We start from the raw sequence: 55,815 nt of genomic DNA, 5'->3' as shown, positions 1-55,815 counted from the left end.
GACCGTACGGAGTCGTGCGCCCAGTACCTCGGCTTCGAAACGTTCGGGCGGGAAACCGAGGAAGAAACTCACCGTGTGAGAGGTCGAGACGAGCCTCCCTCGGAAGCGCCACAGGCCCAGGTCTGTCTCCAGCGGCCGCGCTAGCGGGAGCCATGTGTTGTTGAGGAACTCCTGGCGGTGCTGCTCGATGATGCGCCGGAACTCGGCACTCAGCTCCGCCGGTTCCTTGGCCTTGTCATCGTAGAGCTTGACCGAGTGCCGGGCCCGAGCGATCGTCTCGGCATGGTCGTAGGCAAGTGAGGTCGCAAGATCGGGTGCGATACGGCCCAGCGCCCGCTGGGACTCGTGGAGGATCAGGCACATGTAGTTGTACAGACAGAAGACCGGGAGGATGGTCAGTTCCGGTCTGGCAATGACTCGCTGCAAGAAGCGCCGCAGGAACATGCCGTCTTGCATGATCAGCTGCACTGCGAAGTCGTTTCCGGACAGGCGCGTCGTCATAGGTGGGCCGTGCTCCCCGTGCGGTGTCTGATGTCGCCTTCTGCGGCGGGTCCCGGACCAAAGCTGTCCGAGAGAGCCGGGCAGCCGCTTCCAGCCATCGTGCCAGCAGTTCAAGCCTGCGCACATCACGTTTTTCACTCAGCTGCCGCAGAGCGCTCCGGGCGAGGGAAGCCTGTCGAGCCTCAGGTGTGCCGCCTATCTCGGGCGCAGCAGGCCCATAGCAACTTCACCTTGGTAAATCGTGCCGTGCTCCCCTTGACGAATCTTTTGGCCATCAGGTCGATAGAGGTCAGGGAGTGGGGCGGGCTGAGGAACTGTTCCTCCATGCCACGTCGAACTGCTGGAGGGCTATCGAGTAAAGAAGTCCGGGAGCCCGGGCGTAGAGGCAAGGGGAGTTCCTGGCGTGGCTGGAGCTGCTATAGAAGGTGAGGTAGGCCACCCGGTCCGTGGCGATCACGCGGCAGGTGTTGGGGAGGTTGAAGCTGCGCAGTTGGACATGGGGTTGCTCGCGGGTCACCTGGGCGATGTAGTCCGTGTTCGCCCGAACCTGGTTCTTGAGCAGACCGGGCGTGAAGCCGGGATCGAAGAGGCGTAGATCCTGTGAGCGCCGGTCGAGCCAGGAGTCGGCCGGCGCGAGTGTGTCGGGCAGCAGTACCTGGACGGATCCCGGGGATAGCTCCCCCGACCACAGAGAGGAGAAGACCTCGCGGGTGAGTACGTTTCCTCGTCCCGCCAAGACTTTGATCCAACTGGCTCGGCCGAGGTCGCGGGCAATGTCCCCTTCGGCGGACGACTGGTGACGGTACACACGGGCGAGCCCGGTGCCGGTGAGGCGCGAGCAGACCGCGACCAGCCACCACAGAGGGCGGGACCCGCGTACGAGGCCAAGGACGAGGATGATCGCGCTGGCTGCGAGCGAGCTGAGTATTCCGAATAGAAAAGCAGTCATGCGAGCCATCTCCCTGTGTATGGCTGACCTCGGGCAGGCGGATTTGGCGTTCGGTGGAGAGTCAGCAGAGATAGGGCAGGAGTTCTCGTAGGATATATGCGGCGTTCCGTGCCGCCAGCTCGTGAAAGCCGTGACCCTTGTCCTGGTCGGCATTGTCGGACACGCCCCGGATAACGATCCAGCCGGGGTTGGGTTCGCCATGGACGGAGTTCTCCTGCCAGTACTGGCTCAGTCCGCCGGCTTCCATGTCGACCGCCAAGACCTTCTCGTGATAATTCTTGAGCCAGTCACGGATATCGCTCTCCCGATCAGCGATGACGGCTTCACCGGACCCGATCAAGCCTGGGTAGACTTCGAATTCCTCCGATGCGTGCGTGGCAATTTGACCGTCGATCCGTGCCGGGGTTCCGTGATCGGCGAAGAAGGCATTTACCCCATGGACGACCGGTGCGGGGGCCTGGCGGTGTTCGCCGCGCCGGCGGACGTCCCCCAGCGGATTGATCTTGCGGTTCTCGTAATACACGATCTCGGTGGAGACAATCACGTTGCCGACACGCGCGTGCTGATCGTGAATTCCACCGCCCACGCCCACGAGTGCCCACAGCCGCGGGGTGTAGTGGCGGCGCAGGTTCTCCAGTGCGGCCATCGCCGAGCGCTGTCCCTGGCTCTGACTCTGGGTGGCCACGATGCGTACGGTTGCCTCCGGAGTAGTGTGTTCGCCCTGGTAGAAATACAGTCCCCCGCCCACCTTGCGCCGTTCGAGTTTCAACTCGTCTACTACGGAGCGCAGTTCCTCACTCAAGATTGTGACCACACCGATGTCCCATCCGGCGGCGGCCGGTTCGCCGTCCGAACCGACCTCGGCGAGGCGCGTGGAGTGGTGGGAGGGATCGGCCGGGGAGACGCGAGCGCGCTCCCCGATGGCGTTGTTGTTGAAATTGTTGTGGTCGCCGTGGCTGACGATTCCGTGATTGGTTTTCATTTGTTTCCTCCACCGCTGGAATTGGGGCCTGATATTTCATGCGCGGACGCGCCTACCTGCGCGGCGTCGCCCACGGCGTTGTTGCTGAAATTGTTGTTGTCGCCGAAGTTGAAGATGCCACTGTTGATGATTTTGGTCGCGCGATCGTTGAACTCGGACGCGTCCACATCGTGAGAGGCCAGGAAGTCACCGGTAGCCCGGAGCAGCCGGCGCTCGATCGTCTTCATCCGTCCGAGAATTTCGGTCTTCTCCAGCTGGATCTTGGACCATTCCTGCGCCGACTGCTCTCGTATGCTCACTCGGCTGCCGATCAGAACGTTACGGATTGGCGTGGAGGTGAGATCGCGGGGAAATATGACCGCTTTTGCCAGGGAATAGAGATAGCGCGCGAGTCGCCAGGAGTGTCGGATCTCCAAAGGCAGTTCAGCCAGCTCACGCAGAGCCGCCCAGGCGACTGCCAGGACACCATGGTGCCCGAATTCCGCGGTGCGCTGGAAAGATCTCGGCGTGTGGGCGAGGACGCACGCGGCGGTGGAGATGCTCAGCGTGCGCCCTTGAACGCTGATGTGCAGCAGGACCGTCGCGACGAACTCGGCCCCTTCGGCGGGAGTGGTCACCTCAAGGAAGTGGTACTCCTTCGATCCGGGCGTGTTAATGATCTCCCGCAGCCGGGTTGCGTCGAACTCGCGGGTCAGAAGCGAACGGTCAATCGCCACATCGGTCTCGGCGACGTACACGCGGTCGGTGACTCGTGCTGGAAGCCGGACGTCCTGGCTGTCGGTGTCGAGTAGCTGGACCGCCTCGCGCAGATAGTCGACCAGTTCATGCGCCCGGAACGGAGGGACGGGGTGCTCCCGTTCGTGCAGCGGTGCGCCGTCGTCGTCAGAGGGTCGGAGCAGTTGGATGCTCATGGGCGGGTTCCACTGGTAGACCAGCTCACCCGCTCCGATGAAGGGCGACTCGTCGCCGAACAGCGTGAAGACAGCGAAGTCGTCCTCGTCATCGTCCTCGCTGTGACGAGCGCGGCGGTAGACCGCACAGGGATGGCGCTGCTCCGTGTCTGCCGCCTGCTCCCGGCGGGACAGGTACCGGGGCCGCAGAGTCGGTGCCCGCATGATGCGGTGGAGTAGCAACTGCCTTACGGCTCCGACGCCGAGACATACGAACGTGATACCCGCGCCTATGTGGACGGCGGTAGTCGCCTGGCGCGGATGGGTGAGCGCAAACATCAGGCCGACCAGCGTCAGGGACAGGGCAGCCCAGCCGACGCGTCTGAGGGCGTGTGCGCTCTCCGAGTACCTACGGGGGAACAGCCACCTCAACAGAGCCCGAGGGCCCGGCACCGGTCCCAGGCCCCGGCGCTTGGATCTCCGCGCCTTCCGTCTGTTGCGCCTGGTCCGGCCGATCCGGTCGAGCTCCGGCTCCCGGTCCAGCTTCCTCAGCTCAACGGCGAGCGGAATCAGGCACAGGAGAGCGAGACCGCAGAAGACCATGACGGCGGCGGGCAGGGCGCCAACTAAGACCGGGACACTCACCGCGCCGGCCACTGTCCCCCGCAGCAGCGCGGTCAGCGCGGCGGCCCGCCACGCGTGGCGCATGACTGGGACGATGTCGAAACCGTAGGACGGGGCGACCCTGCGGTACGGGGCGGTGCACACCTCGTCGATCACGAGATCCCGGAAGCGCTCATCCACGTATACGCCGCTGCATAAGTGACGGGTGGCGGCGGAAGGTTCGTCTCCCACCACCTTGGCTGATGGCGCATGGGAAGTGAACATGCCCTACCCCTGCCCTCGTTGTGTTTTGGTCTGTGAGACCATAAGTCGCGCAAGCGTTTAAGTCAATGTGACCTTTAGGGGTTCAGCGTGGATGACTGGCTCAAAGGCTCCACCGAGGTGGAGGCGTCATGGGTGACCGTCGACCTGGCGATCTTCACGATCAGGTCCGGGCAGTTGATGGTGCTGTTGATCGAGCGCGGGGTGGAGCCCTTCCTCGGTCGGCCTGCGCTGCCAGGCGGTTACGTGCAAAAGAACGAGACCCTGCGTGAGGGCGCGCTCCGTGAACTCCGCGAGGAGGCCGGAATCGACGGGAACAAGTTGCACCTCGAACAACTCGGCGCTTACGGAGACCCCCGACGAGACCCGAGGGGGCGAGTGGTCACCATCGCCTATCTCGCATTGGGACCGGACTTGCCCGCCCCTGTGGGCGGCACCGACGCCCGGCGCGCCTATTGGGCTCCCGTCTCCCAACTGGAAGGGAAGCAGGCGGCGTTGGCGTTCGATCATCCGGCGATTCTCGCCGAAGCCCTGGAGCAGGTACGGAGCAAGCTCGAATACACCGCAGTCGCCACGGCCTTCTGCGAGGAACTCCTCACCCTGAGCGAGTTGCGCACGGTCTACGAAGTGATCTGGGGCCAGCAACTGGACCCGAGCAACTTCCGCCGCAAGGTGCTCAACACCACGGGCTTCGTCAAGCCCACCGGCGATCAACGCTTCCCCCCCACCGGCCGCCCGGCTGCCCTCTACCGCCGCGGTGACGCCTGGCTGCTCAACCCGCCGCTGCTGCGCGGTGCCGGGCACACGGTGTGACCCGCACCCGGAGTCGGACGATGTCCGAGATCGGCCCCGCCACACCCTCTTCGGTGAAGCCGTCGCCCAGCCAGCCGCGCTGAGGCAAGTCGTGCCGGGGCAAACTCACCAACTCTGAGCAGGGCGACCCGGGCCGGCGGGCTTGCCGAGCCGTTAGGACCGGTCCCGGGTCCCCACAGCATGTCTAGGACACGCGCCCCCATTACCGTCTTCGTAGCCCCGCAACGGGGTTACCGGCCTTCGGAGTTGGCATGACTACCTCCCCTTGTCGAGTGCATGGCCTGGGGGGTGGTGTCACCAGCTCCGGAGGCACTGACAGACCGCTGATTAGGGGCATGACCACCGACTTCTTCGCAGGTCGGGAGGCTCTTCGTAATGTGGATGTGGCGATCAGTGCCGTGGCAGGCCGGGTGAGTACGACCGGAGGGCACCGCGCGTGATCGATACCGGCGATATCGACGTCTACCTCGGCCTGGACGTCGGCAAGGGCGAACACCACGCCACCGCGCTCACCCCGGCCGGGAAGAAGACCTTCGACAAGCGGCTGCCCAACAGCGAGCCCAAGCTCCGCGAGGTCTTCGCCAAACTGCAGGCCAGGCACGGCACCGTGCTCGTCATCGTCGACCAGGTCGCCTCCATCGGCGCCCTGCCTCTGACCGTCGCCCGCGAGCTCGGCTGCCACGTCGCCTACCTGCCCGGCCTGACCATGCGGCGGATCGCCGACCTCTGCCCCGGCGAGGCCAAGACCGACGCGAAGGACGCGTTCATCCTCGCCGACGAGGCCAGGGCAATGCCGCACACGCTGCGGTCGGTGGACCTCGACGACTAGACGATCGCCGAGCTGTCGATGATCGTCGGGTTCGACGACGACCTCGCCGCGGAAGCGACCCGCCTCTCGAACCGGCTGAGGAAGCCGGCGTCCCCAGGATCACCGTCCACGATCTGCGCCACCTGGCGGCAACGATCACCATCTCCGCCGGTGTCCCGCTCACCGTGGTGTCGAAGACGCTGCGGCACTCCACTCTGTCGACCACGGCGAACATCTACAGCCACCTCACCCGACAGGCAGCCCGCGAGGCAATCGACACCATCGACCGCACCCACACCGGAGCCGAGAAGACCGGCCCCGAAACGAGCCGTCCGGCGTGGCCGCGACCACCACGCGACCACATCCGCCAACTCCGCGAGGCCCTCGGCGCACTCCGCTCCCCGCGCCGCCGGCCTTCAGCACCACGGCCGACCGGCCCCAGCCTGGACGTGCGACCACACTGCGACCACCATGGCCCCGGGCGCACGAAAGGCCGTCCTCCCATGGATGAGAGAACGGCCTCCGACCTGCTTGAAGCATGGTCGGGACGACAGGATTTGAACCTGCGACCCCTTGACCCCCAGTCAAGTGCGCTACCAAGCTGCGCCACGTCCCGATGCCCGTCTGACCTGGGGTTTCCCCCGGCCGTTCGTGCATGAGAACCATACCGCACTCCGGCAGCGCCACAGGAACGGGGGACAATCGGCGCATGGACGGTTCCGCACGTGATCGTGATGCCGAGGGACGGGCGCGCAACGCGCGGCCCAGGGACGGGCTCGGGCGGCCGCTGCCCTATGGCGCCGACGGGGTGGCCCGTCAGCCGGAGGACGTGGCGCGCACGCCCGAGCAGACGCTGGTGGAGGCGCAGCGGCTGCTCGACGCCGGGATGCCGTTCCACGCGCACGAGGTGTTCGAGGACGCGTGGAAGTCGGGGCCGCCGCAGGAGGAGCCCCTGTGGCGGGGGTTGGCGCAGCTCGCGGTGGGCCTCACGCACGCCGCGCGCGGCAACGCCAAGGGCGGCGCCTCCCTGCTTGAGCGCGGCACCGGCTCGCTCGCCCGGTACGCGGCCGGCTCCGGCGTACCGACGTACGGGATCGATCTCGCCGGGCTCGCGACCTGGGCGCGGGAGCTGGCGGACCGGCTGCCAGGGCCGTTGGACGCGGCGGCCGAGGCGCCCCGGATCAGGGGCTGAGCAGGATCACTTCGAGGGTGCGGGGGCCGTGTACGCCCTCGACGCGGTCGAGTTCGATGTCGCTGGTGGCCGACGGACCTGAGATCCAGGTCAGCGGGCGGCCGGGATCCAGGCGCGCCATCGCCTGCGGTACGGAGGCGACGACCTGGTCCGGCACCCGCACCACGCAGATGTGGTGGTCCGGCACGAGTGTGACGCGGCGCCGCCCCTGGGCCGGCCCCGCGTCCAGGACGAGGGTGCCGGTCTCGGCGATCGCGAGGGCGCAGCCGGTGACCACGCTGTCGACGGCGTCGAGTTCTGCCGGGGTGGACTCCGGGGTGTCCTCGACGCGCGCGCAGGCCGTGTCCGCCAGCCACTCGGGCGGCAGCCCCGCCGGCGCGAGGACGCTCGTGGCTCCTCGTGCGCCGAGCAGGCCGGCGACCAGCGCGCCGACTCCGGCCGCGTCCGTGCGGTGCACGACGGCGCGGTAGTCGGCGAGGTTCTCGTGCAGCAGGTCGAGGACGGCCTTCGGATCGTCGGGCGTGTGGCTCACCAGGTAGTCGCGCACGACTGCCGGAGCCTCGGGGGCGTCCTGCACGGCGGCCCGGACACGGGCCAGGATGCGGTCGCGCGCGCTCCTGTGCGGTTGCTCCTCCACCGGCACCGGTCCGTTCACGTGCGGCTTCCCTTCCTTCCGTCCCTCCGCCCGTCCGTTCACGTGCGGCTTTCCCTCCATCCGGTCCTCCACATCCGTCCGTTCACGTGCGGTTCTTCCTCCACCAGTCGCGGAAGGGCTCTTCGGGGAGTTCGGGGAGGTCGCGGCTCTCGGTCCAGGCCTTGGCGCCCGGGGGCCGCTTCGGGTGGAGGGCGCGGGTCCGCGACGCCGTGCGCTCCCCCGCCGCCATGACGCCGGGATGGTCCATGGCCCAGGTGGCGGCCTTCATCGCCGCCTTCTCCAGGCGGTGCCCCGGACCGCCCTGGCCGGCGACCCGCTCACGGAGGTGGACCAGGACCTCCGGGATGTCGATGGCGACCGGGCACACCTCGTAGCAGGCGCCGCACAGCGAGGAGGCGTACGGCAGGGAGGCGTCGATCTCGCTTGTGGTGCCCCGGAGTTGGGGGGTCAGGATGGCGCCGATGGGGCCCGGATAGACCGAGCCGTAGGCGTGTCCGCCGGCCCGTTCGTACACCGGGCACACGTTGAGACAGGCCGAGCAGCGGATGCAGCGCAGCGCCTGGCGGCCGATGTCGTCGGCGAGGGCGTCGGTGCGGCCGTTGTCCAGCAGGACGAGGTGGAAGGCCGCCGGGCCGTCGCCGTCGGCCGTGCCGGTCCACATGCTGGTGTACGGGTTCATGCGCTCGGCGGTCGAGGAGCGCGGCAGCGTCTGGAGGAAGACTTCCAGGTCCTGCCAGGTGGGGACGGTCTTCTCGATGCCGACGACGGAGATCAGGGTCTCGGGCAGGGTCAGACACATGCGGCCGTTTCCCTCCGACTCGAAGACGACCAGGGTGCCCGTCTCGGCGACCATGAAGTTGGCGCCCGAGATGCCGACCTTCGCCCGCAGGAACTTCTCGCGCAGGTGCAGCCGGGCCGCCTCGGCGAGGTCGGCCGGGGTGTCGGTGAGGCCTTCCGGCGCGGGCCTGCCCCAACTGGCCATCCGGTCGCGGAAGATGTCGCGGATCTCACCCCGGTTGCGGTGGATCGCGGGGACCAGGATGTGCGAGGGACGGTCGTCGCCGAGCTGGACGATGAGCTCGGCGAGGTCGGTCTCGTAGGCGTGGATGCCCTCGGCGGCGAGCGCCTCGTTGAGGCCGGTCTCCTGGGTGGCCATCGACTTGACCTTGACCACCTCGGTCTCCCCGGTGGCCTTGACCAGGTCGGCGACGATGCGGTTCGCCTCGTCCGCGTCGGCGGCCCAGTGCACCGTTCCCCCGGCCGCGGTGACCGACTCCTCCAACTGGACTAGATAGCGGTCCAAATGACGGAGCGTCAGGTCCTTGATGCGTCGTCCCGCCTCGCGCAGTTGCTGCCAGTCGGCGAGTTCGGCGACGGCCTTGGCGCGCTTGTCGCGGATGGTGTGGGTCGCGTGGCGCAGATTGCCGCGCAGGGTGGTGTCGCGCACGGCGTCGCGCGCGGCCTTCGGGAACGCGGGCATGCCGACGAAGGTGCCGCTCACAGGTGGGGCTCCGCTTCCGTGCTCTGGAGGATCTCGGCGATGTGGAGCGCCCGCAGGGGGGCGTCCTGGCGGTGGAGGATGCCGCCGATGTGCATCAGGCAGGAGTTGTCGGCTCCGCACAGGACCTCGGCTCCGGTGGCGGCGGCGTTGCGGACCTTGTCGGTGCCCATCGCCGCGGAGACGTCCGGGTTCTTGACGGCGAAGGTGCCGCCGAATCCGCAGCACTCCTCGGCGCCGGGCAGCTCCCGCAGCTCCAGCCCCTTGACCGCTTCGAGGAGCCTGCGCGGCCGGTCGCCCAGGCCCAGCACGCGCAGGCCGTGGCAGGAGGGGTGGTAGGTGACGGTGTGCGGGAAGTACGCGCCGACGTCGGTCACGCCCAGTACGTCGACGAGGAACTCCGTCAGCTCGTACACGCGGGGCACCAGCGACCGCGCGGCTTCGCCCAGCTCGTCGCCCCGCCCCTCGGCGGCCGCCTTGCGGGCGATGCGCGGATAGTTGTCGCGGACCATCGCCACGCAGGAGCCGGACGGGGTGACGATGTGGTCGTAGCCCTCGAAGACCCGGCCCATCCGGCGCACCAGGGGCTCGGTCTCGTGCCGGTAACCCGTGTTGAACTGGGGCTGTCCGCAGCACGTCTGCCCGGCCGGGAAGTCGACCTCGACCCCGAGCCGTTCGAGCAGCTTCACCGTCGCGATGCCGGTGGCGGTGTACACCGCGTCATTGACGCAGGTGACGAAGAGTGCGACTCGCATGGTCGGAGGATATGCCGCACGAAGAGCCGGCGGTAGGACCGTGATCAGCGGAGATCGCACCCGAAACGGGACGTGTGGCCAAGCCACGCGCGGCGAGACATCGGACAACTGGCGTACAGGAAAAGCTGGTTGAGAGTACTCACCACAGCACCGGCAGTTCCTCCGGCGAGCGGTGGATCATCGTGGGGCGCATGACGACGGGTCTGTCCTCGGCCAGACGCAGTCCCGGAAGGCGCGCCGTCAGGAGTTCCAGGGTGACCCGGAGCTGCTCGCGGGCCAGGGACGAGCCCGGGCAGCCGTGCACGCCGTACCCGAACGCGAGGTGGCGGGCGAGCGGGCGGGTGATGTCGAAGACGTCGGGGCGCTCGTGGCGGCTCGGGTCGCGGTTGGCGGAGCCGTACGCGACGAACACCACCGCGCCGATGGGGAGTTCGGTGCCGGACAGCATGACCGGGCGGGTGGTGATGCGGCGGAAGCCCTGGATCGGGCTGTCGTAACGGGCGGCCTCCTCGACGGCGGCCGGTATCAACTCCGGCTTCTCGCAGAGCAGTTCCCACTGCGTCCGGTGGTGCAGCAGGTGCAGCACGGTCGTGCCGATCAGCGCGCTCGTGGTGAGGTGCCCGGCAAGCAGGAAGTTCTGCAGATGGGCGACCATCTCGTGCCGCTCGTCCAGGGTGAGCTCGGCGCCGGGCGACTCGCCGCCGGGTGCGAGCGCGCTGATCAGCGAGGTGCACAGATCGTCCTGGGGGCGGGCGTGGCGCTCCCGTACATACGTGTCGAGGAGGTGCTGCATCGCGACGACGTCGCGCGCGGCCGCCAGTTGGCCGGGCTCCTCCATCGGCCGGAACAGCAGTTGCTCGGCCCGGTAGCCGCCGTGCACCGCGAGCGGCACATCGGCCGGGTCGAGCCCGATGAGCCGGCCGATCACCTGGCCGGGCAGCTTGAGCGCGAACTGGGCCATCAGATCGGCCGAGCCGCGCTCGGCGAAGGCGTCGATCAGCTCGGCGGCCCGCTCCGCCGCGTACGGCACGATCGCGGCGACGCGGACGGGCGAGAGGCCGTGCACGATGGGGGCGCGCAGCCGGTGGTGCAGGGCTCCGTCGGAGGTGACCACGACGGGACGGCCGCCGAAGCCCCGGCCCATCTCGGCAAGCACCGTGGGCCCGGGCAGGACGTCGGGGCGCAGCGCGTTGGCGGAGGAGAACGCCTCGGGGCGGCGCAGGACTTCGCGCACATCGGCGTCCCGGGCCACCAGCCAGGCGTCGAGCTCCGGCACGAACGTCAGGCCTTCGGCTTCGCGGGCCCGCGCATAGTGCGGATAGGGGTCGCGCTGCAGCGCGTCGAGCCGAGCGTGCTCATGCCTGTCCACAAGGCCCATCGTCTACGACGTCCGGCCACATCGGAAGAGCGCCGGGCGGGCAGAAAGTGGCGCTTTCGCCTGCGGGGGCCCCGCAGGGCCCGTCACTGTCGCCGCCGGGTGCCCGGGAGGCCCGTGACGCGGCTGCCACCGGGTGCCCGGGAGGCCCGTGCCACGGCCGCCACCGGGTGCCCCGGAAGGCCCCGGCGGCGCCGCGTACCTGCCCGGGAAGGCCGGCGGCGGCCGCGTACGCTCAGGCGGTCCGGTCGAGCACCCCGATGAGCCGGGTGACGGTCGCGGCCATCGCCTGACGGCCGACCGTCAGATAGGTGCGGGCGTCGACCGCCTCGGGGTTGGCCGCGAGGTAGGCGCGGATGGCGTCGGTCATCGCGATGTTCAGGGCGGTGCCGATGTTGACCTTGGCGATGCCGGCGGCCACCGCTGCGGAAAGGGCGTCGTCCGGGACGCCGGAGGAGCCGTGCAGCACGAGGGGCACGCGCAGCGCGGCGTCGAGCCGGGCCAGCAGGGCGTGGTCCAGTTCGGCGGTGCGCGAGGTCATGGCGTGGGTGCTGCCGATGGCGACTGCGAGCGCGTCGACGCCCGACTCGGCGACGAACTGCCGCGCCTCGTCGGGGTCGGTGCGTGCGCCGGGCGCGTGGGCGTCGAGCGGAGCCTTGCCGTCCTTGCCGCCGACCTCCCCCAACTCGGCCTCGATCCACAGGCCTTGGGTGTGCGCCCAATCGGCGGCGGCGCGCGTGGCCGCCAGGTTCTCCTCGTACGGCAGGTGGGCCGCGTCGTACATGGCGGAGCTGAACCCGGCGTCGGCGGCCTGGCGCAGCAGCTCGTCCTGCTTGACGTGGTCGAGGTGGAGCGCGACCGGAACGGAGGCGGCCTCGGCTGCGGCTACCGCCGCCCGGGCGAGCGGCAGGACGCGCCCGTAGCGGAACTTGACCGCGTTCTCGCTGACCTGGAGGACGACCGGCGACTTGGCCGCCTCGGCGCCGGCGATGACGGCCTCGGCGTGTTCCAGCGTGATGATGTTGAAGGCCGCGACGGCGCGGCGTTTGTCGGCGGCCTCGGCGACGAGTGTGCCGGTCCTGGCGAGTGGCATCAGTGCTTCCCCTTCACCTGTGTCACGTGGTTCGGTCTCATGCGTCGGGCCCGCCGCGCTCAGGCGCCGTCGAGGATCACCGAGCGGGTGAGGTGGCGCGGGCGGTCGGGGTCGAGGCCGCGGGCGGCCGCGACGGCGACGGCGAGGCGCTGGGCGCGGACGAGTTCGGCCAGCGGGTCGAGGCGCCCCTCGATCCACAGCGCGCCGGTGGCGGCCACCTGCTCGGCGAGCCCTTCGGGGGCCTCGCCGAACATCCAGGTCGCGGTCGAGGTGGTGGAGATGCTGATGGGTCCGTGGCGGTACTCCATCGCCGGGTAGGCCTCGGTCCAGGACAGCGACGCCTCGCGCATCTTCAGGGCGGCTTCCTGGGCGAGGCCGTTGGTCCAGCCGCGGCCCAGGAAGCTGAACTGGGTTGATTCCACGAGGCCTTCGGGCAGCGGCTCGGCGAGCGCGGTGCGCGCGTCGGCGACGGCCTGCTCGGTGTGCAGCCCGAGGTGGGCGCGCAGCAGCGTGAAGGCGGTGGTGGCGAAGCGGGTCTGGACGACCGACTCCTCGTCCGCGAAGTCGAGCACCACGATGTCGTCGGCGGCCCGCATCACCGGCGTGGCGGGGTCGGCCGTGATGGCGGTGGTACGGGTGCGGCCGCGCACCTGCGCGAGGAGGTCGAGCACCTCGGTGGTGGTGCCGGAGCGGGTGAGGGCGACGACCCGGTCGTAGCGGCGGGCGGCGGGGAACTCGGAGGCGGCGAAGGCGTCGGTCTCGCCGAGTCCCGCGCTCTCGCGGAGGGCCGCGACGGCCTGCGCCATGAAGAAGGAGGTGCCGCAGCCGACGACGGCGACGCGCTCGCCGGCGGCCGGCAGGGCGTCCTTGTGCGGGAGGGCCAGTTCGGCCGCCCGCTTCCAGCATTCGGGCTGACTGCTCAGTTCGTTCTCGACATGGCTCATGCCGGGCTCCCACCCTCTGGACGTGACGCGCTCGTGCTTGTTTCTGCAAAATATAGCTCGATATCGAGCACGATCAAGCATATGGACGTGCGCTAAGGTCACTACGGACGGTTACCAGTACGAAGAACGGAGTGGCGGATGTCGCGCGACGCCCGCTGGCAGGCGCTGCTCGAGCTCCTCGTGGAGCAGGGCCGCCTCGATGTCGACGAGGCGGCGACGGCCCTCGGGGTGTCGGCCGCGACGATCCGGCGCGACTTCGACCAGCTCGCCGAGCAGCAGATGCTGGTGCGCACCCGGGGTGGCGCGCTCGTGCACGGCGTCTCCTACGAGCTGCCGCTGCGCTACAAGACGGCGCGCCAGGCCTCCGAGAAGCAGCGGATCGCGAAGGCGGTGGCGGACCTGGTCGCGCCGGGCGAGGCGGTCGGCCTGACGGGCGGCACCACCACGACGGAGGTGGCCCGCGCGCTCGCGGTGCGGCCCGAACTGGCCAATGGATCACCGGCGTTGACGATCGTGACGAACGCGCTCAACATCGCCAACGAGCTGGCGGTGCGGCCGCAGTTCAAGATCGTGGTGACCGGCGGGGTGGCCCGCCCGCAGTCCTACGAGCTCACCGGGCCGCTCGCGGGCGGCGTCCTGAACCAGATCACGATGGACGTGGCGGTGCTCGGCGTGGGGGCGTTCGACGTGGTGCACGGCGCCTCGGCGCACGACGAGGACGAGGCCGGCATCAACCGGCTCCTGTGCGAGCGGGCCGAGCGGGTCGTGGTGGCCGCCGACTCCACGAAGCTGGGCAAGCGCACCTTCGCCAGGATCTGCTCGACGGCCCAGGTGGGCACGCTGGTGACGGACACGGCCGTCTCGGACGAGACGGTCGCGGAGTTCACCGAGGCGGGCGTGACGGTCCTCGCGGTCTGAGCGGCCGCGAGGGGTCCAACTCGCCTGCGGAGTGCGCCACTTGTACGTGAAAGCGCTCTCGGGCCGGGCTCAGCCGATCCGCAGCGCCGGGAAGATGACGGACTCGAGCAGGCCCAGCACCGTGTCCTCGCCGTGGAAGCGGTCCTCGAAGAGCCGCTCCACGCGCAGCATGCCCATGATCATCGGGGCGACGTAACCGATCGCCGGGTTGTCCGCCGCGACCTCGCCGCGCTCCACCCCGCGCCTCAGCATGGCGTCGAGCGCCGCGATCTCCGGGTTGAGAACGGTCTCGCGCAGGGCTTCGCGCAGGTCGGGGTGCTTGATGTAGGCCTGCCCGACGGCTTCCATCAGCGCCGTGTCGGGACCTTCGCGCCGGCCCACCACCTGGGCCGCCGCCCGCAGGTCCCCGGCGAGCGAACCGGTGTCGATGCCGGAGAAGAACGAGCAGCGGTTCCTGCCGAGCGCCGCCGTGACGAGGAGGGGCTTGCTCTTCCACTGCCGGTACAGGGTGGCCTTGCCGCACTTGGTCCGCGCGGCCACGCCCTCCATCGTCACGGAGTCGTAGCCGCCCTCTCTGAGGAGGTCGAGCACCGCGTCGTACAGCTCAAGCTCGCGCTCGGGGCTGATCTTGCTGCGGCGGGCAGCGGCCGTGGCGGCCTGCGTCGACATCGTTCCCTCCGGAGACGAACAAGGGGCACTGAAAACAAGGGGCACTCCTGCACGTACGAGAGTAGGCTCCGCTCAATCGAGACGCAAACGTATCGAGACGTTTGCGTCTCGATGAGTTTCGATCTAGCCTTCCTACGTTTGCTTGTGTTTCTTCCTCGTATCGATCCAGGTTCAAAGGGGCCGGAGAATGTTTGCCGGTATAACCACGGGGGCGCGTCGTGAGACCCGTCCCGCCGGACCGGAGACGACCGCTTCCCGGCCGCCCCTGGTGCGCGAGCTGCTGCTCGTGACCGCGCTCTTCCTCGTGTACAAGTTCGGCCGTCAGCTGGCGAACGGGCACGAGGCGAGGGCGTTCGACAACGCCGACCGCGTATGGAGCTGGGAGCGCGCGCTGCACCTGCCCGGCGAGGGTTCCGTCCAGCACCTGCTGCTGCACGGCGACACCCTGGTCAAGGTCGCCAACACCTTCTACGCGACGGTGCACTTCCCCGCCACCGTGGCCTTCCTGGTCTTCCTGTACCTGCGCCGGCCGGGCCACTACCTGTGGTCGCGCCGGGTGCTCGCCGGGCTCACCGCCGCCGCACTGGTGCTGCACATCACGGTCCCGCTGGCCCCGCCGCGCATGCTGACCACGGCCGGACTGGTCGACACCGCGCAGGTCTACGGACCCTCCGTGTACGCGGCGACGCCCGACACCGACACGATGGCCAACCAGTTCGCGGCGATGCCCTCGCTGCACTTCGGGTGGGCCCTGATGGTCGCGATCGGCATGATCATGGCGACCCGGAGCCGCTGGCGCGCCCTGTGGCTGCTGCACCCGCTGCTCACCCTGCTCGTGGTCGTCGGCACGGCGAACCACTACTGGCTGGACGCGATCGTGGCCACCGCGCTCCTCGGCGCGGTCCTGTACTTCGTGCCGTCGCCGCAGCCCACACAGTTGCCTGCGGCACCCAAGCGGACCCGCCGCTCCCCCGCACCGCGCCCGGAGCCCGTACCGGTGTCCGCGGCCGAATCCGACCCCGTACCGGTGTATGCGGCCGAATCCGGCCCCATACCGCTCCGGCAGCCCACGCCCGTGTCCCGGCAGGCACCCGCTCTTCCCGCGCCCACCCCCGCGCCCCAGCTCTCCGAGGCCGTGCGATGAACGAATCCGCGCTGCTCGCCATCCTGCTCTCGCTCGCCTCGGCCGCCGGCTACGCGCTGGCCGCCGTCGGCCAGTCCCGGCTCGCCGCCCAGGGCGGCTCGGGCGTGGGCAAGTTGCTCACCCGGCCGCTGTGGTGGTGGGCGGTCGGCCTCAACGCCGCCGGCGCCCTCATGCACGTGGCCGCGCTGCACTACGGCCCGCTCACCCTGGTCCAGCCGCTGGGCGCCCTCACCCTGGTCGCCGCGCTGCCGCTCTCCGCGTACTACGAGCGGCGCCGCGTCACCCGGCGCGAGTGGCGGGGCGCGGCCTGGACGCTGGCCGGGCTCACCGGGCTGATCGCGGTCACCGGGCCCGCGAGCCCCGGCGACGCGCTCAGCCTGACCGAGGCCCTCGCCATCGCCGCGGCGACCGCGCTGCTGCTCGCCTTCCTGGTGCGGGCCGGGGCGCACTCCGCGCGCGGCACCGGCCTCGGCCACGCCACCGCGTCCGGCATCGCATCCGGTGTGGCGTCCGCGCTGACCCAGACGGTCACCGCCTCACTGGCCCGCGAACTTCCCGGCGGGCCGCTGCCCTGGTGGGGGACCTCCCTGGTCGCGGTCCTCGTGGCGACGTTCGCGGTCGGAGGCCTCCTGCTCTCGCAGGCGGCCTACCGCGGCGGACTCGCCGCGCCACTGGCCGTGGTGAACCTCGCCAACCCGGCGGCGGCCGCGGTCATCGGAGTCGCACTGCTCGGCGAGAGCTTCCACGGAGGACCGCTCGGCTGGCTGACCGCGGCAGCGTCGGCCGCCGTCGCGGCCCGTGGCGTCCTCATGCTGACGGGGGCCACCCCGGCGGACCTTCCCACCCCCGTGGCCCCCGTGCTCCCCACCGAAATCCCGACCCCGGAACCGGCGGTTCGGATCACGGCCTGAGAGCGGTCTCCGCCCCGGCCGTCAGGCGTTGACGTCCACCACGGTCCGGCCGCGCACCTGGCCCGCGAGGATGCGCCCCGCGACGTCCGGCACCTCGTCCAGACCGACCACGGTGGTCATCTTCTCCAGGCGGGTCAGGTCGAGATCGCGGGCGAGGCGCTCGTACGCCCTGACCCGGCGGTCCATGGGGGCCTGTACGGAGTCGATGCCGATCAGCGTCACCCCGCGCAGGATGAACGGCAGGACCGTGCCCGGCAGGTCGGGCCCCTGGGCGAGGCCGCAGCTCGTGACGGTGCCGCCGTAGCGGGTGCCCGCGAGGACGTTGACCAGGGTGTGGCTGCCGACCGGATCGACCGCGCCGGCCCAGCGCTCCTTGCCGAGCGGGCGGCCGGGGGCCGCGAGTTCGGCGCGGTCGATGATCTCGGCCGCGCCGAGATCGCGCAGGTAGTCGGCCTCGGCGGGCCGCCCGGTGGAGGCGATCACCCGGTGGCCGAGCCTGGCGAGCAGCGCCACGGCGACCGAGCCGACACCGCCGGCGGCGCCCGTCACCAGCACGTCACCGCTGTCCGGGGTGAGACCCGCGTCCTCCAGGGCGAGCACGCTGAGCATCGCGGTGTATCCGGCGGTGCCGATCGCGGCGGCCTGCCGGGTGGTGAGCGCTTCCGGCAGCGGGACCAGCCAGTCGCCGGGGACCCGGGCCTTCTGCGCGAACCCGCCGTCGTGCCCCTCCCCGACGCCGTATCCGTTGAGCACCACCTTGTCGCCCGGCGCGAACGAGGCGTGCGCGGACGATTCGACCGTGCCCGCGAAGTCGATGCCCGGCACCAGCGGATAGGTCCGCACGACGCCCTTGCCGTGGGCGAGCGCGAGGCCGTCCTTGTAGTTGACGTCCGAGTACTCCACGGCGACGGTCACATCGCCCTCGTGGAGCTCGTGCTCCTCCAGGGTGACGGTGTCGACCCGGTGGCCCTGCTCGTCCTTGAACACGCGGATGGCGCGGAATGACATCGGATCCATCTCCTGGCGGTCGGGTGCTGTCCAGCGGTACCTCGATCTTGCCCCAGTCACCCCTCGGCACGTGCGGAGGGGCCGCACCGGACGGCTCACGGCACGGCCCCCGACCTGGTGGCGGGTGTCAGGTCACGCGATCTCGACGGAGAAGCCGTGCGCGGTCGACTGCGACGGCGTCTTCACCTCCGTCACTCCGGTCGCGGGATCGAAGAACCAGCCGGTGCCCGCGGCGGTCAGTTCCGCCGCCGAACCGTAGCGGTGCAGCCGCTTCCCGCCGAGCGCGACGACGCCCGGCGCCGCCTTGGTGTGGACGGTGAGGCGGTAGGCGCGTGCGGCGGGCTTGCCCTGGTAACCGCCCACGCTGGCGCCGACGTTGACGACCGAGGCACGCCCGGCCGAGGTGACCCGCACCTGCTGGGTGGCCGAGGCGCCCTCGGCGAACTGCCGGGTGACGCCGTCGTCCTCGTACAGCGTGTAGGAGGAGTTGCCCAGCCGCGGGTAGATGTCGTAATCCAGCTCGCCCTTGTCCCGGGTCTGCCAGGACGTGGTGCCCTGGGGCCACATCGGCACGATGGAGCCGCCCTTGACGAACAGCGGGAGGGTGTCGAGCGGGGCCGCGTAGTTGTCGATCGTCGTGGGGCCCTGGTAGGTCTTGCCGGTCCAGTAGTCGGTCCAGGTGCCCTTGGGCAGGTAGATGCCGTTGCGGACACTGGTGTCGCTGTAGACGGGCGCGACCAGGAAGTCCGGTCCGGCCAGGAACTCGTACTTGGCGTTCGCACCAAGGGTGTTGGGGTCGTCCGGGTACTCCAGGGAGAGCGGGCGGACCGCGCCGACGCCGGTCTTCGTGGCGTCCTTGGAGAGCCCGTACATGTACGGGATGAGCCGCTCCTTCAACTGGAGGTACTTGCGGTTGATGGAGGCGTACGGCTCGCCGTCGAGCCAGGGCTGCTGATCGGCGGCCTTGCCGGTGGTCAGGTCCTTGGCCCAGCCGTCCATCGTCATCACGGCGGGCAGGAACGCCTTCCACTGCAGGTCACGGGTGTACATCTTCGGGTCGTGGCCGTAGATGCTGCCGATGTCGCCCGTGTTGTACGCGATCCCGGAGAGCGTGGCGCCCGCGTACGTGGGGATCTGCCAGCGGAGGTAGTCCCAGCTGAGCTTCTGGTCGCCGCTCCACAGGACGCCGCAGCGCTGGGCGCCGGACCAGGAGACGGGCAGCCAGACGAAGCCGCGCGCGTCGCTGTTGTCCTCGATGCCGGCCTTCGCCTGGTCGCAGGCGTTCAGGGCGAAGCCGTAGCCGTTGCCGACCCAGGCGACGTCCAGTTTCGCGACCCGCTGGCCGGCCTTGACCTGTTCGGCGAGCTTGTCGAGGCCGTCCTGGGTCCACAGACCCAGCTGGGCGTTGTGCGCCTGGAGGCCCTTGCCGGTCTCGGGAAGGTTCTCGTAGCCGCAGCCGTAGCCGTCATTGACGAGCATCCAGCCGAGCGGCATCTGGTTCTGGGTGTAGCCGTCGGCGACCTTGAGCGCATCCAGGGTGTGGCGCTCTCCCCGGTTGGCGTTGTGCAAGTAGCAGTCGGAGTCCCCCGGTTCGAGCCCGTACACCGGCGGCATGAACGGCTTGCCCACCAGCGAGGTGTACTTGCCGATGACGGACTTCACGTCGCCGGTGAAGTAGTAGGCGTCCAGGCGCCGTTCCTGCTGCCCGGTACGCACGCGCGGCCCGAAGTCGTACACGCCGGGCGTGAAGGTGTTGCGGAACACCCCGTATCCGGCGGACGAGATGTAGAAGGGCTGGGAGTTGTTCCAGCCGCCCTCGTTCCAGTTGGTGTTGTTGCCCACGTTCATGATCTGGTCGCGGTGCGAGAAGCTGCCGTTCTGCTCACCGCCGCCGAAGAACTGCTCGTCGGCGCCGCGCGTCAGGCTCTGCCGCATGCCGCCGGAGGTCCACCGCAGCGGGTCGGCCTCGGACCAGATCACGCTTCGGTTGTCGCCCTTGTAGAGCGCGAAGCGGAGCGGCTTCTTGTAGACGCGCAGGACGACGTCCTTGCTCCGGATGCCGTAATAGGCGCCCGCGTCAAAGGAGTTGGTGCTCTTCTGCGGCTTCGGCTGGGTCTGGATCATGTGGCTGCCGGGCGGGTCCGTGAACGTTCCGTCCGGCGCGGCGCGCAGCCGCAGCGTGTCGTCGGCGAGGAAGTCCACCCGCGCCCTGAGCGCACCGGCCGCGATGTCGTACGTGCCGTCCCTGCCGGCGAAGGAGGTGAGGTTCCCGGCGTCGGACGGCTCGGGCAGGTACGCGGTGCCGGTGAACGAGTTGTGGTGTACGTCGTAGGGGACGACGACCACGTGGTACGTACCCGACGCCTTCGGGATGACGGTCGACTCGGGATCGGCGGTGCCGGCGCTCGATGCGACCTGCTTGCCCGCGTCGTCGTAGACGTACATGTCGAAGTCGTCGGTGGGGGTGGCCCATTGGACGGAAACGGGCACGCCGCCCTCCGGGTTGTCGTCCCACTGTCCGGCCGGCGGCTTCACGGTCAGGTCGAAGCGGGCGCAGACCGCGCCCTCCGGATCCTGCGCGGGCGGCGGGCACTTGTCGGGCGAGTCGACGGTGCCCTTCTCGTAGACCGGGCTCTGCCAGGTCAGGGACTTGGTGCCGCTGTCCAGTACGCCACCGGGCGGCGTCGCGCCCTCGGCGTGGGCGGCCGGAACGGCCAGGGCGGTGAGGGCGAGCGCCAACGCCGAGAAGACGGCGACGGCGGGCCGTCGGGGCGGATGGGAGCCATGCCAGGGGGTCCGCGAAGGGGTCCGCAAGGTTTCGTTCTCCGTTCGTACCGAGCAACAGCCGGGCGCGGCGTGCGCGTTCATGCTTGGAACAGTGGAGTTTCGAGCATCAAGATTCACCTTGAGGCGGGTACATGTCAACGCCTGTGGCGTGCGGGAACGGGCCTCACCGGTGCGCAATAGGCGACTTGGGGAGCACAACACCGGAAATATCCCTCCGGGCGGCCTCGGCCCGGACCACGACAGCGGCCGCCGCCGGGAGTTCACCGGCGCGGCGATGCCCCCTCCGGGAACGCACCGGAGGGGGCATCGCGATCCGCACGGGGCCAAGGTGCCGAAGGAGACCCCGCGAGCCGCCGCAGGGCCCGAGTGGCGAGGGCCGCTCGCCGACGGCTACGGCTACGGCTACGGCAGGACGAACCAGTCCATCCCGAAAGCCGCGGCCAGACCCACCACGAGCAGCCAGGAACCCAGCCGCGTACGTCCGTTGCGGCTCAGCTCGATCACGACGCCGCAGAGGATGAGGGCGAGTCCGTACACGCCGACCACGAGTACCGAGGACCGGGTGGCCAGCCGTACGACGAGGATGACGCCCATGGCCGCCATGAGCACCCCGGCGGCAATCATCCGAACCCGCCGAGCCATCCAGGGCGCCATGCCGGCCCGGGGCTCGTCCCCCTCCTCGGGGCTGCCCTCGGCTTCGTCGTCAGCATGGCCGAACTCCCCTGTTTCCAGGGAATGTTGAGGAGCCCCGGGGTTCGCGGCTCCAGGGGCGTCCGGCGCGGCGGCGGAAGCCGCAGGGGCGGCGGGGGCGGGCTCGGCAGGGGCTACGGCGTCAACAGGGGCGGCGGGGCCCGCGTCGGCGGCAGAAGCGGTGGCCTCGGCCGCAGCGCGGGGCTCAGCGCCATCGAGGCCATCGACAGCCCTGACGGCCTGGCCGACTTCAGCGGCCTCGCCGGTCGCCGAACTCTCCACCGCTCGGGCGCGCCCGTCCGCTCCTGCCGCCTCGGCAGCTCTCGGACTCCCGCTCACCTCGGCGTCCCGCGTTCCCGAAGGCCCACTGCCCGTGGGCCGGTTCGGGTCCTGGCTAGGTACCGTCGCCTTCGCCGTGCGGGACCCACCGCGCGTCTCCGGGGCCGCGCCCGCCACTTGTTCCTGATCCGAGGTGCTCATGAGCCCGGATCGTAATCGCTTCACCGGCCACGGTGTTCCGCCCCGGCCCCACCCCGCCACAGCAGGGCGTGAGTCCGCTCACAGCCCGTGGCCGACGGGCACCGCGTCGACGAGCAGGCAGGGCTGGGATGCTGTCCGCCATGGAGTCAGAACCCGAGGAAGCCCTCGCTTGGGCAGTCGCGCCGGTCCTGGACCCCCTGCGTGGGGACGAGGCGTTCACCGGGGCGTCGCGCCCGGCGGACCCTTTCACGGTCCTGGACTTCTGGCGGTACGCGATGCCCGACCTGCGGACCAACACCACGCGTGGCCTGCTCGCGGAGTTTCTGGTGCACCGGGCGCTGGGGGCGCGGACGCGAAACGTGGAGTGGGAGAGTTTCGACGTCCTGACCGAGGACGGACTGCGCGTCGAGGTGAAGGCCAGCGCGTACGTGCAGGCATGGGACCAGCGCCGCCCCTCGGCCATCCGTTTCACCCGGCTGCGGGGACGCACCTGGAACCCGCGCGACGGCGATGCGGCAGAGCCCACGTACAACGCCGACGTCTACGTCTTCGCTCTCCACACCGCCGCCGACCACACGGCCTACGACCCGCTCGACGTGAGCCAGTGGTCCTTCTACGTCCTGCCGGGCCCGGAGGTCGAGGCGTTGGCCCAGGACAGCCTGGGCCTCGCCACACTCAGCCGGGTCGCCGGACTTCCCGTCCCCTTCGACGGCCTCGCCGCGCGGGTGCGCTCCGCCGATCCCCGGCGTGCCGGCGACGGAGCAGGCGCGGCACGAGCCGTGCCATCGCCACGCGGCCACGGGGACGCCAGGGGCTGATCGTCGTGGGGCTCAGGGCGTGCGACCGGCCCAGGCCGCCAGCCGGTCGATGGCGGGGGCGTCCGCCGCGATCTCCACGACGGGGCCGAACGGCACACCTCCACCGCGCCGTTCGGCCGGCACCGCGCGCCGCATGGCCGTGAGGGCTCGTTCCACCAACTCCTGGTCCCAGGCCGGGCTCAGGCCCGTCGCCTTGGCCAAGTCCCAGGTGTGCAGGGTGAATTCGGTGACGTACACGCCGAGGACCGCGGCGCCGGGCAACGTGCCGAACGGCAGCGTCAGGAGCCGGGTCAGCGTTTCGGACGGCTCCCACACCGCGACCGCGTCCCGCGCGGCGGCCTCCCACGCCGTCGGCCACGCGTCATCGGCCACATCCACATCCTGCGCGAGCCCGGGCAGGGCGAACGGGTCGTCCCCCCGGCCCAGGGCAACGAGCCTGCGCAGAACGGCGAGTTCATGGCGTGCGAGATCGCGGACGCTGTAGTCGGGGCACGGGGTGGATGCGTCGTAGTGCTCCGGTCGCAGTGCGGCGACCGTACGCCCTGCCAGGGCAACCGCCTGGGCGAAGTCGTGGCGGGGGTCGGTGGTGGATGCGGCGGCGGGGGCTCCGCCGAGGTGCGCGGTGTTGTTCATGACCTCAGCTTCGGAGCCGAACTGGCCACCTTCTGGCCGGTTCTCCGGAAAGAATGATCCGCATGAGAGCTGACCGCCTGGTGGCGACGCTGCTGTTCCTGCAGACCCGGGGCCGGGTGACCGCGGCCGAGCTGGCGGCGGAGCTGGAGACGTCCGAGCGCACCGCCCGGCGCGATCTGGAGGCCCTGGCCGCCGCCGGCGTCCCCGTCTACTCCCAACGGGGGCGCGGTGGTGGCTGGTCCCTGGTCGGCGGCGCCAGAACCGACCTCACCGGCCTGACGGCCGACGAGATCCGCACACTGTTCCTCGCCGTGGGGCCACTGTCGACCACCCCCGCCTCACGCACCGCGCTGCGCAAGCTCGTACGGGCCATGCCGTCCACGCTGCGCTCCAAAGCCGAGGCGGCGGCCCGCGCCCAGGTCACCGACGGCCTCGACTGGTCGCGCTCCCCCGCCATGACCGCCCACAGCGCCGCCCTGGACACCCTCAGGCACGCCGTCGTGGACGGCATCCAGATCATGCTCGGGTACGCCCGGCCCGGCAGCGCCGCCGACGAGCGCACGGTCCACCCGCTGGGCCTCGCCTCCAAGGCGGGCAACGACTACCTGGTCGCCGGCACCGACCGCGGGCTGCGCGTCTACCGGCTCAGCCGCATCACCCACGTCGTACCGACGGGCATCCCCGTCGTGCGTCCCGACGGCTTCGACCTCGCGGAGGCGTGGCGCTCACTGGCCGCGCGCATCGAGGACCGCATGCTCGCGGCCACCGTCCACGCCCGCGCGGAGGCGGACACCGAGCCCCTCCTGCGCGGCCTGCTCGCGAGTCGCCTGCGCATCACGCGCACGCTTCCCGACGGCCGGCTGGCCATCGAGGTCGACGGCCCGACGGCCGAGATCGTCGCCGCCCAGCTGGCCGGGCTCGGCCGACGGGTCGAGGTCCTGGCACCACCGGAGGCCCGTCGCCGCCTCGCCACGCTGGCCGGTGAGCTCACGGAGCTGTACGGCCCGGCGCGGAGCGCACCGACGACGACGGCCGACAGCGCGGCCTGACGAGCCGCCCTCCGCTCCGGTCGACGGCGGCCGAACAGGCAGGGCCCGCGCCCGGGCTATCGCGTCAACGCCGCGATGTCGCCCAGGACTCGGGCCGCCGGCGCAGGGTCGACCAGCCACTTCAGGTGGCTGCCCGCAAGGGTGCGGACGTCGTACGGGTTGTCCGGCGTCAGGGCGTTGCCCTCGCGGATCAGCCGGTCCTGCAGGGCGAGCGGCAGGCTCGTGTCGTCGGTCAGGCGGACGTAGCTCTTCGGGATGCGACCCCAGGACTCGGCCCGCGCCCGGTCGGCCGGGGTGCCGACGTCCAGGTTCTCGTCGGGCTGGAAGGTGTTGAGGAAGGTCAGGAACTCCTCGTCGGTGCCGTCGGCGAGGAAGGCCGCCTTGAAGGCCGCGAGGGCCTCCGGATGCGCGGTGCGGAAGTTGACGCGGAGCAGACCGAGTTCGGCCGGGTTCCCCACCAGCGCCAAACCGAGGGAAGCGGCGTCGACCGACGCCATCTCCGGTTCGGCGTAGTAGTCGCTGACGGCGAGATCGACGGGGCACCAGGCCGAGACGTAGACAAGGCGGTCGATCAGATCCGGCCGCGCATTGGCCGCGGCCGTGGCCGTCATGCCGCCGCGACTGTGGGAAACGAGGATCACCGGCCCGTTCCGCTTGGCACGTTCGAGGATCCCGATCAGGTGCGCGGCGTTGTCGGCAAGGGTTACGCCCTTGAGCGAGCCGGGCTCCGTCGCGAGCGCCGCCAGGTCCTGCGGCGTCTGGTAGGAGCGCGAATAGGTCGCCTCGAAACCATGGCCGGGCAGGTCGACGGCGACCGAACGGTGTCCCAGGAGGCCGAGTTCGGCCTGCAGTGGTGCGAAGGCGAAGGAGTTGGAGAAGGCTCCGTGAACCAGTACGAATGTCGGTTGCATCTGCTTGCTCGCTCTCTGACGTCCTGCGGCATCGACGACCCGTGCGTCGCCGGTTCCGGCCGGCCCGAAGCCACCCGCACGCACGGGTGCCCCGTGCCACTCACATCTCCATGGCACAACCCCATGATCGTCAAGGCCGCTTCGCCAGGCGTCAAGAGCCGTCGGCGACCCGATCCACAGGCCGCGGCCGAACCCCTCGCTCCGGCCGGCACTGCGCGGCGTTGTCCCGATCCTGAGGACCAGACACTTCCCCCGTTGCACTGCTCAGCGAATCCAAAGCCACAGGAGAAGCCCCCCGCAGACAGCCACAAGCAGCTGAGTCACCAATTTGAAGGAGACGGGTGCGGCTTCTCCACCAACTCGCTTCTCCTCTTGCTCGACAAAGCTCAACATCGCCGACGAACAGGCCTGTTCCGGCGCGCTGGTGGACCCGCAATGGGTGCTGACCGCCGCCAGCTGCTTTGTCGTCGACGGCAAGGCCACCCAGGCCTGTGCGCCGGCCGTGAAGACGACCGTGACGGTGGGCCGCACCGACCTCAACACGACTGCCGGCATCGTCATCGATGCCGCCTACGTGGTCCCGCACGCCGACCGTGACATAGCGATGGTCAAGCTGGCCAAGTCCGTCACCGGCATCACCCCGGTCAAGGTCGCCACCCGTGCGCCCACCGCCTCGGACAAGGTGATAGCTGCCGGGTTCGGACGGACGAAGACCGAGTGGGTGCCCGACAAGACGCACTCCGCCGCCTTCACCGTCGGCGGGGTCGGTGACAAGACGGTCGACCCCCACGGCTCGGCCGACGCGGTCATCTGCCAGGGCGACGCCGGCGGCCCCGCGCTGCGCGACAACAACGGCACCCCCGAACTCATCGCCGTCAACTCCCAGTCCTGGCCGCTGACTTCGACGGCGACGGCAACGACGACATGGGCGGCCTCTGGAACAACCAGCAGCGCTTCAACTTCTACCAGGGCAACGGCAACGGCTCCATCACCGTCGGCAAGAACGCCTGGCCAGCCAACCCCTGATACCTCCACGACACAGGCCGTGGCGAGTCCCGTCCGGGCCGGGCGCGCCATGGCCGCAAGGTCTGCAATGCCGAGGCATCCATGGCGATGGCTGGGCAGGTGAGGCATCCCCGGTGCACCCGAATGCATAAGCCGGGTCCTTTTCCTCTCAGCAGGGAGAAGCCACCCACGAGCGCCACGCATGCCCCGCGCCTTCCGACGTCCGGCGCTCCCGCGCCCCCCTACGGTGCAGGCAGTGCCCGCCGGGCTTGTGCACCTCAGGCGATCATCGATGTGCGATCCCACCGCGGCGTCGGACCCGTCGCCGTACTGGACGGCGTCGGCACCCCAGCACGGCTGATACAGCCCGCACAAGTCTCGCCACGACATGTGACCCGGGGCACATTACGAGCGGAGGTGGCCGTACGGCCCGCTCGCGGGCGAGGGCGTCCATGGATGAGCCGAGGAGGGTTCCTCCTGCGCCGCCACGACCTCCGCCGCCTCGGCCCCCGAGGGTCCCCGACGGCACCCAAAAACGGTCAGGGCCGGTATCGGATTTCTCCGATACCGGCCCTGACCTGCGACTACGAGGCGAACCTCTCGTCGGGACGACAGGATTTGAACCTGCGACCCCTTGACCCCCAGTCAAGTGCGCTACCAAGCTGCGCCACGTCCCGATGCCCGTCTGACCTGGGGTTTCCCCTGGCCGTTCGTGCATGAGAACAATACCGCACTTCCCCGGGTGGTCACGAACCGCTTTCCCCGCCCGGTCCCGGCGCGGCGCCTTACGCGCCCGGGGCCAGGTGGGCGTCCAGGAGCTTGCGGGGGGCCGCCTGGCGCCACGAGTCGGTCAGGATCGCGGACAGCTCGTCGTCGCCGGCGAGCGCGGCGAGCCGCACCCTCAGCCACGCGTAGTGGTCGTCGTGTCCCTCGCGCAGGAAGAACTTGCCGGGCTCGGCCGCGATCAGCTCGTCCCGGTCCTCCTTCGGACATTTCACGCCCATCCAGGCGTCGTCGTCGCCCAGGGAGGCGAATATCTTCCCCGCGACCCGGAAGGTGGGCCTGCCCCAGGCGAGCTTCTCCGTCGCCCCGGGGAGCGACAGCGCGATGCGGCGTACGTCTTCGGCGGTGGCCATGGAAAAACCGTACGCCGCGGCACTGACACCCGGCCCGGGGAAGGCCCGTCCGGGCGCCCCTCGGGCTGGGGTCTGTCCGGCGGATCCGGTCGCCGTCGGCGGGCTTCGGCTTTACGGTGCTGGTGCGCGGGGGTCTGGTGCGTCCAGCCGCAAGGCGGAGGATTGAGGCGACGCGGAGCGGCGGGGGTACCTCCCTGCTCGAACGAAGTTGAGAGCTTGGGGGAGATTGACGACAACGCCGCAGATGGGCATGCCAGCCCCCCCCATCCCAGACAAGATCCGCCGGACAGGCCCTAGCGCTGGCCCCGCTCGAAGTACGCCGCGAGGTCGGGGTCGAGCGGGGGCACCTGGCGCGGGACTCCGCCGGACCGTAGCGAGGCCGTGGCCTCGCAGCCCGCCGCGACCGCCATCCGGGCGGCGACCGGCGAGGTGTCGGTGACGCCCCCGTCCCGTACGAAGCGCAGGAACTCGTCGATGATCAACGGGTCCGCCCCGGCGTGCCCCTCGTCCTCCTGGGCGTCGGGGACGGCGTACGTCTCGTCGGGCTCGGCGCGGTATTCGGAGCGCCGGGAGTTCCAGACCTTGACCTGGCCGCCGGGGCCGTCGCCGAAGTTCTCCAGACGGCCCGCGTCACCGATGACCGTGTAGTTGCGCCAGTAGTCCGGGGTGAAGTGGCACTGCTGGTAGGAGGCGAGGACACCGTTGTCGAGGCGCATGTTGAGCAGCGATACGTCCTCGACGTCGATCACCGGGTTGAGCGCGCGCTGGGTGTGCGGCGGCCAGTGGCCGTCCTTGGTGTACCAGTCCTCGGCCTTGGGTTCGCCGGGCGAGCGGCGGTGCGGGTTGTCGCCGTACACCATCAGATCGCCCATGGCCTGGACGTCACGCGTGTAACCGCCGGACAGCCAGTGCAGTACGTCGATGTCGTGCGCGGCCTTCTGGAGCAGGAGGCCGGTGGTGTAGCGGCGCTCGGCGTGCCAGTCCTTGAAGTACCAGTCGCCGCCGTAGCCCACGAAGTGGCGCACCCACACCGTCTTGACCGTGCCGATGGCTCCGCGCGCGATCAGGTCGCGCATCATCCGGACGACGGGCATGTGGCGCATGTTGTGGCCCACGTAGAGGCGCGTACCGGTCTCGCGTGCCGTGCGCAGGATCTCGTCGCAGCGCTCGACCGTGATGTCCAGGGGCTTCTCGACGAAGACCGGCTTCCCGGCGACCAGGGCGGCGCGAGCGAGGTCGGCGTGGGTGTGGTCGGGGGTGAGGACGAGCACGGCGTCGAGTTCGGCCGCGTCGATGACCTCGCGGTGGTCGGCCAGGACGAGCGCCCCCGGGAAGGCGGCGGCCGCCGCCGCGCGCGCCTCGGGGTCGGGGTCCGCGACGGCGGCGACTACGGAGCCGCGGCCGGGCCGGTGTGCGGTGCGCGCGATGCTGCCGCGCAGCCCGTATCCAATGACGCCGATACGGAGGTCGGTCATGTCAACTTCCTTCTCGTCGGGCGGTGTTGGCGTGGACGACGGTCGGGCCGCCCGGGCAGCGGAGGCCGCGTCGGCCGGGGCCCTGTCGTCCTGGAGCACGCCGCGCGGTGTTCTCGATGCGGGCGGGTCAGGCAGGGGCATCGTCGCAGCCGGCGAAACTCCTGGGCCGGGCGGCCCCGAGCGAACCACGAAGTCCGGGCCGGCCTGGACGCCGATGCCCTGTCGGGCGGCCCCGGGCTGAACGTCCACCCCGCCCACCATCGGGCAGCCCCGCCGCGCCCCACCCCCTGGCCGGATTCCTCACCACTTCCCCACACCCCGGCCCATCGCGCCGCCCCCCAGCGCCGCAGGAGCAACCGGGGCACCTCGCGTGCCGCCTTCGTGGGCGTGGCCAAATCCCATCGGGCCTGGTCCGGGCGGTAGTGGTGCCATCCCGGCGCCGCAGGCCAGGCGGTCGGTTCCGGATCTCGCGCTCCCCTGCGCGCCCCGCACCACCTGAATGAGCCGTTCACGCCGATCCGTACCCCAACACGCCCTCCCCGGACGCAACCGCCGCCGCGAGGAAATGGCCCCACTGTCTCTTGCCAAGGCGGCCGACTCCCTTGTGGAAGGCGGAAGTTGTGAATCATGGCGCTCGTTCCGCCCGGCTCGTCGCGCACCGCGCCGGCCGGCCACCCGAGGCGGAGGCCCACGTGACGCCGGGTGGAGTGGCGCACTCCGCCACCGTCGGCAGACCCCGGCACGGCGCGACCCGCACGGAGAACCCCCAGGTCAGCGCCGTGATCGCGGAGGCCGCGCACGTTCCGCGCGGGGCCGGGCGACGGCTTCACCCCCGGCGCCACCCCGTCCCGTGGCCGTCCGATCCGCCACCCGACGCCACCCCAGGCATCGGAAAGTGCTGGTCGGCGGGGTGGCGCGGCCCGCGCGCCATCACCCACACGTGTGAAAAGGAGGCAGATTTCGTCGAAGTCGAAGCCGAATCGGTTCTGCGGTTGTCCTCAGATGTCATGACCGTGCTCATCTGATTCCGCTTCCTGGCCCTCAGTGCCACTTGCCCACGAAACCTTTGCCGTTGTCATGTGGCAGAAAGTTGTGTGAAGGGGATGCAATCGACTGGGACCGAACAGGCCGGGGCGCACACAACACATCGCCATCCAACCGTCAACTCGCCTTATTCTGGCCATAGTTGACCGAGGACGGTGCAGGAGTCGAAGTCGCTTCACAGCATGAGGAGGTCGGCCTCTTCGGGACGGGACCACTGCCGATGCACCACCTGCCGGGGCCTCCCACGGCAGGCGTTTCGCGGAGGAGGGCTCGCGGGATGGACGGATACTTCAACAGCCGGCTGCACCAACAACTCAGGGAAGACGTAAGGCACTTCGCGGAACGCGAGGTACGACCCCGGATAGCCGAGATGGAGGCGGCCCGCACCGTCCAGCACGAGCTGTCGCGGCTCATCGCCCGGCAGGGCTGGATAGGGGCCACCGTCAGCCCCGCGTACGGCGGGATGGGCGTGGGGCACCTCGGAAAGACCATCATCATCGAGGAGCTGTCCCGGGTGAGCGGCGCGATGGGGGCCATGGTCCAGGCCTCCCAGCTCGGCGTCGCCAAGATCGTGCACTTCGGCAGCGAGGAACAGAAGAAGAGCTGGCTGCCGGCCGTCTCGGCGGGCGCGTGCCTGCCGACGATCGCGGTCACCGAGCCCGAGTCGGGCGGGCATGTGCTGGGCATGGCCGCGAGCGCGGTGCGTGACGGCGACGACTACGTACTCAATGGCCGAAAGGTCTATGTGGGCAACAGCCATGTGGGCGATCTCCATGGGGTGGTCCTGCGCACCGGACCGGGCTCCAAGGGCCTCTCGGCCTTCCTCGTGGAGTCCGACCGCCCCGGCTTCTCGCTGGGCGAGCACCGGGAGTCGATGGGGCTGCACGGGTTCAGCTTCGGGGAGGTCCGCTTCGACAACTGCCGGGTGCCGGCGGCCAATCGGCTCGGCGAGGAGGGGGACGGGCTCGCCGTCGCGTACTCCTCGAGCGTGCTGTACGGGCGGGCCAACCTCACCGCCGTGTCGCTCGGCATCCACCAGGCGATCCTGGAGGAGACCACCAGGTTCTGCACGGAACGCATCCGCTACGGCAAGCCCCTGCACGAACTCCCGAACATCAAAATCAAGTTGGGACAGTTGCAGTCCCGGGTGATGACAGCCCGGCTCGTCGCCTACCACGCGGTCCAGCTGCTCGATCAGGGGCTGCCGTGCGACGCCGAGCTCATGAACGCCAAGGTCGTCAATGTGGAGTCGGCGCTCGACTCGGCCCGCAACGCCATGGAGATCCATGCGGCGGCCGGACTGTTCACCGACCGCCCGATCGAGCGGTATCTGCGCGACGCCCACCACATCTTCGCCCCGGCCGGCACCTCCGACGTACAGCTCCTGCGGCTGGCCGAGGTGGCGCTCGGCACGGCGAAGGGCCAGTGGTCGCAGCGGCTCTCCGATCTGCTGCGCATGCGGGAACTGGCCACGGCCCGCTGACGGCGGGCGTTCCGCGAGGACGGCTCAGAACCGGCCGTCCTCGCGCCGGTGGATCTGCTCGATCAGCTCCGCCGCCATCGACTTGATCGTCTCGAGACCGGCCCTGCCCCAGGGCCGGGGCTCGGTGTCCACCACGCAGATCGTGCCGAGCGCGATGCCGGTGCGGTCGATGAGCGGCGCCCCGAGGTAGGAGCGGATGCCGATCTCGTCCACGACGGGGTTCCCGGCGAAGCGCGGATAGTCGCACACGTCCTCCAGGACGAGCGCCTTGCGCCGGACCACGACGTGCGGGCAGTACCCGTGGTCGCGCGCCATGATCCGGCTCACCCCGCCGGAGACGGCCGCCGCGTTCAGGTCCGAGCCGTTGTGAGCGCCGTCCGGCGTGTGCAGACCGGCGAAGAACTGCTGGTTCTCGTCAATGAAGTTGACCATCGAGAACGGTGCCCCGGTCACCTCGGCGAGCTTGTGCGCGAACTCGTCGAAGGCCGGGTCGGGCCGCTCCCCCATGCCCAGCTGGCGCAGCCGCTGGACGCGGACCGGTGCCTCCCGGTCGACGGGGGTGAGGAGCAGATGTCCGGTCGGGTCGTACGTCATAGTCAAGCTCCATGGCTGGTGGCTGCCGGGATGGTGGCGAGCAGATGCTGGACCAGGGTGACCAGCGTCCGGATGCCGGAGCTGCCGATGCGGGCGTCGCAGAGCACGACGGGGACCTCGGGCTTGAGGTCTATGGCGGCCCGCACCTCCTCCGGGTCGTAGCGGTAGGAACCGTCGAACTCGTTGACGGCGACGAGGAATCCGATGCCCCGACGCTCGAAGAAGTCGACGGCGCAGAAGCACTCGTCGAGCCGCCGGGTGTCGGCGAGGATCACCGCGCCGAGCGCCCCCTCGGACAGCTCGTCCCACATGAACCAGAAGCGTTCCTGCCCGGGCGTGCCGAACAGATAGAGCACGTGGTGGTCGTCGAGCGTGATGCGGCCGAAGTCCATGGCGACCGTGGTGGTGGTCTTGGACTCGATCCCTTCGAGGCTGTCGTGGGCCGCGCTGACCGTGGTGAGCAGCTCCTCGGTGGAGAGCGGTTCGATCTCGCTGACCGCTCCGACAAAGGTCGTCTTGCCGACCCCGAACCCGCCCGCGACGAGGATCTTCAGCGCGGTCGGGAACGGGTCCCCGGCATCCCTGTCGGGCAGGGATGGCAGGGTGTCAAAGCCGTCGTCGTAGGCCATCGAGCACTGCCTCCAGCAGAGATCGGTCGGTGGGCGTGTCATGGAAGCGGGGGGCCCGTGCGGTCACCGCCCCGCAGTCCACCAGGTCGGACAGGAGCACTTTGGTGACGACGGCCGGCAGCCGTAAGTGCGCCGAGATCTCCGCCACCGATGTGGGCCCCTTGCACAGGCCGAGTGCCTGCGAGTGCTCGGGGCCCAGGTGCGTCTGGGGAATGGTGCCGGTGGCCATGATCTGGGAGAGGAGGTCCAGTGCCGCGCTCGGCCGGGTACGGCCGTTGCTCACTGTGTAGGGCCGGATCAGCCGTCCGGCCGCGTCGTCGAGCCAAGGCCCGTCCTGTGGGGCCGCCACGGTCAACTCCTCAGGCCGCTCGGGGTTCCGGCGCCCTGCCGGGCCGGTGTCACCAGATACGGCCGTACGCTCTTGACGAGCATCGCCATCTCGTAGCCGAGGACCGCCGCGTCGGCCTCCCGGCCGGCGAGGACCGCGAGACAGGTGCCCGAGCCGGCGGTCGACACGAAGAGCAGGGTGGAATCGAGTTCCACCACGACCTGCCTGACCTCGCCTCCGTCGCCGAAGCGCGCTCCGGCGCTGCGGCCGAGCGAGTACAGGCCGGAGGCGAGGGCCGCCATGTGGTCGGCGCTGTCGGTGTCCAGACCGTGGACGGATTTCACCAGACCGTCGGAGGAGAGCAGAACCGCGTTGCGGGTGTAGGGCACCCGCTGGACCAGTCCGCTCAGCAGCCAGTCGAGGTCCGAGACGTGTCCGGTCGGCGCATCGCTCGCCATGGTGCATCTACTCCTTGGAGTGTTCGGCGTCAGTTTCCGACTGGAGCGCCTGGGGGGAGGGGTGGGTCGACTGTGCTGCGTGGCTCTGCTGCGCCTCGGCCAGACCGATGCCCCGCTGGAACGCGGCCATCAACCCCGGGTCGTGCAGGGCGTGTTCGTCGCTCCTGCGGGGTGCGGGCGCGTCCCGCAACTGGGGTACGAGGTGTTCCTGGCTGCGGCGCCTGGGCAGATCGGGGCGGCCCATGGTGCCGCGCACGGCTCCGTTCTGGGCTCTGGGCGCGGTGACCAGCAGGGGTTCGGCGGGCTCGGGGCTCGTGCCGTGCTGGATGCCGGGGGCCGCCGCGGCCGGATTGGGCCGCTCGTCGCGCGCCCCGCGCACCGGCAGCGGCCCATTGCCCCGCCCCGCCGTCGTCGGCTCGGCCAGGTACGGCCGGGCCGGGGTCAACAGGTCCTCGGCGGAGGGAACTTGGTGACCGGGATCCTGCCGCGGCGCTTCCGGCTGCGGGGACTCCTGGCGCACGGGCTGTGGCCGCGGGGACTCCTGGCGTACGGGCTGTGGCCGCGGGGGCTCCTGGTGTACGGGTTCCGGGTAGGCGGGAGCGAGGGCGGGTGCGGGTGCCGGGGCCGGCAGCGGGGCGGTCGTCTCGACGGGACGAGCGACCTCGGGGGCGCGCACCACCGGGATCTGGCCGGTGCTCTCGCGCTCGTCCGTGTGCGCCGCATCCTGCTGCTGGGGGTGGTCCTGCTGGTTGAGCCCTTCCGGCTCCGCGCCCAACAGGCCCTGCGGCAGCACGAGTACGGCCTGCACTCCGCCGTAGATGTTGGTCTGGAGGCGTACCGCGATGCCGTGCCGGCGGGCGAGCGCGGAGACCACGAACAGGCCGATGCGGCCGTCCTGGAGGAGGTGGGCGACATTGACCTGGTCGGGGTCGGAGAGCAGCGCGTTCATCTTGTTCTGCTCGGTGACCGGCATGCCGAGGCCCCGGTCCTCGACCTCGACGGCCAGACCCGCCGTCACGAACTGTGCCCGCAGCAGGACTTGGGTGTGCGGGGCGGAGAACACCGTGGCGTTCTCGACGAGTTCGGCGAGGAGGTGGATGACGTCGGCGACGGCGTGGCCGCGCAGCGTGCCGTCGATCGGGGGGACGAGCTTGACCCGGGGGTACTGCTCGACCTCGGCGATCGAGGACCGCAGGACCTCGGTCATGGTGACCGGGTGCGACCACTGGCGGCGCGAGATGGCGCCGCCGAGCACGGCGAGGTTCTCGGCGTGCCGGCGGATGCGGGTGGCGAGGTGGTCGACGTGGAAGAGGCCCTTGAGCAGCTCCGGGTCCTCGACCTCGTTCTCCAGCTCGTCAAGGAGCTGGATCTCCCGGTGGACCAGGGATTGCAGCCTGCGGGCGAGGTTGACGAAGACCTCGACCTTCTGTTCGTTGCCGACGCTGCTGGAGAGCTGGGAGGCCTGCACCACAGCGACCACGGCCGCGTCGTGAGAACGGGTCAGCTCGTGCGCGAGCATCTCGAACTCATCTGCCCCCGGCGGGAGTTGAGCCGGAGTGCGACGCGCGGGCGGGCCCTCTCCACGCCGCAGAGCCTCCACGACCGTACGGAGGTCGGCGGCGGAGCGGGCGCTGCCCCGGCGCAGTCCGTTGGCGCGGCCGAGCACGGTCTTGGCCGTCCGGTCGGCGCCGATCCCGGCCGCGACGAGCGCGGCGAGGGCGAGCACGGCGAAGCCCGCGAGCATGGCCCAGAGTCCAACGGAGGGGTGCCGGCCGGTGGAGTGCAGGGTGAAGGCGACGGCGGCCGCGCCGCACAGCACCGCCACGGTGGCGGGCAGCACGGCAGCGCGCAGCAGCTGCGGGCGTATGCGGGACTCGGGTACCGGGCGCGGCCCGGGGGGCGTCGGCGCCCGGCCCGGGGCGGGGCGTCCGGCGTCGACGGGGGGCTGCTGCGGCCGGGTGGTGTTGCGGCCGTGCCGCCCGCCCTCGCGGCGGTCCGGCCGCGCTGCGGGTGCGCGGAGGTGAGACATCGGCGTCCTCGGTGCGTGGGGTCTCGTGGATCACTGCGGTGGGCCCAACTCGGCTGATGTAGGGCCCACGTTGATCGTCGACCACTCACCGTAGTGTTCAATCCATCACCCTCGGTGCGCAGTTGGCAAACTTCCCCGCGCAGCGTCCCGCTCTGGTATGACGCCTCGTACGACAGACCGATCGTTTCGGGCGGCGCGGCCCCGTTACCCGGGCCGGGCCGGGCTCAGTCGCTGGAGCCGGGCCCGGGCAGGGCGGTCGTGGTGAGCGTTCCGGCGGGCTGTCCGGCGAGCGCCCCCTCGATGGAGTCGCGCCAGACGGGTCCGGCGAGGGTGCCGCCGAAGGCCTGGCCGACGGTGTTGCCGCCGATGCTCTGGCCGTCGAGGTCGTGCGGGCTGCGGGTGTCGCTGACGACGGCCGCGCCGGCCAGTTCGGGGGTGTACCCGGCGAACCAGACCTGCTTGCTCTCGTCGGTGGTGCCGGTCTTGCCCGCGCTGTCGCGGTCGGTGAGCCCGGCGGGTTTGCCGGTGCCGTCCTGCACGACGCCGAGCAGCATGGTGGTGACGGTGTCGGCGGTCGCCGCGGACATCACCTGGTGGCAGTCGGCCTGCGGCACCGCGACGCTCCCGCCGTCCGGCTTGGTCACCGCGCTGATGGCGACCGGGGTGCAGTACGTGCCGTGGTTGGCGAACGTCGCGTACACGTTGGCCATCTCCAGCGGGGTCAGGTCGTTGCTGCCGAGCGTGAGCGAGGGGACCACCTGCAGCTTGGTGCCGCCGGCCTGGGCCGTGATGCCGAGCGCGTTGGCCATCTTCGACACGTCGCACAGACCGGTGTCGGCCTCCAGCTGGGCGAAGTAGGTGTTGACGGACTGGGCCATGGCGTCCGGCATGGCGAAGGGCCCGGTCAGGGACTCGCTGTCGTTGTGGACCTCGCCGTTCTCGGGGTAGGTGTTGCCGGCGCAGTCCGACATGGCGGGCCAGGGCATCGAGTACGGAGCCGGGTACTGCTGGCCGGGACTCGTGCCCTTCTCCAGGGCGGCGGCCGCGACGATCGGCTTGAACGTGGAGCCGGTGGGGAAGCCCAGGCCGCCGCCCATGTTCGTGCCGACGTTGAGGTTGATCTCCGTCTGGTGATCGCCCAGGCCGTAGTCACGGCTCTGCCCCATCGCGACGATCTTGCCGGTGCCGGGCTGGACGAGGCTCATCACGGCGGCGGCGTCGTCCGTGGTGTACGCGTGCGAGGTGACCGAATCCTGCAGGGCTTTCTGCGCCTTGGGCGACAGGGTGGTGTGGATCTGGAGGCCGCCCCTGCTCCACAGGGCGCGCCGGTCGGTCGCGGTCTTGCCGAAGGCCGGGTCGCTCAGGACGATCCGGTGTACGTAGTCGCAGAAGAAGCCCTCGCCCTGGTGGGCGGTGATGCAGCCCTGGCGGGGCTTGCTGACCTTGAGCCTGATCGGTACGGCGATGGCCTGCCGGGCCTGTGCGCCGGTGATCGAACCGTACTGGGCCATCTTGTTCAGGACCGTGTCGCGGCGCTGCTTGGCCAGGCGCGCGTTGGTGACCGGGTCGTACATGGACGGCGACTGGACGATCCCGGCGAGGAGGGCGGCCTGGGGCAGGGACAGGTCCTTGGCGTGCACGCTGAAGTAGCGCTCGGCGGCGGCCTCGATGCCGTAGGCCTGCTCGCCGAAGAACGTGATGTTCAGGTAGTTGGTGAGGATCTGCTCCTTGGGCAGGGTCTGCTCCAGCTCGATCGCGTAGCGCAACTCCTGGATCTTGCGCCCTATGGTCTGGCGCTGGGCTTCGAGCACCGCCTTCTGGTCACTGCCCGCCTGCTCGACGAAGACGTTCTTCACGTACTGCTGGGTGAGCGTGGAGGCGCCCTGGGACACGGCGCCGCTGGCCGCGTTCTTGTTGAGAGCGCGCAGCACGCCCTGGAGGTCCACGGCTCCGTGCTGGTAGAAGCGGTTGTCCTCGATGTCGACCAGCGCCTCGCGCATCACCGGGGCGATCTGCTCGCCGGGTATGACGGTGCGGTCGCGGTCGTAGACGGTGGCGATGAGGCCGCCGTCGGCGTCGTATATCTGGGACGCCTGGGAGAGCGGAGGTGTCTTGAACACGTCGGGCAGGCTGTTGAAGCTCTCGGCCGCCGACTTGGCCCCCACGCCGAGCGCCCCCGCCACCGGCAGCGCGATCCCGGCGGCCAGGGCACCCGCCAGAACGCTGACCCCGAGAAACTTGAGGAAGCGGGTGAACGGGGATGCGGGCGGGCGCGGGCGCGTGATGGGCATACGGCGAAACATACTGAGCAGACCTATGAATCGCGTCAAATAATCGTCTTTGAAGGGCAATTCCGGCCGCCCTGGTAGGAGACCGGGCGCCGTCGGCCTGCCGGGCCCAAGGCTCCGTTCCCGCTCAGGACGGTCCATCCCGGCGGTCCGCCGGAACCGCGCAGGCCGGGGTGCCGCCCGGCATGTGTTCGCGGCGGTCGGCCACCAGCCGGTAGAGGCCGTGGGCGATCCAGCGGAAGGGCGGCAGCGTGAGCAGGGCGCCGGGGACGGCCCATGCGCCGCCCGCGCTCAGCAGGAGCTTGGCGACGGCCTGCGCCCCACCACGGACCGTGCCGTCCGGAGTGACCCACAACAGCTCGTACCGCGCGCGCTGTTGAGTCGTACCCAGCGATTCCAGATCCGTGAACTGCCACGGCGTGATCTCGCAGCGCGGTCGCACGCGCCGCTCGACGAACCGCACACAGGAGGTGCAGAACGCGCAGTCTCCGTCATAGACGAGCACGGGCCGGAGCCGTCGAGCGCCTCCTCGCCCAGCCCGAGGTGCGCGCGGGCCGTACCTCAGCGCTCCCCCGCCAGGTCGAGCTCGCCCACCGGCACCGGGGTGAGGGAGGTGTCGGGAGAGGTGCGCCACGGGTGGGCGAGGGGGGCGGACAGGGGGCGCCACCACGGTTGCGCGGGGACGGCTCCCGCGGGCTCGAAGGGCTCGCCGGGGCGGGGGAAGGCCGCCGCCTGGCCCGCCTCGTCGGCGGCGTCCTTGGTCCATTCGCCGGGCTCGGCCCAGGCGTGCGGGGCCAGGTTGAAGGTGCCCCAGTGGATCGGCATGACCACGCCGTGCGGGGCGCCGCCCTGGAGGTCGAGGTGGGCGCGCAGGCCCTCGGCGGGAGTCATGTGGATGTCGGGCCAGAACTCCGAGTAGGCGCCGATCTGGATCATCGTCGCGTCGAACGGGCCGTGTTCCGCGCCGATGTCGCGGAAGCCGCCGAAGTAGCCCGTGTCCCCGCTGTGGTAGATCCGGTGCTCGGGCCCGGCCACCACCCAGGACGCCCAGAGCGTGTGCTGCTGGTTGCGCAGGCCGCGGCCGCAGAAGTGGCGGGCCGGGGTCGCGGTGAGGGTGATGCCGTTGACCTTCGCGGACTCGTTCCAGTCCAGCTCGTGGATCCGGTCGACGGGCACGCCCCAGTGCTCCAGATGGGCGCCGACGCCGAGCGGCACCGCGAACACCGTGCCGGTTCCGGCGAGGTCGCGGATGGTGGGCAGGTCGAGGTGGTCGTAGTGGTCGTGGGAGATGACGACGACGTCGACCGGGCCGAGCGCGGCCAGCGGCAGCGGGACGGGGTGCAGCCGCTTGGGTCCCACGAAGGCGAAGGGGGAGCAGCGCTCGCCCCAGACCGGGTCGAAGAGCACCCGCCGCCCGTCGATCTCGGCGAGCACGCTGGAATGCCCCATCCAGGTGATCCGCAGCCCGGTGGCCGGCGGCTTCGCGATGTCCGCGAGGGTGGTGGGGTGGACCGGGATGGTGCCGGTGGGCGCGCGGCGTGCGCGCTGGTCCTTGGCGAAGAACTGCTTCGCGAACTCCAGGGTCGAGCCCGAGGGCCGGGTCCGCGCGCCCTCCGGGTTCTGGAACACACCGTCCGCGAAGTTGGGCGAGCGGCGGATGCGCGCCATCCGCTCCCCCGCCGGGTCGGCGCCGAACGCGTCGGTCCGCAGCTCGCGGAGTCTGGAGCGAAGGGGTTGCGGGGAAGCAGCGCCGGTCACGGCACCTCCTGGGGTTCGGGGTGTTTCCATTATGGGCGGCCGTCCCGTTCGCACGGCCGCGAGGACGCCTGCACCGGTGAGGGGGCGGTCGGCTCCGCACCGGCAGGGAGCGCTCTCAGGATCCGCCCCGGCGCGGCTGTCCGTACGCCCGCTCCACCTTCAGGCGCAGCACGAGGCGACGGTCGCGGACCATGGCCGCGCGGAAGTCGTCCCAGTCGGGGTGCTCGCCCTGGGCGTCCCGGAAGAGCGTGATCAGCTCCTCGACCGTCGCGTCGTGCGGATCGGCGGCGACCGGCGTCAGCTCGGCCGTCCCCTCCACGACCGTCCACGCCCAGCGGTCGTCGCTGGTCACGTGGTAGCTGGCCCGGTCATCGCGGCGCAGGTTCCTGGTCTTGGCCCGGTCGTCGGTGAGCGACACCCTGATGACGCCCTCCGCCGGGTAGTAGTGGTGCATCACGTTGGAGAGCTGGGGCCGCCCGTCCCGTTTCAGGGTGACGAGGACCCCTCCTCCCTGCTCACCGACCAGCTTCAGCAGATCTTCCTGGGACACCTCGAAAGCCGTCATGGCTGGTGAACGCCGAGCCGGTCGGCCGGATTCCCGCAGGACGCCCGGGGGCGCCTGCCATGATGCGGGGATGATCACTCCGATACCTCCCGTGGTGCCCGCGGGCCGCATGGCCCGGCAGCAGCAGCCCTCCTTCGTCCTGCCCGGCGGGCGCGAGCTGCGCCCCTGGCGGGAGACCGACGCGGACGTGCTGGTGGCCTCCGGCCTGGATCCGGAGATCGTGCGGTGGAACCGCGTCGAGCAGCTGACGCCGAGTACGGCCCGCGAGAAGATCGCCCGCTGGGGGCAGCGCTGGACCGAGGAGGCCGCGGCGATCTGGGCGATCTCGCGGCGCGAGGACGACCGGGCCGTGGGCCTGATGGGGCTGGGCGACTTCGACCTCCGGGGCGGCAGCGCGGAGTTCCTCTACTGGCTCCTCCCGGCCGGCCGCGGCGACGGTGCCGCACTGGACGCCACCGTGCGGGTCAGCCGGTGGGCACTGGAGGAGCTCGGGCTGCACCGGCTGAGGATCACCCACTCCGTGGGCAACCCGGCCTCGTGCCGGGTCGCCCAGCGGGCCGGTTTCGTCCTGGAGGGCACGATGCGCAGCGCGCTGCTGCACGCCGACGGCTGGCACGACGAGCATCTGCACGCCCGGGTCGCGGGCGACCCCTGGCCCGACGGGAGCTGACCCCCAGGCGCCCGGATCCCTGGGCGCCCGCACCTCCGCCCGTACGCCTCCACCAGCCGACCCGGGCCGTGTGCGGCACCGGCCCCGCGCCCGACCCGGGTGGCACACACCAGCGCCCTCCACACCCGACCCGGGCGACGCATGGCTCCGACCCCGGCCCCGCACCCACCTCCGCCCCGGGTGACGCATGGCCCGGGCCACCTCACGAGGAGCCCCCCACCCGCACGCGGAGCCCGCGCCATCCGTAGGGCCGCGTCGGCATCGGCCCCCTCCACCCCACTATGCACTCGATGTATACACCTCGCGTATAGTCCGAAGTGATCCTCAGCAGGGGATCTCTCAACGAACTCACCGTCGGGGAGAGCACCGCCATGCTCAAAAACACCGCCCGCTCCATACGTACGCGGGCCGCCGCGGGCCTGGTCACGGCCGCCGCGCTGACGCTGGCCCTGGCCGGCTGCGGCCAGGACTCCACGTCGCCCAAGGAGGCGCGCGGCCGGGCCGACAACACCGCCGAGGTCAAGGCCGCCGGCGCCGGGCCCCAAGGCGCCGTGGACTGCGCGAAGGCGAAGTGCATCGCCCTGACCTTCGACGCCGGACCCGGCCCGCACACGCCCCAACTCCTCGACATCCTCAAGGAGAAGAAGGTGCACGCCACCTTCTTCCTGCTCGGCAGGAAGCACGTGGACACCTACCCGGACACCGTCCGCAGGGCCGCCGCCGAGGGCCACGAGATCGCCAACCACACCTGGACGCACCAGCGCCTCGACCAGCTGAAGCCGGACGAGATCCGCTCCGAGCTCGACCGCACCCAGCAGGCCGTGAAGAAGCTGACCGGCCACGAGCCCACGCTGATGCGCCCGCCGCAGGGCCGCACCAACGACAAGGTGAAGGCCGTCGCCAAGGAGCTCGGCCTCGCCCAGGTGCTGTGGAGCGCCACCGCCAAGGACTACGCCACGACCGACAGCGCCCTGATCCGGAAGCGGATCCTGGACCAGGCCGGGCGGGACGGCATCATCCTGCTGCACGACATCTACGACGGCACCGTGCCCGCCGTGCCCGGCATCATCGACGAGCTGAAGAGGCGCGGGTACACCTTCGTGACCGTCCCGCAGCTGCTCGCCCCCGGCACCCCCCAGCCCGGCGCGCTCTACCGGCCGTGACCCCGGGGTCGGCCCCTTCGGCCGCGCCGACCGCTCGATTACGCCCACAGCAAGCATCCGTTCCCAACTGCCCACGTGCGGGGCAGAGTTGCGGCACGAGAGTGCTGATGCTGGGCGGAACGGAGTTCGTCGGGCGGGCCGTAACCGAGGGCGCGCTGCGGCGCGGCCACGAGGTGACGGTCTTCCACCGGGGGCAGCACGCGCCACCGGCCGGCGTGGCCTCGCTGCACGGCGACCGCACCGCCGAGGGCGGCCTCGCGGCGCTCGCGGACGGCGAGTGGGACGTCGTCGTGGACACCTGGTCGCACGCGCCGGCCGCCGTCCGGGACGCGGCCGCGCTGCTCGCCGGGCGGGCGGGCCACTACGTGTACGTGTCGAGCCGCTCGGTCCACCCGCATCCGATGCCGCCCGGTGCGGACGAGAGCGCGCCGGTGGTGCCGGGCTCCCCCGACGACCCGGACGAGGTGGACTACGCCCGGGCCAAGCGCGGCGGCGAGCTGGCCGCGATGCGCGAATTCGGCGCGGACCGGGCCCTGTTGGTGCGGGCCGGCCTGATCCTCGGCCCGTGGGAGAACATCGGCCGACTGCCGTGGTGGCTTGACCGGACCGCGCGCGGCGGCGACATGCTGGCGCCGGGCCCGCGCGATCTCGCGATCCAGTACATCGACTGCCGCGACCTGGCGGAGTGGATCCTGGACGCCTCCGAGGCCGGGCTCAGCGGCCCGTACGGCCTGGTCAGTCCGGAGGGCCACGCCACGATGGGTTCGCTCGTGGACGCCTGCGTACGGGTCACCGGCGGCCGGGCGGTGCCGCGCTGGACCGACCCCGAGCCGATCCTGGCCGCCGGGATCGAGCCCTGGCAGCACCTGCCGGTGTGGATCCCGCCGGGCGAGCTGTACGACACGATGCACCGCGGCTCCGTGACGAGGGCGCTGGCGACCGGGCTGCGGTGCCGCCCCGTCGAGGAGACGGTCGCCGACACCTGGGCCTGGCTCCGCTCGATCGGCGGCACCGCCCCCCAGCGCGCGGACCGCCCCCGGGTCGGCCTCGACCCGGCCCTTGAGGCGAGGGTGCTGGCCGGCTGACCGACAGCCGTTCTTGACGAACCGTCAGTTATGACGAATCGTCAAAGGGGCAGCAGATCCGGGCGCTTGGCCGAGACCGCGTCACCCGAGGACTCACCGCGCAGCCGTCGCCCGATCCACGGCACGAGGTACTCGCGCGCCCAGTGGATGTCGTCGCGCCGCACCTCCAGGGTGCCGCGCGGCGGTAGCGGGGGCCACGGCTGGTCCGGGTCGGCCGGGACGTCTAGCCCGAGCACCTGAGCGGCGCGCAGCGCGACCCGGGTGTGCCCTTCGGCGGACAGGTGCAGGCGGTCGCCGTCCCAGGCCCGCCGGTCCTGAACGGACTTGAGCGACCAGAGGTCGAGCACCGGGCAGTCGTAGCGGTCCGCGATGGCCCGGACATGCCCGTTGTACGTCGCGATCTTGCCCCGCAGATGACGGAGCAGCGTGACGCCTCGGGTGTCGAAGCCCGTGGTCACCATGACGGTGCCGACGGCCGGCTTCAGGTCGGCGAGAGCGCGCTCGAAGCGCTCGGCCACCTCGTCCGGGTCCGTACCCGGGCGGATGATGTCGTTGCCGCCCGCGCAGAAGCTCACCAGGTCGGGAGCGAGCTCCTTCGCCCTGGGCACCTGGTCCTCGACGATCTGGTCGAGGAGCTTGCCCCGGACGGCGAGGTTGGCATAGCGGAAGGTCCCCTCCGGCCGCTGGTCCGCGAGGAGCACGGCGAACCGGTCGGCCCAGCCGACGAACGTCCCGTCGGGCCCGGGGTCACCGACACCCTCCGTGAAGCTGTCGCCGATCGCCGCGTACGACCCGAACGTGCCGCTGCTGAATGATCTCGAATCGTCTGCCACGAGCGCCTATCCTCCACCCCGGCAAGTGACCTACGCCACCGTAGGGAGGGGTTGACGGGGGGTGATATAGACCACCCGGTCAGTTTCCCGGGACCGGGAATAGGCCTCCGTCACCCCCTCAACTACGCATGGCGGCAACCCGGTTGGCATCCCCCGCAGCCCAGGATCTCCGCCCCTTGACCTCAACCGGACTTCAGGTCGGAGGCTCGGCGGCATGAACAACGACACCGCGCTCGCCCGGGTTCCCCTGTCCGACGCCGCACTCGACGAGCTCGCCCGGAAGGTGGCCGACACGGCGACCGTCGTCGGCATCGGCGGGTCCGCCCGGTTCTCCCAGGAGATCTCCGGCACCCAGGACCGGCTCACACGCCGGCTCGTGCTGCACCACGGCTTCCGGGCCCTCGCCGTGCAGGACGGCGCGGGGGTCGGTGCCGAGCTCGACCGTTACGTGCGCGGCGGCGAGGGCACGGCCGCCGACGCGCTCGCCCACGCCTGGCGGCCCCAGCGCACCGAGGAGACGGCCGCGGCCCTGGAGTGGATCCGCGCGTTCAACCGGGACCACCCGGACGATCCCGTACGGATCTTCGGCGTCAAGCCCGCCCAGGCCCGGCCCGAGGACTACGACGCCGTCCTCGACTACGTGCGCACAGCGGATCCGGATCAACTGGCCGCACTGGCGGCCCACTTGGAGCCCATCCGAACCGCACACGACATCGACGAGCACGTGCGGCGAGCCCGGGGCACGCACCCGGGACGCCCCTTCGCCGAGCACGCCCGGGACGCGCTCGCGCTGGTCGGCTCGCTGCCCGGCATCGGCGAGCACGACGACGTCCTGGCGCGGATGCGGCTGATCGTGGACTTCCACGAGCACAGCGTCGCCGGACGGGGCGACTACGGGGGCGAGGCCGCCGTGTGGGCGGACACCATCGGGGACTTCTGGCACCGGACCGGTCTGCGCGTGGTCTATTGGGACGGCATCGCCCACACCGCGGCGGCCGAGACGACCCTGGGCATGACCCCGGAGCGCGGTCCCGGGCCCACCGTCGGCAGTGTCCTGCGCGAGCGCCTCGGGGCCCGGTACGTGTCCGTCGCCATCGGCTTCCACCACGGCGACCTCGGCTCCGTCGTCGTCCCGGAACCGGGCGCCGACCTGATCGACGCGCGGCTCGGCGAGGTGGACGCGCCCGCCCACTGGGTGGACCTGCGGGCCGAGGACGTACGCCGTCACTGGCGGGGACCGGCGAAGGCCCGGGTCATCAGCGGCGTCTACGACCCGGACCACGACGCGACCGGGTACATCGGTGTCGCCTCGCTCCCCGAGGCCTTCGACGTGCTCGTCCACGTGCGGCGGGCGTCACCGGTGCACTGGCTGCCCTGAGCCCGCCGCCCGGACACGGCGAAGGGGGCCGCCGCGGTGCGACGGCCCCCTCGGTGGGGGGTCAGCCGGTGAAGGCCGCCGTGCCGTTCGGGGTGCCGAGACCGGTCGGGCCGTCGTAGCCCGCGCCCGCCTTGCACAGGTAGTCGGCGCAGCTGCCGTTGGCGCCGGAGGTGACGTCGTTCAGGGAGCCGGTGTGGGCGTAGGGGAAGGAGGACGGGGTGGAGCCCCCGGCCGGGGCGCCGGCCAGGGCGTAGACGCCGGCGATGATCGGCGAGGACGCGCTGGTGCCGCCGTACACGTTCCAGCCGTTCGCCTGGTAACTGTCGTACACCGCGAGGCCGGTGGCCGGGTCGGCGACCGCGGACACGTCCGCGACGGCCCGCTTGGCGCAGCCGGTGTCCTTCTGCCAGGACGGCTTGGGGTCGTACGCCGAGCAGCCGGAGCCCGCGCCCTCGCCGCCGGAGCCGGAGCCCCAGACCGACTCGGACCAGCCGCGCGTGCTGCCGTCCTGCTTCAGCGAGGTGCCGCCGACGGCCGTGACGTACTGGGAGGCCGCCGGGTACTCGACGCCGTAGCCGCTGTCACCGGAGGAGACGGTGATGGCGACGCCCGGGTGGTTGAAGTACTGGCTGTCGGCCGTGGTGTCGGCGGCGTCCTCGCTGCCGCCGTAGCTGTTGGAGACGTACTTGGCGCCCATCGTCACCGCGCGGTTCACCGCGGCACCGAGGTCGTCCATGTTCGCCGAGTTCGCCTCGACGAGCAGGATGTGGCACTGCGGGCAGACGGCGCTGACCATGTCGACGTCGAGGGAGATCTCTCCGGCCCAACCCGCGTCTGCCGTCGGGTAGTTGGTGCCGCCGTTCTGATCGGCCTTCTTGAAGCAGCCGTTCGCGGTGGTGCACGCGGGCAGCCCGTACTGGGAGCGGTACGTCGCCAGGTCCGACTCGGCGTTCGGGTCGTCCTGCGCGTCCACGATCGACACGGTCTGGCCCGAACCGCCGTCGGCCGGGAGGCTGTAGGCCTTCCGCAGGTCGGCGGGGCCGAAGCCGGAGGGGGCGGCGTCGGCGGTGATGCCTCTGTGCTGCTTGACGTCCGTGCGCTCCAGCGCGAGGCAGTGCATGGTGCCGGCCGCCTGACTGGCGCACAGCTGCTTCACGTTGGACGCCGGGTCGGCGGCCTGCTGGGCGGCGGCGGACGGGGCCGCGGCGAGCAGGCCGCCCGTGACGAGCGCGAGAAGGGAGAGCAGCGCGGAGGCGCCGCCCGCTCGTTGTCCGAACCTGGAGGTTCGTATGTGTTGCACGGTTCTTCCTCCATGGGGGGATCGTCCGGTCCTGGGACGGACCGGACGCGAAGAAACGTCGAGTGCATGACAAATTGACGTTCGGAGATTGCCACCACGTGAAGTGGGGGCAGCCATGAACGTACCTACAGGCCCCACTGGTTGACAGGAGCCCCAAGGCAAAGGCTTTCTCTCGACTATGAGGAGGCGTGTGTCCGGAGTAATGGTGTGGTGAAGAGGTCAGGCCGGAACGCGTAACCCCCTTGCGAGCAGCCCGAATCGAAGGCAAAGGGGATTTGGGTCTACGCCTCGCGCAGCCGGAAGACCGCCGCGTCCAGGTCTCCGCGCAGACCGGTGACCAGTCCCCGGTGGAGCAGCACGGCACCGCTGTGCACGGTCCCGGTCTCCCGGCAGACGTAGGAGGCGGCCGGGTCGAGCCCGCGCAGCCGGACGGCGGGCGGCGGCTCTCCGTGGTGCTGGGCCTGGAGCCAGGCGAGGACCACGGTGTCGGCGCCCCGGGTGTACTGGACCGCGCTCAGACCGCCCTCGGGTGCCCGCAGCCGGTACTGGGCGCCGAGCTGCACGACGGGCCTGACCTCCTTGTACAGCGCGACCCAGTCCCGCGCCTCGGCGAGTTCGGCCGGGCTCCAGCGGGCCAGGTCGCCGCCGATGCCGAGCACCCCGGCCATCGCGCTCACGAAGCGGAACCGCAGGCTGCTGACCCGGCCGTTGAGCTGGGTGTTGGGGCTGTCGGTCACCCAGGCGGCCATGACCCGGGCCGGGTGCAGCTGGCTGAAGCCGTGCTGGATGGCGAGCCGGTCGAGCGGGTCGGTGTTGTCGGAGGTCCACACCTGGTCGGTGCGCGAGAGCACCCCGAGGTCGATCCGGCCGCCACCGCCCGAGCAGGACTCGAAGGCGACGTGGGGGTGGGCGGCGCGCAGCCGGTCGAGCAGCGCGTAGAAGGCGTGCACATGCGCGGTCCACAGCCGCTGCGGGTAGGGCTCCCCCGGCCAGCCGGCATCCGTGAAGCAGCGGTTGAAGTCCCACTTGACGTAGTCGACGGGCACGCTGGAGAGCAGCGCGTCGAGCCGTTCCCACAGATGGTCCTGTACGTCCTGGCGGGCGAGGTTCAGGACGAGCTGGTTGCGGAACTCGGTCCGGTCGCGGCCGGGTTGGAACTGCACCCAGTCGGGATGGGCGCGGTAGAGGTCGCTGTCCGGGTTGACCATCTCGGGCTCGACCCAGATGCCGAACCGCATGCCCAGGCCGTGCACTTCATCGGCCAATGGCTTCAACCCACGCGGAAAACGTGCGGTGTTGGGGGTCCAGTCGCCGAGCCCGGCCGCGTCGTGGGTGCGGGCGCCGAACCAGCCGTCGTCGATCACGAACAGCTCGACGCCGAGCCCGGCCGCACGGTGGGCGAGGGTGCGCTGCTGCTCCTCCGAGATGTCGAAGAGGGTGGCCTCCCACGAGTTGTAGAGCACCGGTCGCTGCTGGTCGGCCCGGGGGATCACCTGGGCCAGCTGCCAGGCGTGCCACTGCCGGCTCGCCCCGCCGAAGCCCTCCGCGCTCCACAGTCCGGCGAACACCGGCGAGGTGTACGTCTCGCCGGGCGCGAGCAGCACCAGACCCGAATCGTCGTACCCCGCACCGCCGTTGATCTGAACCCGGCCGTCCGGCAGATGCTGTACGGCGATGCGCCAGGACCCCGACCAGGCGAGCGCGCACCCGTACACCTCGCCGCTCTCCTCGGTCGCGGCGGCGTCGGCGTCGAGCGCGACCCAGGGCAGATGCTGGTGTCCGGTGTGGCCGCGCCGGCTGCCGAGCACCTTCTCGCCGGGGGTGAGTCCGCCCCGTACGAGACGGGACTCGGCGGCCCAGCGGCCGTGCAGCTGGGACAGGCGCCAGCCGTCACGCTCGGGCAGCGTCCAGGTCGCGGCGTCCGCGCGGAGCAACTCCATTTCCCCGTCCGCCCGTTGGCGGTCCGTGGCTCCCTGGCGATCCGCCGTTCCTCGGTGACTCGCGGCCATCCAGCGCTCGATGACGTCGAAGTCGTCGCGCATCCGGTAGTGCAGGGTGACCGCGAGCCCGTTCACGGGGTCGGTGAAGCCCAGCCGCAGTTCGTCCTCCGTGACGTCCGCGCCCGTGAAGTCCCAGGCGGTGCCGCGCGCCCGTCCGGTACGCACCACGAGCGCGGGGCGCGCGAAACGGGGTCCGCCCTCGACCGGGTACTCCTCGCGTCCGTCCATGCGGGACTCGAAGGGCCAGTGGGGCGGCAGCGGCTCGCGGGCCAGCGCTTCGGCGTCGGCGACGGTGACCCGCGGCCCCCAGTGGAGGTGCAGGAGTTCATCGCGGTCCGTGAGGTGCAGCGCATAACTGCTCGCCCGCCCCGAAAGCAGCCAAAGACGTCCGCTGTCACCGGTCTCGATCATCGCGCCCCCCAGATCCGCACACGTACGCACAGGATCGGGGTCGCGGCACCTCCACGGCAACGGCTGTGCACCGGGGTGTACGGGCGATGGTTGCCCCAGGAACGCATGTCGTATCGTCGACAGACGCGCAGGACGCGCCACCCAGGATCGACGTCAGGAGTCCCCGTGACCCAGCAGATTCCGCAGGTCCCCGCGGCAGAGCCCGAGCTTTCGGGGGTGCGCAACTTCCGCGATGTGGGCGGGTTGCCGACCGTGGACGGGCTGCGGGTGCGCGGCGGGCGGCTCTTCCGCAGCGGGCACCTCGCGCACGCCACCGAGGCGGACGCGGCCTTCCTCGCCACCCTGGGCCTGCACACCGTCTTCGACTTCCGCAACGCCGGGGACCAGAAGCTGGAAGGGCCCGACATCGCGCTGCCGGGCGTGCGCAACGTGAACATCCCGCTGACGGATCCGGCCGACGGCGCCGAGTTCTGGAAGATGGTCCGCGACGGCGACCTCGACGAACTGCGCTCCCTGCTCGCGGGCACCAAGGGCGCGGACCGCATGATCCACTCGTACCGCGAGATCATCACCCAGCGCACCGCCGAGCACAGCCGGGTGCTGCACGCGCTCGCCGAGGACAGCGTGCCCGCCCTGATGCACTGCGCCGCGGGCAAGGACCGCGCGGGCCTGTCCATCGCGGTGGCGCTGCTCGCGGTCGGCGTCGAGCGGGACGCCATCGAGGCGGACTACCTCAAGTCCAACGACCCGCACCGCCGCTACAAGGTGCGCCGCACCAGCACGTCGGCGGACGCGATGTCCCCCGAGGTGATGGAGCTGCTCAGCCCCCTCTTCGACGCCCGCGCCGACTACCTGCACGCGGCGTTCGACACCATCGAGGAGACCTGGGGCACCACCGACCGCTACTTCTCCGAGGGCCTCGGCCTCTCCCCCGAGACCCGCGAGCGCCTGCGCGAACGCCTCCTGGACGCCTCGGTCTGAGAGCGGTTACTTCCCGCCCACCTCGAAGAGCAGGTAGAGGAACCCCGCGAAGATGTGCCCCGCGACGAGGTAGGCGAAGAGCCGCACGACCAGGCCCCGGGGGAACTTGGTCTCCGCGGTCTCCTCGATGCTCTTGCGCGGCGCCGGCGCCTCGGCGGGCGCGGCCTCGTGCCCGGACATCCCGGTCCCGTTCTCCATGGCGTGCCGTCCTCTCAGCTGTGCGGGTGGTGCGGATGCGGATCGGGGCTCTGCAGCAGGGTGTGCACGAAGAGGAACTCGGCTCCCCCGCGCGAGGCGGCGGAGATCCGGTGCGGGGTCAGCGAGTCGAAGTGCGCGCTGTCCCCGGGGTCGAGTTCATGGGTGGCGTCCCCCAGGCTGAGCCGGAGCCGTCCGGTCAGGACGTAGAGCCACTCCTCGCCGGGATGGACCCGCACGAGTTCGCGCTGGGTGCCGTACGGGACCTCGACGCGCAGCGCCTGCATGGCGCGGCCGGAGGCGCCGGTCTGGTGGTAGGTCCAGCCGTCGGCCTCGCGCGGTGCGGCCCGGCCGGCCCGGATGACGGGCTCGCGCTCGGGAGGCATCTCGCCGAGCAGCTCGGAGACCGTCGTACCGTAGATGCGGGCGAGCCCGAGCAGCATCGGCAGCGAGGGCTGGCGGGCCCCCGTCTCGAGCCGGGAGAGATGTGCGGGCGAGAGGCCGGCCCGCTGGGCCGCGGCCTCCAGGGTGAGACCGCGGCGGCGGCGCAGTTCGCGCAGCCGGGGCGCGACGCCCGGAAGCGCCGCGACGTCGTCGTCGGCAGGAGTGCTCATGCGCTCCATTCAGGCAGCTGGTTGCCTCAGAGGCAAACTTTTTGCCTCTGAGGCAAAACCGCCCCGACGGCTCAGCGGTTGGCGACCGCCTGCTTCACCAGGGTCCGGCCGAAGTCCCACATCAGCCCGCCACCGCCGTGCGCGTCGTCCATGACGGCGGTGAAGGCCGCCACGAAGCGGTCCACCTCGCGTTCCGTGATGGTCAGCGGCGGAATCAGCTTGATCACTTCGAGGTGGTCGCCGGAGACCTGGGTGAGGATCCGGTGCTTCTGGAGCAGCGGCACGACGACCATCTGCGCGAAGAGCCCCTTGCGGGCGGCCTGGAGCATGGTCCAGCGGCTGCGCAGCTTGAGCGAGGACGGCCGGCCGAACTCGATGCCGATCATGAGTCCGCGTCCGCGTACGTCCGAGAGGAGCTCGTAGCGGTCGATCAGCGCGGCGAGCCGGGTGCGCAGCAGGTCGCCCGTGACGCGCGCGTTCTCGACGACGCCCTCGTCCTCCATCACCGAGAGCACCGCGAGCCCGGCCGCCATCGCCTGGGCGTTGGAGCCGAAGCTCGCCGAGTGCACCAGGACGCGGTCCATCGACGAGTAGACCTTCTTGAAGATCCACTCCTTGCCGAGGGTCGCGCCGACCGGCACATAGCCGCCCGAGAGCGCTTTCGCGACGCACACCAGGTCCGGCTCCACGCCCTCGTCGTGCTGGTAGGCGTAGAAGTCGCCGGTGCGGCCGAGGCCGGTCTGGACCTCGTCCGCGATGAGCAGCGCCTTGTGCCGGTGCAGGAGCTCCTGTGCGGCGCGCAGATAGCCGGGCGGCGACTCGTGGACGCCCTTGCCCTGGATCGGCTCGACGATGAGGGCCGCGACGTCGCCGCGCTTCAACTCCCTTTCCAGCGCGGCCAGATCACCGAGCGGGAGGGCGGTGTCGGGCAGCAGCGGAGCGAAGCCGTCGCGGAACCCGGACTCGCCGTTGACCGAGAGCGATCCGGTCGTCAGGCCGTGGAAGGCGTGCGAGCAGTACAGGACCCTGGGCTTCCCGGTGGCGTACCGGGCGAACTTGAGAGCGGTCTCCACGGCCTCGGTGCCGCTGTTGCCGAAGAACACCCGGTCCAGGTGCGGGCTGTGCGCGAGGAGCTTCTCGGCGAGCAGACCGGGCAGCGGCTGGCAGTCGAAGCGGGTCAGGTCCGCGAGCGAGGCGTCCAGGACGTCGTGCAGGGCCTTGCGGACGACGGGGTGGTGCCGGCCGAGGCCCATCACCCCGAAGCCCGCGAGCATGTCGAGGTAGTCGTTGCCCTCGGCGTCCCAGAAGTACGCGCCCTCGGCCCGCTCGTAGACCTTGTCGAAGCCGATCGTGTGCAGCATGCGCGGGAGCTGGTGGTTGAGGTATCTGGAGTGCAGTTCATAGCGTTCGGCCCCGCGCTCGGCGAGGAGCCGCGCCAGGTCGAAGCCCTTGCCCCGGGGGGTGTCGGTGCCCGGTACCGCGAGGCTCCCGCCCTGGGGGACCTCGGTGCCCGGTGTCGCGAGGGTCTTCGGCTCGCCGTCGGTCATGCGTCGTTCTCCTTCTCGGCCGCCGCGGCGGCTTCCTCCGTGGCCGCCAGCGCGGCGCCGATCCGTCCCGCGATCTCCACCGGGGTGAGCCCGATGTCGGCCAGCACCTCCCCGCGCTTGGCGTGCGCGAGGAACTGCTCGGGGATGCCGAAGCCGCGCAGCGGCACATCCACCCCGGCGTCCCGCAAGGCCTGCCCGACGGCCCAACCGACGCCACCGGTACGGACGTTGTCCTCCACGACCGCGACCAGGCGGTGGCGCGCGGCGAGCAGGGGGAGCTGTTCGTCGACGGGTTTGACCCAGCGCGGGTCGACCACCGTGCAGGTGATGCCGCGCCCGGCGAGCAGCTCGGCCGCCTGGAGGCACACGGACGCGAGCACCCCGACCGCCACGAGCAGCACGTCGGCGTCCTCGTCCCGGCGCAGCACGTCCATGCCGCCGAGCCGGGCGAGCGCCGGGATGTCGGGCCCGACGGACTCCTTGGGGAAGCGCACCACCGTCGGCGCGTCGGCCACGTCCACGGCCTCGCGCAGCTGCGCCCGCAGCCGGCTCGCGTCACGCGGTGCGGCGATCCTGAGCCCGGGCACGACCTGGAGCATCGAGAGGTCCCACATGCCGTTGTGGGAGGGCCCGTCGACGCCGGTCACCCCGGCCCGGTCGAGCACGAAGGTCACCCCGCACCGGTGCAGGGCCACGTCCATCAGGACCTGGTCGAAGGCCCGGTTGAGGAAGGTGGCGTACACCGCGACGACGGGGTGAAGGCCGCCGGTGGCGAGCCCGGCCGCGGAGACCGCGGCGTGCTGCTCGGCGATGCCGACGTCCCACACCCGTTCGGGGAAGAGCTCGGCGAACCTGGTCAGGCCGGTGGGGTGCAGCATCGCGGCGGTGAGGGCCACGATGTCGGGCCGCTCCGCGCCGAGTTGGGCCAGCTCCTCGCCGAACACGGCGGTCCAGGAAGGGCCGTTGGGGGGCGTCAGCGGCTCGCACGTGAGCGGGTCCATCGCACCGACGGTGTGGAAGCGGTCGGCCTCGTCGTCGAGGGCGGGCTGGTAGCCGCGGCCCTTCTCGGTGAGGCAGTGCACAAGTACCGGTCCGTGGAAGCGCTTTGCCCGCCGCAGCGCCGATTCGACGGCCTCCGTGTCGTGCCCGTCGATCGGGCCGACGTACTTCAGACCCAGGTCCTCGAACATGCCCTGCGGGGCGAACGCGTCCTTGAAGCCCTTCTTCGCGCCGTGCAGCGACTCGTACAGCGGCTGCCCGACGACGGGCGTGTTCCGCAGCACGTCCTTGCCCCAGGCCAGGACCCGCTCGTAGCCGTCGGTGGTGCGCAGGGTGGCGAGATGGCCGGCGAGGCCGCCGATGGTCGGGCCGTACGAGCGCTCGTTGTCGTTGACGACGATGATCAGCGGGCGGTCCCGCGCGGCGGCGATGTTGTTCAGGGCCTCCCAGGCCATGCCGCCGGTGAGCGCGCCGTCACCGATGACGGCGACGACATGGCCGTCCCGGCCGAGCACCTCGTTGGCCTTGGCGAGGCCGTCGGCCCAGCCGAGGACGGTGGAGGCGTGGCTGTTCTCGATGACGTCGTGCTCGGACTCGGCGCGCGAGGGATAGCCCGACAGGCCGCCCTTGGTGCGCAGCTTCGAGAAGTCCTGCCGTCCGGTGAGCAGCTTGTGTACGTAGCTCTGGTGCCCGGTGTCCCACAGGATGCGGTCGACCGGTGACTCGAAGGCCCGGTGCAGGGCGATGGAGAGCTCGACCACCCCCAGGTTGGGCCCGAGATGGCCGCCGGTGCGGGCCACCGCGGGGATGAGGAACTCCCTTATCTCCTGGGCGAGTTCGCCGAGTTCCGCCTGATCGAGCACTTGCAGGTCTTGCGGCCCCCGGATGTTCTCCAAGATCGTCACGTTCGGGCCCCCACTTTCTGATGCTGTTCAGATCACGATCGACCTCAGGTCCGGCCCACTCGGCGCGCGGCGACCCGGGACCGCCCCGGAGCGATGCCTCCCGCTCCCCACAGCCCCTGACCGCGACCCGCGGCGGAACCTCCATCCCCCGCGGGCCCGGTCACCGGGATCCGCGGCCCGCGCGACCGTCGCCGGCGCGGCCCCGCCGACCACCGCCGGCCCGACCCGGACGCCGCGAAGGGCGGCGCACAGCAGGCGGCCGGGCTCGCGGCGCGGGAAGCCCCGGGGAGACCGGCTCCCCGGGGCCCATCACCTCAGCCGCGGTTTCCCTGGACGGTCTCGCGGACCGCCCGGAGCGACTCCTTCAGCGACCCCATGGTCGCGAGCACGGCGGTCGGCTCGTAGCCGCAGTGCGCCATGCAGTTGGCGCACCGGTCGTCGCGGCCGCGTCCGTACTTGCTCCAGTCGGTGTCCTCGACCAGCTCGCGGTACGTCGGCACGTACCCGTCGCTCATCAGGTAGCAGGGTCGCTGCCAGCCGAAGAGCGAGTAGTTGGGGATCGCCCACGCGGTGCACGGGAAGTCGGCCTTGCCCTCCAGGAAGTCCAGGAAGAGCGGCGAGTGGTTGAGCCGCCAGCGGGCCCGGTTGCCGCCGGAGAACGCCTTCTTGAAGAGCTCCCGGGTCTGCTCGACGCCCAGGAAGTGCTCCTGGTCGGGGGCCTTCTCGTAGGCGTACGCGGGCGAGATCATCATCTCGTCGACCTTGAGGTCGTCGTTGAGGAAGTTGAGCACCTCGATGATGGTCTGCGGGGTGTCGGTGTTGAAGAAGGTCGAGTTGGTGGTGACCCGGAAGCCCTGCCGCTTGGCCTCCTTGATCGCCTCCACCGCCTCGTCGAACACGCCCTCCTTCGCCACCGACTCGTCGTGCCGTTCGCGCAGCCCGTCGATGTGCACGGCGAAGGCGAAGTAGGGCGACGGTGTGAACTTCTCCAGCTTCTTGCGCATCAGGAGCGCGTTGGTGCACAGGAAGACGTACTTCCTCTTGGCCACCAACTGCCGCACGATCTCATCGATCTGAGGGTGCATCAGGGGCTCGCCGCCCGCGATGGAGACCATCGGCGCGCCGGATTCCAGTACCGCTCCGACGGCCTGGGCCACCGGCATGCGCTGCTTCAGGATCCCGGCCGGATGCTGGATCTTTCCGCAGCCCTCGCATTTCAGGTTGCAGGCGAAGAGCGGTTCCAGCTCGACGATCAGCGGGAACTTCTCACGCTTGCGCAACTTCTGTTCAAAGAGATAGGTCCCGACCCTGATGGACTGGCGAAGCGGCATGGCCATCTGGCTCACCTCCTGGGGAGCAGCAAAGAACGGTGCCATTCAAAGAAAGCGGGAAGGACGGCACGAAGAACGCGGAAGGCTGATATTCCACCGCGCACCGTGCCAATCCGGACGAGTTCATGTTCTGGAGCGTCCACGACCACCCGTACGGCCGCAACCGGGCGCGATCCGGCCTGCCGGGCGGCCCGCAGCGTGGCGGCGGACTCCATGTCCACCGCGATCGCTCCGGTCGCCCTCAGATCGGCCC

The 55,815-nt window shown here is 70.9% G+C and carries 50 protein-coding genes, 2 tRNA genes and 2 pseudogenes (2 of these 54 running past the window's edge); 16 read left to right on the top strand and 38 right to left on the bottom strand.

From position 1 onward, the window contains the following. From ACFYZA_RS23110 to ACFYZA_RS23095, 4 genes are all read right to left on the bottom strand, one after another. A protein-coding gene (locus tag ACFYZA_RS23110) for a hypothetical protein (RefSeq protein WP_388492466.1) crosses the window boundary here: on the bottom strand, positions 1-501 show its start. 642 nt of this gene lie to the left of the window's left edge; the window shows 501 of its 1,143 coding nt (coding positions 1-501); the start codon lies at positions 499-501; its stop codon lies off the left edge, out of view. 289 nt (positions 502-790) lie between these two features. Continuing rightward, positions 791-1,450 (bottom strand): hypothetical protein, encoded by a 660-nt coding sequence (locus tag ACFYZA_RS23105; RefSeq protein ID WP_388492464.1) that lies wholly within the window; start codon positions 1,448-1,450, stop codon positions 791-793. 61 nt (positions 1,451-1,511) lie between these two features. After that, positions 1,512-2,432, bottom strand: a complete 921-nt coding sequence (locus ACFYZA_RS23100) for a hypothetical protein (RefSeq protein ID WP_388492463.1) — start codon at positions 2,430-2,432, stop codon at positions 1,512-1,514. Further along, positions 2,429-4,210 (bottom strand): hypothetical protein, encoded by a 1,782-nt coding sequence (locus ACFYZA_RS23095; RefSeq protein WP_388492462.1) that lies wholly within the window; start codon positions 4,208-4,210, stop codon positions 2,429-2,431. Before ACFYZA_RS23095 ends, ACFYZA_RS23100 begins: the two co-directional genes overlap by 4 nt. A gap of 87 nt (positions 4,211-4,297) precedes the next feature. Here ACFYZA_RS23095 and ACFYZA_RS23090 point away from each other — a divergent pair, with 87 nt between their 5' ends. The 3 genes and pseudogenes from ACFYZA_RS23090 to ACFYZA_RS23080 all read left to right on the top strand — a co-directional run. After that, the gene (locus tag ACFYZA_RS23090; RefSeq protein WP_376207103.1) at positions 4,298-5,020 is read left to right on the top strand and encodes an NUDIX domain-containing protein; all 723 of its coding nucleotides are present in this window, start codon (positions 4,298-4,300) and stop codon (positions 5,018-5,020) included. Positions 5,021-5,459: 439 nt separating this feature from the next. Continuing rightward, positions 5,460-5,930, top strand: a pseudogene (locus ACFYZA_RS23085) (IS110 family transposase); the annotation flags it as partial. 17 nt (positions 5,931-5,947) lie between these two features. Beyond that, positions 5,948-6,022 (top strand): annotated as a pseudogene (locus tag ACFYZA_RS23080) (hypothetical protein); the annotation flags it as partial. Positions 6,023-6,367: 345 nt separating this feature from the next. Here ACFYZA_RS23080 and ACFYZA_RS23075 read toward each other — a convergent pair. Continuing rightward, a tRNA-Pro gene (locus ACFYZA_RS23075) sits at positions 6,368-6,444 on the bottom strand. Between the two features lie 93 nt (positions 6,445-6,537). Between ACFYZA_RS23075 and ACFYZA_RS23070 the strand changes: the two genes are divergently transcribed. Further along, the gene (locus tag ACFYZA_RS23070) at positions 6,538-7,020 is read left to right on the top strand and encodes a DUF309 domain-containing protein (RefSeq protein WP_388492461.1); all 483 of its coding nucleotides are present in this window, start codon (positions 6,538-6,540) and stop codon (positions 7,018-7,020) included. Here ACFYZA_RS23070 and ACFYZA_RS23065 read toward each other — a convergent pair. From ACFYZA_RS23065 to ACFYZA_RS23040, 6 genes are all read right to left on the bottom strand, one after another. Further along, positions 7,010-7,675: a lactate utilization protein C gene (locus ACFYZA_RS23065; protein WP_382586126.1), complete on the bottom strand. Its 666-nt coding sequence runs from the start codon at positions 7,673-7,675 to the stop codon at positions 7,010-7,012. The two genes, ACFYZA_RS23070 and ACFYZA_RS23065, sit on opposite strands and share 11 nt — an antisense overlap. 82 nt (positions 7,676-7,757) lie before the next feature. Next, positions 7,758-9,176 (bottom strand): lactate utilization protein B, encoded by a 1,419-nt coding sequence (locus tag ACFYZA_RS23060; protein WP_388492459.1) that lies wholly within the window; start codon positions 9,174-9,176, stop codon positions 7,758-7,760. Further along, the gene (locus tag ACFYZA_RS23055) at positions 9,173-9,928 is read right to left on the bottom strand and encodes a (Fe-S)-binding protein (RefSeq protein WP_388492458.1); all 756 of its coding nucleotides are present in this window, start codon (positions 9,926-9,928) and stop codon (positions 9,173-9,175) included. The genes ACFYZA_RS23060 and ACFYZA_RS23055 overlap by 4 nt, the downstream gene beginning before the upstream one ends. Positions 9,929-10,067: 139 nt before the next feature. After that, positions 10,068-11,297 (bottom strand): cytochrome P450, encoded by a 1,230-nt coding sequence (locus tag ACFYZA_RS23050; protein ID WP_388492457.1) that lies wholly within the window; start codon positions 11,295-11,297, stop codon positions 10,068-10,070. 241 nt (positions 11,298-11,538) lie between these two features. Then, a complete protein-coding gene (locus ACFYZA_RS23045; protein WP_382586113.1) occupies positions 11,539-12,396 on the bottom strand; it encodes a ketose-bisphosphate aldolase in 858 nt (285 codons plus the stop codon). Between the two features lie 59 nt (positions 12,397-12,455). Further along, entirely contained in the window at positions 12,456-13,340 is an 885-nt protein-coding gene (locus ACFYZA_RS23040; protein ID WP_382586110.1) for an SIS domain-containing protein, read from the bottom strand. A gap of 138 nt (positions 13,341-13,478) precedes the next feature. Here ACFYZA_RS23040 and ACFYZA_RS23035 point away from each other — a divergent pair, with 138 nt between their 5' ends. Then, complete coding sequence (locus tag ACFYZA_RS23035; protein ID WP_388492455.1) at positions 13,479-14,258, top strand: DeoR/GlpR family DNA-binding transcription regulator; 780 nt, start codon at positions 13,479-13,481, stop codon at positions 14,256-14,258. Between the two features lie 69 nt (positions 14,259-14,327). Here ACFYZA_RS23035 and ACFYZA_RS23030 read toward each other — a convergent pair whose 3' ends face one another. Then, on the bottom strand, positions 14,328-14,927 hold the full coding sequence (locus ACFYZA_RS23030; protein ID WP_388492453.1) for a TetR/AcrR family transcriptional regulator: 600 nt from the start codon (positions 14,925-14,927) through the stop codon (positions 14,328-14,330). A gap of 187 nt (positions 14,928-15,114) precedes the next feature. Between ACFYZA_RS23030 and ACFYZA_RS23025 the strand changes: the two genes are divergently transcribed. Then, positions 15,115-16,071: a phosphatase PAP2 family protein gene (locus tag ACFYZA_RS23025; RefSeq protein WP_388492452.1), complete on the top strand. Its 957-nt coding sequence runs from the start codon at positions 15,115-15,117 to the stop codon at positions 16,069-16,071. Next, positions 16,068-16,982 (top strand): DMT family transporter, encoded by a 915-nt coding sequence (locus ACFYZA_RS23020; protein ID WP_388492450.1) that lies wholly within the window; start codon positions 16,068-16,070, stop codon positions 16,980-16,982. Before ACFYZA_RS23025 ends, ACFYZA_RS23020 begins: the two co-directional genes overlap by 4 nt. A gap of 21 nt (positions 16,983-17,003) precedes the next feature. On the opposite strand, the gene ACFYZA_RS23015 is transcribed toward ACFYZA_RS23020, so the two are convergent. The 3 genes from ACFYZA_RS23015 to ACFYZA_RS23005 form a co-directional block, all read right to left on the bottom strand. Beyond that, positions 17,004-17,990 carry an MDR family oxidoreductase gene (locus tag ACFYZA_RS23015; RefSeq protein ID WP_388492448.1) on the bottom strand — a complete coding sequence of 329 codons (987 nt, stop codon included), beginning with the start codon at positions 17,988-17,990 and terminating at the stop codon, positions 17,004-17,006. 132 nt (positions 17,991-18,122) lie between these two features. Next, positions 18,123-20,804: a TIM-barrel domain-containing protein gene (locus tag ACFYZA_RS23010; protein WP_388492446.1), complete on the bottom strand. Its 2,682-nt coding sequence runs from the start codon at positions 20,802-20,804 to the stop codon at positions 18,123-18,125. A 375-nt stretch (positions 20,805-21,179) separates the two neighbouring features. Next, positions 21,180-21,419, bottom strand: a complete 240-nt coding sequence (locus tag ACFYZA_RS23005) for a hypothetical protein (RefSeq protein WP_388492445.1) — start codon at positions 21,417-21,419, stop codon at positions 21,180-21,182. Positions 21,420-22,087: 668 nt separating this feature from the next. On the opposite strand from ACFYZA_RS23005, the gene ACFYZA_RS23000 reads away from it, so the two are divergent. Further along, positions 22,088-22,765: a hypothetical protein gene (locus ACFYZA_RS23000; RefSeq protein WP_388492443.1), complete on the top strand. Its 678-nt coding sequence runs from the start codon at positions 22,088-22,090 to the stop codon at positions 22,763-22,765. 12 nt (positions 22,766-22,777) lie between these two features. Here the strand turns inward: ACFYZA_RS23000 and ACFYZA_RS22995 are convergent, their stop codons facing one another. Then, positions 22,778-23,398 (bottom strand): TIGR03086 family metal-binding protein, encoded by a 621-nt coding sequence (locus ACFYZA_RS22995; RefSeq protein WP_388492441.1) that lies wholly within the window; start codon positions 23,396-23,398, stop codon positions 22,778-22,780. A 62-nt stretch (positions 23,399-23,460) separates the two neighbouring features. On the opposite strand from ACFYZA_RS22995, the gene ACFYZA_RS22990 reads away from it, so the two are divergent. Beyond that, complete coding sequence (locus tag ACFYZA_RS22990; protein WP_388492440.1) at positions 23,461-24,447, top strand: helix-turn-helix transcriptional regulator; 987 nt, start codon at positions 23,461-23,463, stop codon at positions 24,445-24,447. A 56-nt stretch (positions 24,448-24,503) separates the two neighbouring features. Here the strand turns inward: ACFYZA_RS22990 and ACFYZA_RS22985 are convergent, their stop codons facing one another. After that, entirely contained in the window at positions 24,504-25,358 is an 855-nt protein-coding gene (locus tag ACFYZA_RS22985) for an alpha/beta fold hydrolase (RefSeq protein WP_382586079.1), read from the bottom strand. Between the two features lie 328 nt (positions 25,359-25,686). On the opposite strand from ACFYZA_RS22985, the gene ACFYZA_RS22980 reads away from it, so the two are divergent. Next, the gene (locus ACFYZA_RS22980; protein ID WP_388492438.1) at positions 25,687-26,487 is read left to right on the top strand and encodes a S1 family peptidase; all 801 of its coding nucleotides are present in this window, start codon (positions 25,687-25,689) and stop codon (positions 26,485-26,487) included. A 479-nt stretch (positions 26,488-26,966) separates the two neighbouring features. Here the strand turns inward: ACFYZA_RS22980 and ACFYZA_RS22975 are convergent. From ACFYZA_RS22975 to ACFYZA_RS22965, 3 genes are all read right to left on the bottom strand, one after another. Next, positions 26,967-27,040: transfer RNA gene (locus tag ACFYZA_RS22975), tRNA-Pro, on the bottom strand. A gap of 108 nt (positions 27,041-27,148) precedes the next feature. Continuing rightward, entirely contained in the window at positions 27,149-27,499 is a 351-nt protein-coding gene (locus ACFYZA_RS22970) for an MmcQ/YjbR family DNA-binding protein (protein ID WP_388492436.1), read from the bottom strand. A 293-nt stretch (positions 27,500-27,792) separates the two neighbouring features. Then, complete coding sequence (locus tag ACFYZA_RS22965) at positions 27,793-28,974, bottom strand: Gfo/Idh/MocA family protein (protein ID WP_388492434.1); 1,182 nt, start codon at positions 28,972-28,974, stop codon at positions 27,793-27,795. Positions 28,975-30,295: 1,321 nt separating this feature from the next. On the opposite strand from ACFYZA_RS22965, the gene ACFYZA_RS22960 reads away from it, so the two are divergent. Next, a complete protein-coding gene (locus ACFYZA_RS22960) occupies positions 30,296-31,501 on the top strand; it encodes an acyl-CoA dehydrogenase family protein (protein WP_382586056.1) in 1,206 nt (401 codons plus the stop codon). A 24-nt stretch (positions 31,502-31,525) separates the two neighbouring features. Here ACFYZA_RS22960 and ACFYZA_RS22955 read toward each other — a convergent pair whose 3' ends face one another. From ACFYZA_RS22955 to ACFYZA_RS22915, 9 genes are all read right to left on the bottom strand, one after another. Next, entirely contained in the window at positions 31,526-32,095 is a 570-nt protein-coding gene (locus tag ACFYZA_RS22955) for a GAF domain-containing protein (RefSeq protein ID WP_382586052.1), read from the bottom strand. 2 nt (positions 32,096-32,097) lie between these two features. Beyond that, entirely contained in the window at positions 32,098-32,724 is a 627-nt protein-coding gene (locus tag ACFYZA_RS22950; RefSeq protein WP_382586049.1) for an ATP/GTP-binding protein, read from the bottom strand. After that, the gene (locus ACFYZA_RS22945; protein ID WP_382586046.1) at positions 32,702-33,073 is read right to left on the bottom strand and encodes a DUF742 domain-containing protein; all 372 of its coding nucleotides are present in this window, start codon (positions 33,071-33,073) and stop codon (positions 32,702-32,704) included. The genes ACFYZA_RS22950 and ACFYZA_RS22945 overlap by 23 nt, the downstream gene beginning before the upstream one ends. Positions 33,074-33,075: 2 nt before the next feature. Next, positions 33,076-33,510, bottom strand: a complete 435-nt coding sequence (locus ACFYZA_RS22940; protein ID WP_053730984.1) for a roadblock/LC7 domain-containing protein — start codon at positions 33,508-33,510, stop codon at positions 33,076-33,078. A gap of 7 nt (positions 33,511-33,517) precedes the next feature. Continuing rightward, positions 33,518-35,539: an ATP-binding protein gene (locus tag ACFYZA_RS22935; RefSeq protein WP_388492433.1), complete on the bottom strand. Its 2,022-nt coding sequence runs from the start codon at positions 35,537-35,539 to the stop codon at positions 33,518-33,520. Between the two features lie 224 nt (positions 35,540-35,763). Then, positions 35,764-37,830, bottom strand: a complete 2,067-nt coding sequence (locus tag ACFYZA_RS22930; RefSeq protein WP_388492431.1) for a transglycosylase domain-containing protein — start codon at positions 37,828-37,830, stop codon at positions 35,764-35,766. A gap of 124 nt (positions 37,831-37,954) precedes the next feature. Next, on the bottom strand, positions 37,955-38,332 hold the full coding sequence (locus tag ACFYZA_RS22925; RefSeq protein ID WP_388492430.1) for a thiol-disulfide oxidoreductase DCC family protein: 378 nt from the start codon (positions 38,330-38,332) through the stop codon (positions 37,955-37,957). Positions 38,333-38,388: 56 nt separating this feature from the next. Beyond that, on the bottom strand, positions 38,389-39,615 hold the full coding sequence (locus ACFYZA_RS22920; RefSeq protein WP_388492428.1) for an MBL fold metallo-hydrolase: 1,227 nt from the start codon (positions 39,613-39,615) through the stop codon (positions 38,389-38,391). 85 nt (positions 39,616-39,700) lie between these two features. Beyond that, on the bottom strand, positions 39,701-40,150 hold the full coding sequence (locus tag ACFYZA_RS22915; RefSeq protein WP_382586029.1) for a PPOX class F420-dependent oxidoreductase: 450 nt from the start codon (positions 40,148-40,150) through the stop codon (positions 39,701-39,703). Positions 40,151-40,220: 70 nt separating this feature from the next. On the opposite strand from ACFYZA_RS22915, the gene ACFYZA_RS22910 reads away from it, so the two are divergent. From ACFYZA_RS22910 to ACFYZA_RS22900, 3 genes are all read left to right on the top strand, one after another. Beyond that, entirely contained in the window at positions 40,221-40,820 is a 600-nt protein-coding gene (locus ACFYZA_RS22910; RefSeq protein ID WP_382586026.1) for a GNAT family N-acetyltransferase, read from the top strand. Between the two features lie 371 nt (positions 40,821-41,191). After that, a complete protein-coding gene (locus tag ACFYZA_RS22905) occupies positions 41,192-41,983 on the top strand; it encodes a polysaccharide deacetylase family protein (RefSeq protein ID WP_388492426.1) in 792 nt (263 codons plus the stop codon). 107 nt (positions 41,984-42,090) lie between these two features. Further along, a complete protein-coding gene (locus tag ACFYZA_RS22900) occupies positions 42,091-43,068 on the top strand; it encodes an NAD-dependent epimerase/dehydratase family protein (protein ID WP_388492424.1) in 978 nt (325 codons plus the stop codon). A gap of 41 nt (positions 43,069-43,109) precedes the next feature. Here the strand turns inward: ACFYZA_RS22900 and ACFYZA_RS22895 are convergent, their stop codons facing one another. Then, complete coding sequence (locus ACFYZA_RS22895; RefSeq protein WP_388492423.1) at positions 43,110-43,901, bottom strand: SGNH/GDSL hydrolase family protein; 792 nt, start codon at positions 43,899-43,901, stop codon at positions 43,110-43,112. 214 nt (positions 43,902-44,115) lie between these two features. Here ACFYZA_RS22895 and ACFYZA_RS22890 point away from each other — a divergent pair, with 214 nt between their 5' ends. Next, positions 44,116-45,279 (top strand): erythromycin esterase family protein, encoded by a 1,164-nt coding sequence (locus tag ACFYZA_RS22890; protein WP_388492421.1) that lies wholly within the window; start codon positions 44,116-44,118, stop codon positions 45,277-45,279. Positions 45,280-45,340: 61 nt separating this feature from the next. Here the strand turns inward: ACFYZA_RS22890 and ACFYZA_RS22885 are convergent, their stop codons facing one another. Further along, positions 45,341-46,579, bottom strand: coding sequence for a peptidase S8 (locus tag ACFYZA_RS22885; RefSeq protein WP_388492420.1), 1,239 nt, complete (start codon positions 46,577-46,579; stop codon positions 45,341-45,343). 281 nt (positions 46,580-46,860) lie between these two features. Continuing rightward, a complete protein-coding gene (locus tag ACFYZA_RS22880; RefSeq protein WP_388492418.1) occupies positions 46,861-48,990 on the bottom strand; it encodes an alpha-galactosidase in 2,130 nt (709 codons plus the stop codon). 165 nt (positions 48,991-49,155) lie between these two features. Between ACFYZA_RS22880 and ACFYZA_RS22875 the strand changes: the two genes are divergently transcribed. Then, a complete protein-coding gene (locus ACFYZA_RS22875; protein ID WP_382586007.1) occupies positions 49,156-49,971 on the top strand; it encodes a tyrosine-protein phosphatase in 816 nt (271 codons plus the stop codon). A 6-nt stretch (positions 49,972-49,977) separates the two neighbouring features. On the opposite strand, the gene ACFYZA_RS22870 is transcribed toward ACFYZA_RS22875, so the two are convergent. From ACFYZA_RS22870 to ACFYZA_RS22845, 6 genes are all read right to left on the bottom strand, one after another. Continuing rightward, on the bottom strand, positions 49,978-50,151 hold the full coding sequence (locus tag ACFYZA_RS22870) for a DUF6126 family protein (protein WP_382586512.1): 174 nt from the start codon (positions 50,149-50,151) through the stop codon (positions 49,978-49,980). Positions 50,152-50,183: 32 nt separating this feature from the next. After that, a complete protein-coding gene (locus ACFYZA_RS22865; RefSeq protein ID WP_382586004.1) occupies positions 50,184-50,780 on the bottom strand; it encodes a helix-turn-helix domain-containing protein in 597 nt (198 codons plus the stop codon). 71 nt (positions 50,781-50,851) lie between these two features. After that, positions 50,852-52,327: an aspartate aminotransferase family protein gene (locus ACFYZA_RS22860; protein WP_388492416.1), complete on the bottom strand. Its 1,476-nt coding sequence runs from the start codon at positions 52,325-52,327 to the stop codon at positions 50,852-50,854. Next, positions 52,324-54,231 (bottom strand): 1-deoxy-D-xylulose-5-phosphate synthase, encoded by a 1,908-nt coding sequence (gene dxs / locus ACFYZA_RS22855; RefSeq protein WP_388492414.1) that lies wholly within the window; start codon positions 54,229-54,231, stop codon positions 52,324-52,326. The genes ACFYZA_RS22860 and dxs overlap by 4 nt, the downstream gene beginning before the upstream one ends. A 314-nt stretch (positions 54,232-54,545) precedes the next feature. Continuing rightward, on the bottom strand, positions 54,546-55,568 hold the full coding sequence (gene hpnH / locus ACFYZA_RS22850; RefSeq protein ID WP_382585995.1) for an adenosyl-hopene transferase HpnH: 1,023 nt from the start codon (positions 55,566-55,568) through the stop codon (positions 54,546-54,548). A gap of 5 nt (positions 55,569-55,573) precedes the next feature. After that, positions 55,574-55,815, bottom strand: partial view of a 1-hydroxy-2-methyl-2-butenyl 4-diphosphate reductase gene (locus ACFYZA_RS22845; protein WP_382585992.1) — the final stretch only. 403 nt of this gene lie beyond the right edge of the window; the window shows 242 of its 645 coding nt (coding positions 404-645); its start codon lies beyond the right edge, outside the window; it ends in the stop codon at positions 55,574-55,576.

The organism is Streptomyces sp. NPDC001828 (assembly GCF_042892175.1).
Taxonomy (GTDB): Bacteria; Actinomycetota; Actinomycetes; order Streptomycetales; family Streptomycetaceae; genus Streptomyces.
The sequence above is the reverse complement of the archived record's forward strand: the minus strand, read 5'-3'. Positions and strand labels throughout refer to the sequence as shown.

Coding starts and splice junctions, on each gene's coding strand:
- ACFYZA_RS23105 (WP_388492464.1), bottom strand. CDS start 1,450: ATGACTGCTTTTCTATTCGGAATACTCAGCTCGCTCGCAGCCAGCGCG.
- ACFYZA_RS23100 (WP_388492463.1), bottom strand. CDS start 2,432: ATGAAAACCAATCACGGAATCGTCAGCCACGGCGACCACAACAATTTC.
- ACFYZA_RS23095 (WP_388492462.1), bottom strand. CDS start 4,210: ATGTTCACTTCCCATGCGCCATCAGCCAAGGTGGTGGGAGACGAACCT.
- ACFYZA_RS23070 (WP_388492461.1), top strand. CDS start 6,538: ATGGACGGTTCCGCACGTGATCGTGATGCCGAGGGACGGGCGCGCAAC.
- ACFYZA_RS23055 (WP_388492458.1), bottom strand. CDS start 9,928: ATGCGAGTCGCACTCTTCGTCACCTGCGTCAATGACGCGGTGTACACC.
- ACFYZA_RS23045 (WP_382586113.1), bottom strand. CDS start 12,396: ATGCCACTCGCCAGGACCGGCACACTCGTCGCCGAGGCCGCCGACAAA.
- ACFYZA_RS23040 (WP_382586110.1), bottom strand. CDS start 13,340: ATGAGCCATGTCGAGAACGAACTGAGCAGTCAGCCCGAATGCTGGAAG.
- ACFYZA_RS23035 (WP_388492455.1), top strand. CDS start 13,479: ATGTCGCGCGACGCCCGCTGGCAGGCGCTGCTCGAGCTCCTCGTGGAG.
- ACFYZA_RS23030 (WP_388492453.1), bottom strand. CDS start 14,927: ATGTCGACGCAGGCCGCCACGGCCGCTGCCCGCCGCAGCAAGATCAGC.
- ACFYZA_RS23025 (WP_388492452.1), top strand. CDS start 15,115: ATGTTTGCCGGTATAACCACGGGGGCGCGTCGTGAGACCCGTCCCGCC.
- ACFYZA_RS23020 (WP_388492450.1), top strand. CDS start 16,068: ATGAACGAATCCGCGCTGCTCGCCATCCTGCTCTCGCTCGCCTCGGCC.
- ACFYZA_RS23015 (WP_388492448.1), bottom strand. CDS start 17,990: ATGTCATTCCGCGCCATCCGCGTGTTCAAGGACGAGCAGGGCCACCGG.
- ACFYZA_RS23005 (WP_388492445.1), bottom strand. CDS start 21,419: ATGGCTCGGCGGGTTCGGATGATTGCCGCCGGGGTGCTCATGGCGGCC.
- ACFYZA_RS23000 (WP_388492443.1), top strand. CDS start 22,088: ATGGAGTCAGAACCCGAGGAAGCCCTCGCTTGGGCAGTCGCGCCGGTC.
- ACFYZA_RS22995 (WP_388492441.1), bottom strand. CDS start 23,398: ATGAACAACACCGCGCACCTCGGCGGAGCCCCCGCCGCCGCATCCACC.
- ACFYZA_RS22990 (WP_388492440.1), top strand. CDS start 23,461: ATGAGAGCTGACCGCCTGGTGGCGACGCTGCTGTTCCTGCAGACCCGG.
- ACFYZA_RS22985 (WP_382586079.1), bottom strand. CDS start 25,358: ATGCAACCGACATTCGTACTGGTTCACGGAGCCTTCTCCAACTCCTTC.
- ACFYZA_RS22970 (WP_388492436.1), bottom strand. CDS start 27,499: ATGGCCACCGCCGAAGACGTACGCCGCATCGCGCTGTCGCTCCCCGGG.
- ACFYZA_RS22965 (WP_388492434.1), bottom strand. CDS start 28,974: ATGACCGACCTCCGTATCGGCGTCATTGGATACGGGCTGCGCGGCAGC.
- ACFYZA_RS22960 (WP_382586056.1), top strand. CDS start 30,296: ATGGACGGATACTTCAACAGCCGGCTGCACCAACAACTCAGGGAAGAC.
- ACFYZA_RS22955 (WP_382586052.1), bottom strand. CDS start 32,095: ATGACGTACGACCCGACCGGACATCTGCTCCTCACCCCCGTCGACCGG.
- ACFYZA_RS22950 (WP_382586049.1), bottom strand. CDS start 32,724: ATGGCCTACGACGACGGCTTTGACACCCTGCCATCCCTGCCCGACAGG.
- ACFYZA_RS22940 (WP_053730984.1), bottom strand. CDS start 33,510: ATGGCGAGCGATGCGCCGACCGGACACGTCTCGGACCTCGACTGGCTG.
- ACFYZA_RS22935 (WP_388492433.1), bottom strand. CDS start 35,539: ATGTCTCACCTCCGCGCACCCGCAGCGCGGCCGGACCGCCGCGAGGGC.
- ACFYZA_RS22930 (WP_388492431.1), bottom strand. CDS start 37,830: ATGCCCATCACGCGCCCGCGCCCGCCCGCATCCCCGTTCACCCGCTTC.
- ACFYZA_RS22920 (WP_388492428.1), bottom strand. CDS start 39,615: ATGGAAACACCCCGAACCCCAGGAGGTGCCGTGACCGGCGCTGCTTCC.
- ACFYZA_RS22915 (WP_382586029.1), bottom strand. CDS start 40,150: ATGACGGCTTTCGAGGTGTCCCAGGAAGATCTGCTGAAGCTGGTCGGT.
- ACFYZA_RS22910 (WP_382586026.1), top strand. CDS start 40,221: ATGATCACTCCGATACCTCCCGTGGTGCCCGCGGGCCGCATGGCCCGG.
- ACFYZA_RS22905 (WP_388492426.1), top strand. CDS start 41,192: ATGCTCAAAAACACCGCCCGCTCCATACGTACGCGGGCCGCCGCGGGC.
- ACFYZA_RS22900 (WP_388492424.1), top strand. CDS start 42,091: ATGCTGGGCGGAACGGAGTTCGTCGGGCGGGCCGTAACCGAGGGCGCG.
- ACFYZA_RS22890 (WP_388492421.1), top strand. CDS start 44,116: ATGAACAACGACACCGCGCTCGCCCGGGTTCCCCTGTCCGACGCCGCA.
- ACFYZA_RS22880 (WP_388492418.1), bottom strand. CDS start 48,990: ATGATCGAGACCGGTGACAGCGGACGTCTTTGGCTGCTTTCGGGGCGG.
- ACFYZA_RS22870 (WP_382586512.1), bottom strand. CDS start 50,151: ATGTCCGGGCACGAGGCCGCGCCCGCCGAGGCGCCGGCGCCGCGCAAG.
- ACFYZA_RS22865 (WP_382586004.1), bottom strand. CDS start 50,780: ATGAGCACTCCTGCCGACGACGACGTCGCGGCGCTTCCGGGCGTCGCG.
- ACFYZA_RS22860 (WP_388492416.1), bottom strand. CDS start 52,327: ATGACCGACGGCGAGCCGAAGACCCTCGCGACACCGGGCACCGAGGTC.
- hpnH (WP_382585995.1), bottom strand. CDS start 55,568: ATGGCCATGCCGCTTCGCCAGTCCATCAGGGTCGGGACCTATCTCTTT.